Source organism: bacterium (assembly GCA_020444065.1).
Lineage (GTDB): Bacteria > Sumerlaeota > Sumerlaeia > SLMS01 > JAHLLQ01 > JAHLLQ01.
In genome coordinates this window covers 1-57,671 of sequence record JAHLLQ010000007.1, presented here as the reverse complement: position 1 = coordinate 57,671, position 57,671 = coordinate 1, and the positions used below count along the sequence as shown (strand labels likewise).

The 57,671-nt window shown below is 58.7% G+C and carries 44 protein-coding genes (1 of these 44 running past the window's edge); 31 read left to right on the top strand and 13 right to left on the bottom strand.

Going from position 1 to position 57,671, the window contains the following annotated elements:
- From KQI84_16045 to KQI84_16020, 6 genes are all read left to right on the top strand, one after another.
- Positions 1-193 carry the 3' portion of an ABC transporter ATP-binding protein gene (locus KQI84_16045; protein ID MCB2156386.1) on the top strand. It extends 755 nt beyond the left edge of the window, so the window shows 193 of its 948 coding nt (coding positions 756-948); its start codon lies beyond the left edge, outside the window; the stop codon is at positions 191-193.
- 10 nt (positions 194-203) lie between these two features.
- Positions 204-1,055, top strand: coding sequence for an ABC transporter permease (locus tag KQI84_16040; protein ID MCB2156385.1), 852 nt, complete (start codon positions 204-206; stop codon positions 1,053-1,055).
- 547 nt (positions 1,056-1,602) lie between these two features.
- On the top strand, positions 1,603-3,060 hold the full coding sequence (gene gatB / locus KQI84_16035; GenBank protein ID MCB2156384.1) for an Asp-tRNA(Asn)/Glu-tRNA(Gln) amidotransferase subunit GatB: 1,458 nt from the start codon (positions 1,603-1,605) through the stop codon (positions 3,058-3,060).
- Positions 3,061-3,537: 477 nt separating this feature from the next.
- Positions 3,538-6,390, top strand: coding sequence for a PKD domain-containing protein (locus KQI84_16030; GenBank protein MCB2156383.1), 2,853 nt, complete (start codon positions 3,538-3,540; stop codon positions 6,388-6,390).
- Between the two features lie 118 nt (positions 6,391-6,508).
- Positions 6,509-8,548 (top strand): amidohydrolase family protein, encoded by a 2,040-nt coding sequence (locus tag KQI84_16025; GenBank protein ID MCB2156382.1) that lies wholly within the window; start codon positions 6,509-6,511, stop codon positions 8,546-8,548.
- A 12-nt stretch (positions 8,549-8,560) separates the two neighbouring features.
- Positions 8,561-9,328, top strand: coding sequence for a type III pantothenate kinase (locus KQI84_16020; GenBank protein ID MCB2156381.1), 768 nt, complete (start codon positions 8,561-8,563; stop codon positions 9,326-9,328).
- 6 nt (positions 9,329-9,334) lie between these two features.
- Here KQI84_16020 and KQI84_16015 read toward each other — a convergent pair whose 3' ends face one another.
- From KQI84_16015 to KQI84_16000, 4 genes are all read right to left on the bottom strand, one after another.
- Positions 9,335-10,045: a response regulator transcription factor gene (locus tag KQI84_16015; GenBank protein ID MCB2156380.1), complete on the bottom strand. Its 711-nt coding sequence runs from the start codon at positions 10,043-10,045 to the stop codon at positions 9,335-9,337.
- Positions 10,042-11,589 (bottom strand): HAMP domain-containing histidine kinase, encoded by a 1,548-nt coding sequence (locus tag KQI84_16010; GenBank protein ID MCB2156379.1) that lies wholly within the window; start codon positions 11,587-11,589, stop codon positions 10,042-10,044. Before KQI84_16010 ends, KQI84_16015 begins: the two co-directional genes overlap by 4 nt.
- A gap of 21 nt (positions 11,590-11,610) precedes the next feature.
- On the bottom strand, positions 11,611-12,975 hold the full coding sequence (locus KQI84_16005) for a VWA domain-containing protein (protein MCB2156378.1): 1,365 nt from the start codon (positions 12,973-12,975) through the stop codon (positions 11,611-11,613).
- A 231-nt stretch (positions 12,976-13,206) separates the two neighbouring features.
- Positions 13,207-14,898 carry an ATP-binding protein gene (locus KQI84_16000; GenBank protein ID MCB2156377.1) on the bottom strand — a complete coding sequence of 564 codons (1,692 nt, stop codon included), beginning with the start codon at positions 14,896-14,898 and terminating at the stop codon, positions 13,207-13,209.
- A gap of 235 nt (positions 14,899-15,133) precedes the next feature.
- Between KQI84_16000 and KQI84_15995 the strand changes: the two genes are divergently transcribed.
- Together KQI84_15995 and KQI84_15990 are read left to right on the top strand one after the other, a co-directional pair.
- Positions 15,134-16,936: a protein kinase gene (locus KQI84_15995; GenBank protein MCB2156376.1), complete on the top strand. Its 1,803-nt coding sequence runs from the start codon at positions 15,134-15,136 to the stop codon at positions 16,934-16,936.
- 21 nt (positions 16,937-16,957) lie between these two features.
- Positions 16,958-17,332 carry a hypothetical protein gene (locus KQI84_15990; protein MCB2156375.1) on the top strand — a complete coding sequence of 125 codons (375 nt, stop codon included), beginning with the start codon at positions 16,958-16,960 and terminating at the stop codon, positions 17,330-17,332.
- 3 nt (positions 17,333-17,335) lie between these two features.
- Here the strand turns inward: KQI84_15990 and udk are convergent, their stop codons facing one another.
- The 6 genes from udk to KQI84_15960 form a co-directional block, all read right to left on the bottom strand.
- Positions 17,336-17,959, bottom strand: a complete 624-nt coding sequence (gene udk, locus KQI84_15985) for a uridine kinase (GenBank protein ID MCB2156374.1) — start codon at positions 17,957-17,959, stop codon at positions 17,336-17,338.
- 29 nt (positions 17,960-17,988) lie between these two features.
- Positions 17,989-21,003, bottom strand: a complete 3,015-nt coding sequence (locus KQI84_15980) for a hypothetical protein (protein ID MCB2156373.1) — start codon at positions 21,001-21,003, stop codon at positions 17,989-17,991.
- A gap of 70 nt (positions 21,004-21,073) precedes the next feature.
- Positions 21,074-21,448 (bottom strand): hypothetical protein, encoded by a 375-nt coding sequence (locus KQI84_15975; protein ID MCB2156372.1) that lies wholly within the window; start codon positions 21,446-21,448, stop codon positions 21,074-21,076.
- A gap of 29 nt (positions 21,449-21,477) precedes the next feature.
- Positions 21,478-22,047 carry an RNA polymerase sigma factor gene (locus KQI84_15970; protein ID MCB2156371.1) on the bottom strand — a complete coding sequence of 190 codons (570 nt, stop codon included), beginning with the start codon at positions 22,045-22,047 and terminating at the stop codon, positions 21,478-21,480.
- Positions 22,048-22,080: 33 nt separating this feature from the next.
- Positions 22,081-23,337 carry an aminoacetone oxidase family FAD-binding enzyme gene (locus KQI84_15965; GenBank protein ID MCB2156370.1) on the bottom strand — a complete coding sequence of 419 codons (1,257 nt, stop codon included), beginning with the start codon at positions 23,335-23,337 and terminating at the stop codon, positions 22,081-22,083.
- Between the two features lie 9 nt (positions 23,338-23,346).
- Positions 23,347-23,631, bottom strand: a complete 285-nt coding sequence (locus KQI84_15960) for a hypothetical protein (protein MCB2156369.1) — start codon at positions 23,629-23,631, stop codon at positions 23,347-23,349.
- A 311-nt stretch (positions 23,632-23,942) separates the two neighbouring features.
- On the opposite strand from KQI84_15960, the gene KQI84_15955 reads away from it, so the two are divergent.
- From KQI84_15955 to KQI84_15940, 4 genes are all read left to right on the top strand, one after another.
- Positions 23,943-24,869 carry a class I SAM-dependent methyltransferase gene (locus KQI84_15955; protein ID MCB2156368.1) on the top strand — a complete coding sequence of 309 codons (927 nt, stop codon included), beginning with the start codon at positions 23,943-23,945 and terminating at the stop codon, positions 24,867-24,869.
- Positions 24,866-25,876: a glycosyltransferase family 2 protein gene (locus KQI84_15950; GenBank protein ID MCB2156367.1), complete on the top strand. Its 1,011-nt coding sequence runs from the start codon at positions 24,866-24,868 to the stop codon at positions 25,874-25,876. Before KQI84_15955 ends, KQI84_15950 begins: the two co-directional genes overlap by 4 nt.
- Position 25,877: 1 nt before the next feature.
- The gene (locus KQI84_15945) at positions 25,878-26,471 is read left to right on the top strand and encodes a hypothetical protein (GenBank protein ID MCB2156366.1); all 594 of its coding nucleotides are present in this window, start codon (positions 25,878-25,880) and stop codon (positions 26,469-26,471) included.
- 252 nt (positions 26,472-26,723) lie between these two features.
- Positions 26,724-28,865, top strand: a complete 2,142-nt coding sequence (locus KQI84_15940; GenBank protein MCB2156365.1) for a Na+:solute symporter — start codon at positions 26,724-26,726, stop codon at positions 28,863-28,865.
- Between the two features lie 3 nt (positions 28,866-28,868).
- Here KQI84_15940 and KQI84_15935 read toward each other — a convergent pair whose 3' ends face one another.
- On the bottom strand, positions 28,869-29,729 hold the full coding sequence (locus KQI84_15935; protein ID MCB2156364.1) for a carboxypeptidase-like regulatory domain-containing protein: 861 nt from the start codon (positions 29,727-29,729) through the stop codon (positions 28,869-28,871).
- Between the two features lie 380 nt (positions 29,730-30,109).
- Positions 30,110-30,664 (bottom strand): chromate transporter, encoded by a 555-nt coding sequence (locus KQI84_15930; protein ID MCB2156363.1) that lies wholly within the window; start codon positions 30,662-30,664, stop codon positions 30,110-30,112.
- 183 nt (positions 30,665-30,847) lie between these two features.
- On the opposite strand from KQI84_15930, the gene KQI84_15925 reads away from it, so the two are divergent.
- From KQI84_15925 to KQI84_15905, 5 genes are read left to right on the top strand one after another with little or no spacing between them, the layout of a single operon-like run.
- Positions 30,848-31,702 (top strand): ParA family protein, encoded by an 855-nt coding sequence (locus KQI84_15925; protein MCB2156362.1) that lies wholly within the window; start codon positions 30,848-30,850, stop codon positions 31,700-31,702.
- A gap of 4 nt (positions 31,703-31,706) precedes the next feature.
- Positions 31,707-32,660, top strand: a complete 954-nt coding sequence (locus KQI84_15920; protein MCB2156361.1) for a ParB/RepB/Spo0J family partition protein — start codon at positions 31,707-31,709, stop codon at positions 32,658-32,660.
- Between the two features lie 54 nt (positions 32,661-32,714).
- Positions 32,715-33,449 carry a MotA/TolQ/ExbB proton channel family protein gene (locus tag KQI84_15915; GenBank protein ID MCB2156360.1) on the top strand — a complete coding sequence of 245 codons (735 nt, stop codon included), beginning with the start codon at positions 32,715-32,717 and terminating at the stop codon, positions 33,447-33,449.
- Positions 33,450-33,452: 3 nt separating this feature from the next.
- Positions 33,453-33,866, top strand: a complete 414-nt coding sequence (locus tag KQI84_15910) for a biopolymer transporter ExbD (protein MCB2156359.1) — start codon at positions 33,453-33,455, stop codon at positions 33,864-33,866.
- 6 nt (positions 33,867-33,872) lie between these two features.
- Positions 33,873-34,748: a TonB family protein gene (locus tag KQI84_15905; GenBank protein ID MCB2156358.1), complete on the top strand. Its 876-nt coding sequence runs from the start codon at positions 33,873-33,875 to the stop codon at positions 34,746-34,748.
- 17 nt (positions 34,749-34,765) lie between these two features.
- On the opposite strand, the gene KQI84_15900 is transcribed toward KQI84_15905, so the two are convergent.
- On the bottom strand, positions 34,766-36,022 hold the full coding sequence (locus KQI84_15900) for a protein kinase (GenBank protein MCB2156357.1): 1,257 nt from the start codon (positions 36,020-36,022) through the stop codon (positions 34,766-34,768).
- A gap of 320 nt (positions 36,023-36,342) precedes the next feature.
- On the opposite strand from KQI84_15900, the gene KQI84_15895 reads away from it, so the two are divergent.
- The 14 genes from KQI84_15895 to KQI84_15830 all read left to right on the top strand — a co-directional run bounded on the left by KQI84_15895 (position 36,343) and on the right by KQI84_15830 (position 57,610).
- Positions 36,343-37,386, top strand: a complete 1,044-nt coding sequence (locus KQI84_15895) for a ketose-bisphosphate aldolase (protein MCB2156356.1) — start codon at positions 36,343-36,345, stop codon at positions 37,384-37,386.
- Between the two features lie 248 nt (positions 37,387-37,634).
- Positions 37,635-38,927, top strand: a complete 1,293-nt coding sequence (gene eno, locus KQI84_15890) for a phosphopyruvate hydratase (GenBank protein ID MCB2156355.1) — start codon at positions 37,635-37,637, stop codon at positions 38,925-38,927.
- A 158-nt stretch (positions 38,928-39,085) separates the two neighbouring features.
- A complete protein-coding gene (locus tag KQI84_15885; protein ID MCB2156354.1) occupies positions 39,086-41,740 on the top strand; it encodes a GAF domain-containing protein in 2,655 nt (884 codons plus the stop codon).
- Between the two features lie 67 nt (positions 41,741-41,807).
- Positions 41,808-43,631 carry a chloride channel protein gene (locus KQI84_15880; GenBank protein ID MCB2156353.1) on the top strand — a complete coding sequence of 608 codons (1,824 nt, stop codon included), beginning with the start codon at positions 41,808-41,810 and terminating at the stop codon, positions 43,629-43,631.
- Positions 43,632-43,714: 83 nt separating this feature from the next.
- The gene (locus KQI84_15875; protein ID MCB2156352.1) at positions 43,715-44,836 is read left to right on the top strand and encodes a 6-phosphofructokinase; all 1,122 of its coding nucleotides are present in this window, start codon (positions 43,715-43,717) and stop codon (positions 44,834-44,836) included.
- 194 nt (positions 44,837-45,030) lie between these two features.
- Positions 45,031-48,987 (top strand): hypothetical protein, encoded by a 3,957-nt coding sequence (locus KQI84_15870; protein MCB2156351.1) that lies wholly within the window; start codon positions 45,031-45,033, stop codon positions 48,985-48,987.
- Positions 48,984-51,830 carry a glycosyltransferase family 39 protein gene (locus tag KQI84_15865; GenBank protein MCB2156350.1) on the top strand — a complete coding sequence of 949 codons (2,847 nt, stop codon included), beginning with the start codon at positions 48,984-48,986 and terminating at the stop codon, positions 51,828-51,830. Before KQI84_15870 ends, KQI84_15865 begins: the two co-directional genes overlap by 4 nt.
- A gap of 23 nt (positions 51,831-51,853) precedes the next feature.
- Positions 51,854-52,633, top strand: a complete 780-nt coding sequence (locus KQI84_15860; protein ID MCB2156349.1) for an SDR family oxidoreductase — start codon at positions 51,854-51,856, stop codon at positions 52,631-52,633.
- A 326-nt stretch (positions 52,634-52,959) separates the two neighbouring features.
- A complete protein-coding gene (locus tag KQI84_15855) occupies positions 52,960-53,373 on the top strand; it encodes a hypothetical protein (GenBank protein MCB2156348.1) in 414 nt (137 codons plus the stop codon).
- A gap of 235 nt (positions 53,374-53,608) precedes the next feature.
- Complete coding sequence (locus tag KQI84_15850) at positions 53,609-53,902, top strand: hypothetical protein (GenBank protein MCB2156347.1); 294 nt, start codon at positions 53,609-53,611, stop codon at positions 53,900-53,902.
- A gap of 87 nt (positions 53,903-53,989) precedes the next feature.
- Positions 53,990-54,736, top strand: coding sequence for a hypothetical protein (locus KQI84_15845; protein ID MCB2156346.1), 747 nt, complete (start codon positions 53,990-53,992; stop codon positions 54,734-54,736).
- Positions 54,737-55,277: 541 nt separating this feature from the next.
- The gene (locus KQI84_15840; protein ID MCB2156345.1) at positions 55,278-55,811 is read left to right on the top strand and encodes a hypothetical protein; all 534 of its coding nucleotides are present in this window, start codon (positions 55,278-55,280) and stop codon (positions 55,809-55,811) included.
- Positions 55,812-56,341: 530 nt separating this feature from the next.
- Positions 56,342-56,836, top strand: a complete 495-nt coding sequence (locus KQI84_15835) for a hypothetical protein (GenBank protein MCB2156344.1) — start codon at positions 56,342-56,344, stop codon at positions 56,834-56,836.
- 492 nt (positions 56,837-57,328) lie between these two features.
- Positions 57,329-57,610: a hypothetical protein gene (locus tag KQI84_15830; GenBank protein MCB2156343.1), complete on the top strand. Its 282-nt coding sequence runs from the start codon at positions 57,329-57,331 to the stop codon at positions 57,608-57,610.
- Positions 57,611-57,671: the final 61 nt, after the last annotated feature.

Genomic DNA, 57,671 nt, shown 5'->3' with positions numbered 1-57,671 from the left:
CACCTTGAGCGCCCGCGTAGAGGAGCTAGATCATGCCGTCATCGTCGAGACTCGCGACGTCGATCGATTCTACGATCAACTCAACACCCTTGTCCTCGACCGCGGACTGGGGATCAGCTACGTCTCCGTCGCCGACGAGAACATCTCCAGCATCTTCGGGTACCTCAGTGCAAGCGGTGGAAAATCAGAATAACATGGAGGGCGTGTCCCGCTCTCGCCAGCTCCTCGCCCTGCTGCGGCTGACAATCCGCCGCGGCATGCGCGGACGCTTCTTCTGGGGCACGCTCATCCTCGCTGGACTTCCCGTCATGATCATCCTGGCAAGAACGATCGTCCTGCTCGTTCTGTCGCGGCTCTCCTTTGCCGATCCGCTCCCACTGATTGGCGGCGAGAGCGCGCACTCCTCCGAAACAATCGACAGCATGCAGTACATGCTCGTCGTCGGCTACATGCACTTCTCCGTGATCTTTGCGGCCATCATGTTTGGCAAGTCCGCTCTACGCGAAGAATTCAACGAGCAAACGCTCCACTATCTGTTCCTGCAACCGATCCCGCGATGGTTGATTCTTGCCGGCAAATACCTTGGCTTCCTGATCATCGCGTGGCCGATCTTCATGCTCGCTCTCACCACCGCGCAAATCCTCGCCGTCCTCCCCTTCGGCCTCGATGGAATGTACTCGGTCCTGATCGAGCGCGGTCGACTCCTGGCACTCGTACGAGAGTTCTTTGTCATCGGCCTTTCCCTCGCCGTGTTCTCAGCGCTGTTCCTGGCACTCAGCACCGTGTTCAAGAACGTCTTCGACGCGCTGTTCATCTACGGATGGGAAACGGCGTCCAGCCTGCTACCGACCGTGCTGAAGAACTTCTCGCTCACGTTCTACTTCACTCACTTGCTGCCTCAGCAAGCCGCCCGCCGCACGGCCACCTTTGAGATCCTCGCCGAACCGCCCGGCGCCATCCAGACCACCATCGTCCTTGCCACTGTCCTCATCGCCTCCCTCGCCTTCAGCTTCTGGATGATGACAAGAAAACAGTGTATCTATAGCACGGACTAAGAACAGCCCTTCCATACTCGTACACGTACTCGTACTCGTACTCGATAGCCCAAAGACCGAGTGCGAGTACGAGTGCCGCTTCGCTGAGCACGAGTACGCCAGATCGCTGAGACCGCCAATCCCCGTGCTCGTGCGCGTCATCGTAATCGAAGACGTCCCAAAACCCATCCGACCGGCAAACGCCCCTGGGGCTTGAGCAGAGATGCTCAAGTCACCTCGATTCACGCTCCCTTCCCATTTCGTACTCGTACACGTACTCGAACTCGTACTCGACACCGATTACGAGAATCGCTCCGCTGAGCACGAGCACGCGCGCCAGACATCCCCCTCCCCCTCGCCCCCAGGGCGTTCTGGTTTCGTCAAGATAGAGGCGCGCAAGGCGGATGGAGAGGGAGCGTACTCCAGTACGTGACCGAACCGAACCAGCCGACCGCCGCGCAACGAAGAGATTGGCGCAACCAGGACGCCCTGGAGGCACTCTCCTTGACCTCCCCCCCACCAGCCCGGCATATCGACCCCGCTGCTAATCTGCAAGGGGCTCGTTGTCATGCCATTCGAACCGGTTATTGGATTTGAAGTTCACACGGAACTCAAGACCCACACGAAAGTCTGGTGCGGCTGCTCCACCGAATTCGGCCAACCGCCGAACACCCAGGTCTGTCCCGTGTGCCTCGGCATGCCCGGCTCGCTCCCCGTTCTGAATCGCGAAGCCTTCGAAATTTCCCTCCGCGTTGCTCTGGCGCTTGGCTGCGAGATCCCCGATCGCACGTATTTTGATCGGAAAAACTACTACTACCCCGATCTCCCGAAGAACTACCAGGTCAGCCAGCAGTACGCCCCGCTCGGCCGCGACGGCGTCATCGCCTTCGAAATGCCCGATGGCGAAATGAAAGAAGTCGGCATCGACAACATTCACCTCGAAGAAGACGCCGGCAAGAACATCCACCCCGAAGGCCGCGCGCACGTCGACTACTCACTCGTCGACCTGAACCGCGCCGGCACGCCACTGCTCGAGATCGTCACGAAGCCCGACCTGCGTTCGAAAGAAGAAGCCGACGCCTTCATGCGCTCCATGAAGACGCTGCTCGAGTATCTCGACGCGTCCGACTGCAAGATGCAGGAAGGCCGCCTGCGTTTTGAACTCAACATTTCGATGCGCGAGAAGGGCAGCGATGTCCTTGGCCAAAAAGTTGAAATTAAAAACCTCAACTCGATCAGTGTCGTCCTGAAATGCATCGACGCCGAAATCGAACGCCAGACCGAGCTCCTCGAAGAAGGCGGCCGCGTCATTCCCGAAACGCGCCTGTGGGACGAGGTCGCGATGGAAACGCGCGCGATGCGCAGCAAAGAGACCGCCCACGACTATCGCTACTTCCCCGAGCCCGATCTCGTCGACATCGACATCGACGACAAATGGCGCGACGAAGTTCGCGAGAAAATCCCTGAACTTCCGCACGCACGAAAGGCACGCTTCGTCCAGCAGTACGAACTCCCCGACTACGACGCCGGCGTCCTGACCGCCGACCGCAGCCTCGCCGAATACTACGAAGAAGCCGTCGGCGCGCACAACAATCCGAAAGCCATTTCCAACTGGGTCATGACCGAGGTCATTCGTCGTCTGAACGAAATGGGCGAAGACGCACGCGCCACCGACTTTCCGATCAAAGCCGGTTCGCTCGCCGATCTGATCCGCATGATCGATGACAACACCATCACCGGCAAGATCGCCAAGCAAGTCTTCCCGCTGATGCTCGAAACCGGAAAGGCCCCCGCGGTCATCGTCGAAGAAAAAGGCCTCAAGCCCCTCGACGACACCAGCCTCGAACCGCTCGTTCGCCAAGTCATCGAAGAAAATACGAAAATGGCGGACGACGTGCGCGGCGGAAAACTGAAAGCCATCAAAGGCCTCATGGGCCAGGTCATGCGCGCCTCCCGCGGCAAAGCCGACCCCCAGAAGGTCCAGGAACTCCTCCACAAAGAACTCGGCGTCGAACCCGAAGACTGATCGCGGGAAAAGGAATCGCACACCGTTTCCCCCTCGTGCTCGTGGGCGTTATCGATCTCGTACTCGAAGACTAAGAGACCGATTACGAGTACGAGCTCCGCTGAGCACGAGCACGGCACATCGCGGGGACCACCGGCTTCCAACCGGCAATCCAGAAGGGGCAACGCCCCGCCCCATATCAGCCCAGGGCGCAAGCCCTGGGGTTCATCGCCCCCTCACAAAGCGCTGAAGGCGCGACCCAAACCCCTCCCCCGCCCCCCCAGGGCGTTCTGGTTTCGTCAAGATCGAGGCGCGCAAGGCGGATGGAGAGGGAGCGTACTTCAGTACGTGACCGAACCAGCCGACCGCCGCGCAACGAAGAGATTGGCGTAACCAGGACGCCCTGGCTGGGTCGCCTTCATATTGACCTACGCCCCCTCCTGTGCGATATGTTCTCCAAATACATTTCACGAATCCTCCGAAAGGAGGGCTTCTACCATGGGTATATGGCACTACACCCCGTGGACAGTACGTGTTGGGCTGCTCGCAGTACTTCTCATGCTGCTCGGAGCAACCGCATGGAGCGCCGAGTGGAACGCCGGGCCGGAACGCGTCGAAGGCGACGGCAAATGGATGCGCCCCAGCGACGCCACCTATCTCGAATGGTGTTTCACCAATCTCGAGCGAGAGGCCTTCGATGCCGGCGTCAAGGTCACTCTTGAGCTCGATGTCACCAACCAGCGCGGCGGTGGCTCCGGCTACAGCACGGCCGTCCGGGTGTACGTCATCAATCCGGATGGCGGCGACGAGGAGTTCAACCCCGTCTGGCTGCAGAACACGCTTCCCGGTGTGACGACAGTCAGCATGGCTCCTCCCCCGGCGATCATTGCAAACACCACCCCCGCCAACACCTACGGCTACGGCTATCGCACATCGGCCGAAATCACGACTTCCGGAAACCTCGTCAGCCAGGACGGGGAGTTGAAAGTCCGTGTCGAACGCGACGAAGGGTTCGATGTCGATGACGGGAATGGACTATGGCAGCCGCATGTCGGATACTACTTCGACCACGAGGCCGTTCACGTCGAACCAGCCGATGGACCGTTGCAGTATCGTCCCCCGATCGCCAACGCCGGCGCGGACATCGTCATCGAAGTCCCCACCGCGGGTAGCACAACGAACGTCACGCTCGACGGTTCCGAATCCGAAGATCCCGATGGAGGCACCCTGACCTACTCGTGGTACATCCCGGGAGAAGGCACGCTCACCGGCGTCAGCCCCACATTCACGAACCTCAGCGTGGGAACCTATCAGGCGGAACTCACAGTCACCGACGATGAATTCGAAAACGACGACGACACGGTTCGCATTGAAGTTCTCCTGCATGCGCCGACGGCAACCATCGACAACATCCTCTTCGGCCTGAATCCGATCACCAAGATCCACCAAAGTTGCGACGATGAGATCGATCTCCGCGGCACGGGAGCCGATACCACGTACACGATTTCCTCCTACCAATGGCGCTCCAGCCGAGATGGAATCCTGGGCACAACGGAAGATGTCGATATCGATCCCCGAACGCTCAGAACCGGCAAACACAAAATCTACTTCAAGGTCGTCAACGACCAGGGCGTCGAATCCGCCGAAGCAATGACGGAGCTCTACGTGGCTGAAGATCCCGACTTCCGGAGTCTCTTTTCAACGAACGAACTGGTCGGAACCTTCAAGGGCCGCACGCAACTCAACTTCCGCGTCAAGGCCGACGCTCTCGATCTCGACAACGTTCGCGTCAGCATGTACGTGAATCCCGCCCAAAGCATCCCCGCCCCCACGAACGTCTCGCTGGGCGACATTCACAACAAGATGATGAAGGAACACCTCTTCAAATACTCCTTCTTCAAAGAGTGGGACGTGACCATGTGCACGACGCCCAGACCAAAGCCCGGTCCCAGTTCCTACCCCGAATTCCGGAATGGTGCCGAATTGCACGAAGTCCGGTTCGAGGTCACCGGCACGGATGAAGCCGGTTGGGATTTTGCCTATATGGTACCGGGCGATTACCCGGCGGGAGAATCCTACGAGTTGTGGCTGGAAATCCCCGGCCCGCGCAAGACGCCGTCTTACATGGTGGCCTACAGCCACTGGCTTGCCTACATAACGACACCACCAATCGCTGAATTGGCCGCATCGCGTGCTCATCTCCAAAGCTCCTGGATTAGCCACGCTATTATCGCCCACGATCCATTCTGGGAGGACAATGATTTCCAGACAGCCGTTTCCGTCGCATGGCCCGATGAGCCGCCTCAGATCGCCGGCCCGAGCGCCGCACCCGAAACGGCTGCCCTCTATGAACTCAACGCGCACAGCGATCTCGCCGTGCTCGCCGGAAACGCCTACTACGAAGCCGGCTCGAAAATGATGGGCGCCATCGAAGGTATGGACCCCATCGCCACGCATTCGCAGGGAACCGAAGCACTCCGCTTCTCCGCCTGGTATCGCGACGAGTTGCTCGTCATCGGCGATGCCTTTGAAGCCGCCCACCCGCTGTTTGCCTCGACGCCCGAAGCCGAAGTCCAATCGCACATCGACGACCTGCTGCTGAACGGATTTCCGACAGAGATCAACCAGGCGATGCTCGATCACGGCATGACACAAACCGAGATCGATGACATCGCGACAAGCCAGGTCGCATCCGACATTGTGACCTCCGCCAGTCTCGACCTCGCCGCCTATCCTCGCGAGACAGCGGAAGACTTCCCGGAAGAGATCCACGGCGCGCTTCCCGACGGCTACATGTACATCGCGCTGACCAACCCGCGCAAAGACGGATGGGCCCGCGGAACCATCGACATCGACGCGGAAATCTGGGACAAGGAACCTGACAAAGAATGGAGTATGGTTCCCACGATTCTCGCCATCACCATCGATGGCAACCCGGTCGGAGCCGACTTCCCGGTTCCGTGGGATACGACCCTCGAAACTGAAGGCTCGCACACTGTGGCGGTCGGTATCCAATATGCCGATACGGCGCTTGGGCTCGTCTCCGATTCGATCGACGTAATGGTCGACAATACATCGCCGACCCTGACCATCGTCTCACCCACAGCCACGGACTATGACGCGGGGATCGATATTCCCGTAACGGCAACTGTCGCCGATAATCTGGACACGAACGCGGCCGTCGTTTGCATCCTGCTCGACGGCCAACGCACCGAGCCTCCCCTCGCTCCCCCCCCCGGCGCACACACCGTCGAGGTCATCGCCGCCGATCGGGCCGGGAACATGACGACCGAGTCCGTTTCTTTCAACGTCCTTGCCACCGGAGTCACAGAGTGGAGGCAGTTCCGCTGACTCAGGCCGCCTCAAATCAACTCTCCCTTGCCCCACTTCTCCCCCCCTGCTACGCCCAAGATGGCGCTGGTCCCGGGGGGGAACAGTGCGTCGCCCAGACCACGTAAAGCGAAACAATATGCCTGATACCGCTTCCGTATTCTCTCCAGACGCCCTCTGGGAGAGCCTCGATCTCGCCGCCGCATGGTCCGGCGACTGGTTCCGATTCCGCCACGAGGAGCAGGAGAAATTCCTGCATCGACTCGTCAAGGAGTCGCCGTTCGACCTGAACCTCAAACAGGCCGGCACATCCATCGAAGGCCGCCAACTCGTCTCGATGCGTTTTGGTCGCGGGGAACGCCGGGTCATGATCTGGGCGCGCCAGCACGGCGACGAGCCGGACTGCACCGCCGCTCTCTGCCTCTTCCTCTACAACCTGATCACGCGCCACGAAGAGCCGCTCTTCAAGCTGCTGCTCGACAAGATCTCTTTCTGTATCTTCCCGATGGTGAACCCCGACGGGGTCTACCGCTTCACGCGCCAAAACGCACAGGGCATCGATTTGAATCGCGACGCCGTTGCGCAAACCACCCCCGAATCCAAGGCCCTCATCGCGTTGAAGGACGACTTCCAGCCGGAGTACGCCTTTAACCTGCACGACATGAGCGCCCGCAAGTCGACGGGCAATAAGGACCTCGTCGCGTTGGCCTTCCAGGCCGGCCCATTCGAACCCGGCGACACCGACAACGAAGTGCGCCTGAAGGGCAAACACATCATTGGCCTGATGGCGGAAGCCGCACGCACGCGCGCTCCGAGAAACCTGGCGCGCTACACCGCCGACTACATGCACACCGCGTTCGGCGATTCGATGATGCGCTGGGGAGTGTCGACGATCCTGGTCGAGTCCGGCGGCTGGTTCCCCGAAAAGGGCGGCGATGAGTTTGTCATTCGCCTCTTCGCGATGTCGCTGATCCGCGGACTGCACGCGATCGCAAACGGCGAAGACGCAAAACCAAGCGGCAAGGAATACGACCGCCTTCCGTTCGACAGTGGCAAAGCCTTCGCCGATGAAATCTACGAAGGCGCCCGCGTGTTCGAAGGCGGCGCGCTCAACATGTTCGACGGCGACATCGCCGTGAATCTGGAGCGCCGCACGCGCCGCGTTGAAGATTCGAAACTCAGCATCGGGGCCTTCGAAGGCGTCGGCGATCTCCAGGATCGTCTCGCGAAGTCACGTCGCCAGATCAATGGCAAGGTTGTTCTGCCGGGCATCGTTGGACTCGCGCCGGCGTTGAACTTCGGCACCGAAATTCCCAAGCCCGAAGCCGTCATGCCGTACCTGCGCGCCGGCGTCACGACGCTGGCCGCCGCATTCGGCCCATTCGCGGACGATCGCGATTGCGATGCCTTCGCTGCAACATTGGCAAACACGCCGCCGCCCATTCACATGCTTCCGCTGGAGCGCGTCCAGAGCCTCGAAGAGATCATCCGCCGCCATGGCATGACCGATCTCTCCGGCATGGTTGTTTCCGGCCTCACGATCACGCCCCAACAACTCATCGACTTCACGCACGTCTACCACCCCGCGCATCACTCCGCCGTGCCCGAGGACGAAGCCGATCGCCTCATTGGTCTGAACATCATCTTCCAGGGCGCCGCGTCGAATCGCCAGACGCGATTCCATCTGAATTTCCACTCGCTAAACGAAGAAGAAGCGAAAAAAACGCGCCCCGTGGATCCTTTGATGCTGAAACGCATCGCCGACGAGTTCCTTCGCCACCCGAACCAGCTCTTCTTCAGCACCGACATCCTCGAACCCGACTGGCACGGCCAGCCGCTTGTTCTCAGCCGCGCAGGCAGCCGACGTGACTACGCGCCGCCACCGAATTTCCTGGCGCACGCCATCGATCGCGCCCACGCGGAAGATGAAGGCGCCATCAGCACGCTCATCAGTCTGCTGACCTATCAGAGCGCAAAGTCCTGGCGCATGAAGAGCGTCGGCCTGATCCGGGTTGGCTACCGCGCGGACTTCGTTGTCTTGCCCGAATCGATTCTCGATCCAACAACGATCGAGGGCATACAACCCGAGATCGTCGTTCTCAATGGCCAGGTCGTCATCGATCGCGAACGCAACCTCGAACGCCCTGGCGTCGGTTTGTGGAACCTGGCCTCCGACTAGAAAGTACCGACTATGTTTCTCGCCATCGACGTTGGGAATACGCACACAACACTCGGCCTGATGGACGACACGAAAGTCCTGCGCGAATGGCGCATCACAACTTCGCGACATCAGACCGCGGATGAACTGCAGATCACGCTGCGCTTCCTCGGCGGAATCGACCAGGTTCCCGCCGAAGAATGGCGCGGCGCCGCACTTTGCTCCGTCGTGCCGTCCATCAACACGATCTTCGCGCGTAGCGTCAAAGAAGTCATCGGCATCGATTGCGTGGTTCTCAGCAACAAGATGGACCTCGGCTTGAAGAACGAATACGAACATCCCGAAGAAGTCGGCATGGATCGACTCGCCAACGCCGTCGCAGGCATCGACCTGCATGGTCCAGGCCTCGCCATCGTTGATTTCGGAACCGCCACAACGATCGACGTCATCTCGCGCGAAGGCAATTACCTCGGCGGCGTCATTATGCCGGGACTCGAAGCGACCGCCGATGCGCTGCACATTCGCACATCGAAACTTCCGCGCGTTCGCATCGAACGTCCACGCGGAGCCGTCGGCCGCACCACCGTGCAGTCGATGCTGGCCGGATTGTTCTTTGGATCCATCGATGGCGTGGAAGGCTGCGTGCGTCGAATCGAAAGCGAACTGGGCTACGAACTGAAACTGATCGCGACGGGCGGACTGGCAAACGTGCTCGGCCCGGACATGACACGCCTCGCCGCCGTCGAGCCGAATCTCACGCTCCTCGGCATCGAGAAACTCTGGCGTCGAAACTGGAAGTAGCTGCCCCTACTCGCCTTCCCACCGATAGCCAACGCCGTGAACCGTACGAATGATCTGCGGATTCTTCGCATCCTTCTCGATGCGTTTGCGCAGTTGCGAAATCGTCTGATCCAGCGTGCGACTGTTTGGAATTGTATCAACGCCCCACACGTCACTGAAAATCGTCCAGCGATCCAACGCCTTTCCTGCATTGCGGTGGAACAGCGCCAACAACCGCACTTCCCTCAACGACAAGTCGATCGCCGCCTCTCCTTCCCGCACAGCTCGTAGTTCCGCCGGGTGGACTTCCAAGTCGCCCATGCGGAACGGCGCCAGTTCAAGGTGATTCGTCGACTCCGCATTTCGCGATTGATTCGCGAGAGCCCTCCGCGTCACCGCACGAATTCGCGCAACAACCTCGCGCACGCCGAAGGGCTTCGTAATGTAATCGTCGCAACCGCGATCGAAACCAACAACCTTATCGATCTCTTCCGTCTTCGCACTGATGAAGATGATGGGTACATCCGGATCATCTCCGCGAATCGCTTCACAAACGGAGTAGCCGCTCTTGTGCGGCATCATCACATCGAGACAAACGAAGTCTGGCCGTTCCTTCGTCCACACCTCGATGGCCTCCTGCCCATCCCGCGCATGCAACGGAGTGAACCCCTCGCGCGTCAGAATCTCCGCCAGCCCTTCGCGAATGTACGTGTCGTCTTCGGCAATCAGAACTTTCATCGCTCCGCGTTTCCTCCTTGTTCGCTGATCGGAAGACGGAGAATGAAGCAAGCGCCCGCCTCGCTTCGTGGTTCCAGTTGCAACTCGCCTCCCATTTCGCGCGCTAACGTTCTTGCCAGCGACAACCCCAACCCCGCGCCCGAAGCGCGCGCCGTCAGTCGATTGTCCAATCGATGAAATGGAGCGAAAACACGCTCGCGTTCACTCCCCGGAATGCCCGGCCCGGAATCGCATACGCGACAAACGGCAAACGCATTCTCTCTGTCAACATGCACAAGGACGCGCCCGCCTTCCGATGCATACTTTTCCACATTGCTCAGAAGGTTGCCGACAATCTGCTCCAGCCCATCCGGGTCGAACAACGTCTCGACATCCGCTGCGAGTTCGCATTCAAACGTCGCCTCTACACCAGCCGCTTCAAGTGCAGGACGGAACTGCTCGACGACTTCGTGCACCTTTGCGGCCACGTCTCCCCCACGAACATGCAACTTCAAACGCCCCTGGCGTTCGCGGCTGAACGTCAGCACATTGTCGATCAAACGACTCAAACGCCGACTCTCCGAAACGATCACGCCCAGTCGCTTCCGATCATCCTCGGCATCTTCGTCCAGCGATTCATCCAGCAACTCCGCGTACAATCGAATGTTGGTCAGCGGGGTTTTCAGTTCATGCGAGACCTGGCTCACGAATCGAACGCGTTGCGACGCCTCGCGCAAGTCGCGACGCACCTCCGTTGCTAACCAGACACCAATCCCACCCAGAAAGATCGCCAGCACGATCAAAACGCCAAACACAATCATCGGAGTACTTCCAGCGAGTGGCCCCGATGCCGCCGCCGGCACAAACAGCTCGAGCCGCCACCCATTCAACGGCGCCCCAAGAGTCACGCCCGCGTCAGGCAACGTACCGTCGCCAGGCAAGAACTGCCCCCACTGGTAGATCAAGGCCCCATCGTCATCGACAAGCCGAAAGCAATCCTCCGCCGCTCGTTCCGGTGCACCCGTCGTTGGCAGATCCGCCAGCAACCGCGCCAGCCATGCCGTGCGGTTCACCTCCGCACCAACCAAAGAACCCTCTTCCGTTCGCCTCCAACGCACCAGCTTCTTGCCCGTCCGCGTCTGCAATGTCGTCCACTGCGACGCACCACCTGCATCGTCGGACTCGTTTGCCATCATCGCGGCCGGCATGGTCTCCCACGCCCAATCGAGATAGTCCCGCGCTGCGTCGTCCATTTCGAAAAACACATTCGGGAATACCATTCGGCCGTTCGTCGCATACTCGAATCGCTGCAACAGCAGCGGATGCCCCAATTCCGTCCCTGCTTTCTTCGAACTCCACAGCGCATCATCAACAGTGCCCGTTTCCCGCTCGACCGCATCACGAATGCGCGACGCCGCATCGATTACACGCGAGCTCAGCAACTCCTGGAAGCGCGCCTGGACGGCCATTCGTTCGGCCTGCACCAGGCGCACTCCCAGAAGTCCGAGCACGATCAACGGCCCGACGATCACAACAACAAGCAGTATGGCTAAGCGCGCTCTCATGAATGATCGTCCAAGGTCTCCTTACTGCTTAACGCGCCAGATATCGCCTTGCGAGCGAGTCTTCATTTCCTTGCGGGATGCGCCCCATTCTTCGTCCTGATCGATTTGCTGCATGTCTTGCTGATTGTAGTTCAACAACTCCTCCGTCAACCCCTGCTGGCTCGGCATCTGCGCGGCATTCTGCTGAATAAAGTCGATGTTCTGCTGAATCGCCGCGCGCGCTTCCGCAATCAATCCCTGGTCGCGCAGTCGAACGGCTTCCAGACTTCTCTCAGAGGCAAGCAACTCAACGACCGCGCCCATTGCGTCTTCGTCGAGCGCCTTCGCAACATCCTCTTCGGTCGCCGCGAACTTGATCGAGGCCTTTGCGCTCGCGTTCTGCCGCGTCACCGTCGCCATATCGCGCCAGTTGGCACTGCCCGCCGCAACCGGCAACACCGCGCCAACCGCGGTATCGGGGAGTTCCACCTCAACGACGAATGAATCTTCCCAATTCTGATAAAGCGCCGCGACGCCGAAATGCACCTCGCCATCAACGACACTGCCGCGGTCGCCCAGCACACGGATCGGCCGCACACCGTCCGGGAACGAAACTGTGACATCCACATCTTGCGCGATCACATTGGTGATCGTGCGCAACTCGCGATCGAAGAACTTCGCCAGGTCTTGCGGCTCCTGCGCAAACGCTGGCGAACCGTCGCCCTTTGCGGCGAGCAAATTCATTAGGTCCTCGTTGTAATCCAGACCCAACCCAATTGTCGAAACCGTGATGCCTTCCATCGCCAGGCTTTCACCCAATTGCCCCAGCTCCTGCGGCGTCGACGGACCTTGATTTGCCAAACCGTCGGACAACAACAACACACGATTCACGCGGTCGTCCGACAAGTGACTGCGCACCATCGCTGCGCCATGACTGACTCCGGCAAACAGCGCCGTATTGCCTCCGCTTCGAATTCCATTGATGGCTGCTTTCGCCGCACCGGGATTTCTCAGCGGCTGCGCCGGTACAACAACTTCCACCGTGTCCGAATACGACACGATCGCAACGATATCCTCTGGCCCGAGCCGATCGACGAACATCTTCGCCGCCTGGCGCGCCTGCTGAATCTTCTCGCCCGACATCGAACCAGACCGATCCAGCACAATCGCCACATTCACCGGCGCGCGTTCGACCTCCAGCGCCTTCGATTCGCCGCGCAGTCCAACCTTCAAGTACGCGATCTGCGGACTCTGGCAGGATCGCAAGACAGGGTTCGCCGGGCTGATCGTAAACTCGATCTTCGCCGGCTCGTTTGCAGGAGCTCTGTCAGCCGCCGTCGCCAGCGAGCACAACAGCAGCGCCATGATGCACAACATCGGATTCAGGAAACTGCGCCTTGGAGTCATCTTTCGGGTCCTCCGTCTGAGAATGAAGCGCGGCGCCGCGGAATCAAGCAAGACCGATCCGCCACCGCGCACACTCATTCGACAACACCCCGCCGACAATGTGGTCAGCCGAACGTAGAAAGATTGTAAAAAGATTGTCAAATCGCCGAGCCGAGGCCCGCAGCGGATTCGCATTGAGTCATCGGTACAACTGATCCAAATTCCCGAAAGAAGAGGGGAATGCCGGAAACGCTAGATAACAGCGTCGGCCGTCCTTGGTTTGAATTCGAGACCAAGTCTTTCCTTCAAGTACTGTCTCAGGCAGATGACTTCGATCTTGTGGGCTTTTGTCGGATTGTCCAGGAAGAACTTGGTATAGTCTGTCTCTTTTGAGGGTGATGCTATTTGCATTTTGCGCTCTTCGCCATTGATGTCACTCACTATTTCATCATGCTTGATTCCTGTCTCCCAACAGACAATTGTGTGGATATTGGCGAATGAATGATTCAAGCCCTTGGATAGCGTCCTTTTGAATTCAACATAGAAGAGCTTCGCGCTGGCAATGGGCGTGTTGTTGTCCCCCTTCGCTATGACATCGATCCCCTCATGTGTATCGTAGTCAACCACGCAGAACGGGAAGAGGTCTGGTTCTGCCTGTGAGAGCAGTAGGAATATGGAGAAGACGCCGCTTTCTCGTTCAGGTTCAATCAGATGGATACCACCATGCATAGCAACATTGGCGCGGTTTATCTTCTTGATCCTCCATTCGAAATTCTTGGCTTCTTTTTCCGTGGTCTGGTAAGCTGCCGCTTCATCTTCCAGCCACTCCATTGAAAGCCACTCATCGCTCTTGATGATGTTCTCGTAGATCTTCCGCACTTCTTCTCTCAGATCATTCAAGACTTCCGATGGGGTATTGTCTACGGAGCCCCTGTTGGCGGTTAGTCGCAGTGCTTGGCAGTTGACGAAGGCGTGGAGCTTTGTATACTCGGAGCCCTTGGAGATAATCCACTCATTCTTTTGTTGAATCGGCATGAAGTCCTTGCATATCCAGACCCCATATCTGTCTTGAATGGTGTAGGCTCCTTCTGGAGCGGCATACCCCTGTCGCCTGACCATGGGATTATAGGCGTACTTGACATTACGCCCTTCGATACAGAAGACAGCCTGGAAGGGTATTTCGGGGTGATTCCGAAGGAATCCTGTCTTGACAATCTTCTTCGCATAAAAATTCGGAGCTCTTGTCAGGTGCTCCTCGAAGAGTTTGTTTATGTTCTTGCTGTCCGGGGGAAAGGGGTGTCCCTGCAAGATTTCCTCGTAACTCTCTTGATCCAATCCTTTGAGCTCAAGCTTAACTGGAGCCCGATTCTCCGCAAATTGGTCTTCGACAGAACCGTGCTTGGAAAACCAGAGTATGTGGTCTTTTAGGATGGGCTGTATAAACCTGTCTCGGCGATTGTTGTTGTAGCCGTAGATTGTAATCTTGGTTCCCTTTTGGATTCCCTTTTCGGGTGTTACACTGACCTGTGGAATCTTTCTATCAAAGAGTTTCCTGAACGGCTCCTCCATTCTTGCATGAAGACCCTCCTCACCATTCATGGATGTTTCAACTTCTATTCTCCTGCTGTTGAAGTACACCTTGGTCCCATGCCCCTTCTCACCGATGCTAGCATTATCGCTTCTTCTGCTGGAGTTGCCCAGGTCAAAGAAACTCTTCAGAGTATCTTTGTTCATCCCGGAGCCGTCATCGAGCAGAGCTATTCTGAGAATAGACTCTCCATACTCGTTTACCACATCGAACGCGATCTTGATGCAGGAAGCGCCCGCATCATACGAATTGCTTATGGCCTCTCTGACCAAGTCCAGAGGGTTGGAGAAATCATTGGCGATTTCTATGAACTCTTGAGTTTCATCAACCTGGGGGGTGATCGTAAATGGCGTCATCATTGTGGATTCTCCGTTTTGAGACCGCGATGGATACTAACAAACCACAGTGGAATCAACCAAATCCCGAGTGTTTGGTGTTATTTGCAACAAGCTGGTGTTCGTCGCAATGGATTTCTCAAGTGTTCTCAAAAACCACTGGCCCGCAGTGTGATCTCGGAACGGGGCTTGCTTCGCCAGGGAAACAGGGGGCAGGATTTGCGGTGCATCTATTTCACTTGGGCCGCTATGAACCATGTCCGAATCCCGCGACGACACCCGGCTGATGGACAGCGGCGATGACGATTCCCAGCGCGTCTCCGGCGGTGCCCGCGTGGTCCTCGAGAATCTCGTCGGCCGCACGCTGGACGAGCGCTACATCGTCGATGAACTTATTGGCCAGGGCGCGATGGGCGCCGTCTTTCGCGCGCGCCAGACACGTCTCCGCCGCACCGTCGCCCTCAAGGTCCCCAAGCCCGAGCTCTGCACCATGCCGGAGTTCGTCGGCCGCTTCGAGCGCGAAGCCCTCTCCATGGCGCGCCTCGTCCACCAAAACATCGTCCAGGTCTTTGACGTCTGCGTTTCCGACGATCCCGACGAGCCCACCTTCATCGTCATGGAATACGTCGAGGGTGTGGAGCTTGAGAAGTTCATCCGCTCGCAGGAACGCGATCTGACCGTGGCCGCGCTGCTCGAAATCTTCCGCCAGATTGCCCAGGGCCTCGACGTCGCCCACGAACGTGGCATCGTCCATCGCGACATCAAGCCCAGCAACATCGTCATCACCATGCCGCAGCGCGTGCCGAAGATCATGGATTTCGGCGTCGCCAAGCTCGCCCTCGAGGACGCCTTTGAAACCACCGAGAGCAAGGCCATCGGCACGCCCGCCTACATGGCGCCGGAGCAGGTTCAAGGCAAAGACGTCACCCCCGCGGCGGACCTATATGCTTTCGCCGTCATGATCTACCGGCTCCTGACGCGTGCGCTCCCCTACGACGCCACGACGTCATCTGCGCTGCTCTTCGCTCACGTTTCAGAAAAGGCGATCGATCCCTCCGCTCGGAACCCCGGCCTGCCGCGCGCCTTCGACACGGTAATGCAGAAAGCCCTAGCCAAGGACCCGGCCGATCGTCACGAGGATGCCCTCGCTCTCATCCAGGCCGTCGAGCGCGCCCTCGAACCAACCCAGGGCCGCCAGCTCGCCGACCTCCTGGCGCATGCTTCCATCTGCGCCGATCTCGAAGTCACTCAGACCGACGAAACCGCCATTCCCAGCCCCGCCGAGCTCCCTCCGCCCTGGTTCCGTCGCCCCCTGGCCCTGATTGCCGGCGGTGCAGCGGGCCTTCTCATCCTCGCTCTCGGACTCGCCCGGCTCTCAGGCGACGAAAAGCCTGCCCCCCAGTCAACGGATGGACCCGCAGTCGTTGCCTCTGCAGAACCAACCCCAGTTCCCGAGCCCACGGCAATCCCGCCAAAGCCTGCCCCAGAGGCCACACCAACCTCGCGGCCAGAGCCCACCCCGGCCGCCACGCCCCGGCCCACAGCGACACCTCGGCCAGCCAGGAAGACACCCGCGCCCACGCCAGCCCTAACCATGGCCCCAACGGCCGACGAGCCCGACATCTGGGATCCAGAGCTCTTCCCGCCGGACATCGACTACTTCGCCCATCGCAAGAACCAGGAAGCAATCGACGCTATGTTCGCCGCACAGATCGGGGATCCCATGTCCGAGGGCCACTTCGACGCCGCCGACAACGCCCTGGCCCGCCTGGATGGCGAAACTGCCGCGCAGATCCTCCGCGAAGTCAAATCCGTCTATCCCGACTACGCCGAACTCTTCGCGAAATTCCGCGCCGCGCCGGATTCCGTCTATTGGGAGGAACGCGCCGCCATTCGTCTCGACGTCAACATCTACGGCCGTCCCAAGACCATTCGCGATCGCTCTTACCGGCGCTCAATCCTCAAGACCGAGGAACCCCTTGCCGCCCGCGTGGTTCTCACCGAAGATGGTTGGAAGCTCACCAGCCTGACTGGTGAAGTCCCAAAAGCCAATCGATAACCACCTGGAGGAATCTCCCCGATGGCTTCTCGTTTCACACCGTTTGCTCGCCGCACGATTCAATTGATTGCAGCCGCGGTTCTCGCGATTTCGCTCACCGGCTGCATTGGGATTTACGATAACTCCGAACTCTTCCGCCCCGCGCCGCACCAGGGCATGGACGAATTGGCGATGCTCCAATCCTACGGCACGCCGACTTTCACAACATTCGTCGAAGACCAGAAGATTTACACCTACAAGGTCCGGGAGAATATGTACATCATTCTCCTCGGCATCTACGATGGTTACGACCTTGTGGTCGTCTGTGAGGATGGGCGCGTTCGTGAGATTACAAAAGTCGATCCGCCAAAACGCTTCTCTCTGATTTCTCCCGTGCCGTGGTCGGACACGGAGTAACCACTAGCTACTGAGAATTGAAGTGATCTTCGCGCCGATCATGTCGATCGCGATCTCGTTGTGGCCGCCCTCCGGGATGATCACATCCGCGTAGCGCTTGCTTGGCTCCACAAACTCCAGGTGCATCGGCCGAACCGTCGCAAGGTACTGTTCAATGACGGATTCCAGCGTACGGCCGCGCTCCTGGACGTCACGTTTCATACGGCGGATAAACCGCACGTCCGCATCGCAATCGACGAACAACTTAATATCCATTCGATCGCGCAGACGTTCATCCACCAGTACGAGAATACCTTCCACAACAATAATGCGCGCCGGCTCGACACTCGTCGTCTCTTCCTTTGGCCGGTGCATTCTGTAATCATAAATCGGCTGCGCAACCGGACGCCATTCGCGCAGATCGTCCACATGTTTCGCCAACAACTCATTATCGAGCGAATCCGGATGGTCGAAGTTAATCTTCTCGCGTTCAGCCAGAGGCAAGTTGGCATAGTCTCTGTAGTAATTGTCCTGACTCAGAATGGCCACATTCGGCGCCGGTGTCCGTTCCAGAATTCGCCGCGCCACGGTCGTTTTTCCCGACCCCGAACCTCCGGCAATTCCAATCACAACAGTAGGCTTCGTCATGACGCGTCCTTTCCTTCCAAGGGCTTCAGCTATTCGCCATCAACGTCGAAGAACAATGAGTCTTCCAAGTTCGGAATGCGCTCGACCGCCGGTCCGTCCTGCAGCGAGCAGATCGCATCAAAATACACTTTGCCGACCAACTCCGCCTTCTTCGGGTCGGGCGGGAAAACCATTACGGCCGGCGCTGCCAATGCCGCATTCTGCGGCACCGGGACCACTTCTACAAAACGGCGCCAACCCAGGCTTAGTTTTCCGGTCATCTTCTGTTGCGAACCGAGCTGCCGACTGATCATCTGTCCGTTTGAATCGAAGAAGAGCGTCGCCAGCATCGCATCGTGTGTTGTCGTTCCATCCACCCAGAGCCATGTCGAGAACGCCAGTAGTTGCCCCGGCTGAACCGGCATCGGCTGCGTGAAAATCGTGTGGTATGCTTCCTTCTGTGTTGCCTTCTCTTCCAGATCGACAACCAGCGCCGGCCTGCCGGATGGGCCAACCACGCTATCGCTCACCTTGCGGAAATAGCCTGCGCCAGCCTCACCGTAATTCGCCGGTAACTGCTCCGCGCCTGCTGGACCCCAATCATAAACGGCGCGCGGAAATACGACAAATGGAGCTCCGGCCTCTTCCAGCGAAGGCACGGCCGGCTGTCCGTTTTCATTCCACTCAAGCCCCGCCCAATTCCAATAATTGTACGGCGAGTATCCCAGCCGCGGCGTGAAACCATACACATTGATCAAGTGATTCCCCGGTGGCAGAGTGATTCCCGTCGGCACAGAAATGACGGATTCCTCCTCCGCAACCGGCACGCGCCACATTCCCATGTGCTTTCCATCGCACGCGACCTCGAGCCAAAGCTCGCCGCTCGAGCATTGCGACGAGTTCTTCCTCGCGGACTCTTCATACTTCTTCGAACGCTGCACCGGGCGCAGCACCAACTGCCGCTCTTCGTCCGGATCGACCCACAGCACATAGCTGTACTGCCCATCGAAGGGCCGACGCACCGTAGGGATGCCACCCTTCGCCTTCCTCTCGCTGATGCGCTCGTCTTCCACATAGATGACCGAATCGGTCGCCGGAATCTCAACATCTTCATCATAAACCGGCGCCGCGATCAGTCTCGCTTTGCCCGAAGCCGCAATGGTGGTTTGGAGCACGCCTCTGCTCGTCAGAATCAAGTTGCCGGCATCGTCGAATTCTGTTTCCGCTCCCTCAACTCGGACCGACAAGTCTTCTGGAGTCTCTCCGCCTTGCGCATTTGTGATCCTCCAGGTGCCCGCCTCAGCCACTAGCAGCGGCGCATCCTTGTCCCCAACCTCAAACTCCGCCGCGGTATGTGGCAACAACGCCCGGTCGCCATAAGTCCATTTGTAAAGGCGCGCATCGCCAAACTTGTAGGTCGCTGAATGCCCGCGATAAGGGGTCGGCACCGCCTTCTCCATGAAATTCCAAAGCGCCGGCGTCGGCACCTCACGCCATGCCGAAATCACCCAGGCCGTCTTCTCCCCATACAACTGATAGAGCAAGTAGCTCTTTGCCAGTCTCGATGCCTGGGAAAGCGCGTGCGTTTCGCGAATCGCACCCAGATCGATTGGCGGATCCATCAGCGGGAAGTAGTACTCCGCCTGCGCAACGTCGTGATAGAGTGGAATATAGATATTGTCCGACGGCGAACGCTGCTCCGCTAGTTGTTCGCTCAGTGAACGGAAATTTGATCGGTCCGTGAAATACCATTTCCCCAGATACGGCAGCCAGATCAGACACACCACCGCCAAGGCAGCATAAGAAACAGCGACGGTTCGTTTCTGTTCTTTCCCCCCGAGCACCTCCCCCACCGCAAAACAGAAGAAGCCCACTGCTCCAAGGAACAAAGGTGAATGGAATGTAAAATACCGAAGTCGGAAGAGAATCGGAGCGTCGATATTCAAAACAACGAGATAAGAAATCACCGGCGTCAGAAGCATCAGCCCGGCAACCGGCAGATAGGGAATCGTCTTCCGACAACGAACGATCATCCAGACCATTCCGCCGACCGCCATTGCAAAGACAACATACGCAAGGAAATGCGCCATATTTCCGGGATGAAAATGCGTCACGCCGAAGGATGTATAGGCGTCGCGGAAGAAGCGGAAACTGAACTCTACCTGGCGAAGACCAGACCCGAGGTCGATAATCGATGTCAGCTTCGCATACGAGGCAACAAACGCTTTGGCCAACTTCGGACCCAAAACGAATGGAATCAGAAATAACACAATCAAGCCGGGTCGCTGTAGCCAATCCTTAGGGTTGATCGAATACATCTCCCGGCGAATCTTACCGTAGATCAGGCTCCCAAGCAAACAACCACCCAACGCAACAACGGTCATCAAGGCCCCAAAGGGGTGATTGAAGAATGAGATGCCGCCGACGATCACAATTCCGAGAAGCGACCCCAACGGCGCCCCGCGGAAGAACGCAATATACAACATCAACTGCGTCGCCGCGAAGAACGACATCGGCCCGTAGTAATTTCCATCCTGGCTGTAGAAAATCAAATAAGGATTCAGCGCGGCCAGAACTCCCCAGATCAAACCATTGCGTCGGCCGGCAAACCACGTCCCGGCGATCCCCATCGCGCCGGCCGCAAATCCTCCCAACAGCGCGCCCCACAATCGCAACCCAAACGGAGAGTCCGAAAGGTGATTGAGAATCCAACCCACCGCGCCCAAGTGAACCCGATGCGCGCGACTGACGGATTCGAACGTTCCGTGCAGCGCATCGTAGTACACCATGATCTCGTCGATCCAGAGATCCGAATTCCCCAGCTTGATCAGCCGCAGCAGCAGCGCGATCGCCAGCGGCACAACGATGATGACCCAGTTCTGCCGAAGCTCGCTAGCCAGCGTCTTCCACATGCGCCATTCCGCAACCAGCCCCACCGGCTCGCCACGGCCGCTGCGCCGACTTCTGCGCGACCGCTTTTCACTATCGGTCGTTTGTGTGGGAGAAGGAGGAGGCGATGCGGCCTGCTCCGGCGTGGTCGAGCGCTGCTTCCTCTTGCGGGCCATGAGGCGGGAACTCCGGGCAATGAATTGCCGAATCCTGGAGCCCGCCCCCGACCCACCGCAAGGACCTTTGCTACTTGGATTTCGCCTGTAACTGCGCGACCTGCAGCTCCACCCGCTTGATCTCGCGCAACATCGCGTTCCTGTTCAGTTCCATCCAGTACCAGATCTTCATGCCCAGAATCATCATCAGCGCAAAGAAGATCCCCACCGTCCATCGCACCGTCGCGACTGCATCGTCGGCCTTCAGGAACTGCAAGAGGCAGTAAATCCCAAAGATCATGACGACGATTCCCCACACCGTGCCCAAGTACACCAGAAAGCGATTCCTGCCGCGATACGTGTCTGCCATCAGCTCGAAGATCGACGGCTCATCCTTCAGGAGATCCCTGATCTGTGCGTCTTCGGCCTTCAGTGCCTTCGCGATCTTCTCATCGAGGTTTTCCATGATCCGTCTCCTTTTCGTGGCCTCTGCAATTAGGTCGTCCCGCGCCCCAATCGGTTCACCGCCTTTCGCAACTCTTCCCGCGCATGAAACAGGCGCGACTTCACCGTCCCCGCCGGAATTCCCAGCACTTCGCCGATCTGCGCCATGCTGAGCCCATCCACATAATGCAGCCGCAGAATCGCCCGCCGCTCCGCTGGCAACGCCGCCAACCCCTCGGCCAACAGGGCATCCTCGTCCGGCGCATCAAACGGCTCGGGAGCCTTCTCAACCGCGGGCCCCTCCTCCTCGAGGCGCTCCTGCGCCCGGCGGTTTCGCTGTCGGCGTCGAATCTCATCGGCGCACTTGTTCGAGACGATTCGGAAGATCCAGGAAGGGAATCTCGCCGGATCGTCCAGACGCCGCAGCCCTCGCACCGCCGCCACCCACGCCTCCTGAACAGCATCCTGGGCGGCGTCCTGCTCGCCCTTCAGCAGCGTCACGGCGTGGCCCAACAGCCGCCCCTGCCACAGCTCCACCAGCTCGCGAAAGGCGTCTCGCGACCCGCCCTGCGCCCGCAGGACCAGCAGTTCGCTGTAGATGTGTTCTCTTTTTCGGGCCATTTCACTATTCCGTCGTTCCAACCGCCCGCCGGTTCACAAGAAAGCCCGCACAGCCCCCGACCCCGCCAGGTACCCCGTCGCCCAGGCCCACTGGAAATTGAATCCACCCAGCCGCCCATCCACGTCCAGCATCTCGCCGCACAAATGAAGCCCTGGCACGACCCGCGATTCCATCGTCCGCATGTCCACCTCCCGCAGGTCCACTCCCCCGGCCGTCGTCTCCGCGAACGCCCAACCTCGCTGCCCGCGGACATCTAACTCCAGCCGTGTCAGTCTTTTGGCAAGCGTCTTCCGCCTTTCCCGAGTCAACTCGCCGAGCGTCCCATCCACGCCATCCGCAAGCGCCCGGGCCATTCGCTCCGGTACCAGTTCGCCCAGCACGGCCGCCGGTGATCGCTTCGGATGCGCCGCCGCCTGGTCGACCAGCCATGCATCCGCCTTCTCCGGCCCTTCGAACGCCGACAGCCCCATCGTCACACGCAGCCCCTCCGCGCCCTCGGCCCGGGCGCGCTCCCAGTGGCGCGACAAGTCCAACGCAGCCGGTCCGCTGATCCCGAAATGAGTGAACAGCATCGCGCCCGCGCACTCCTCCAGACCTCGGCCGTTGCTACTCTCCAGCCTTAGCCGAACATCTGTGGCCAGGCCGCTCAGATCCGCGAACCACCGGCCTAACTCTCCCCCGCCGCCAAGCACCAGCGGCACCAGCGCCGGCACCGGCTCCACAATCGTATGCCCGAGCCGCCGCGCCGCCCCCAGCCCCCAGCCGTCGCTCCCCGACTTCGGCAGCGAAAGCCCGCCCGTTGCCAGAATCACTCGCCGCGCCCGAATTGGATCGCCTCCACGACATTCGATTCGAAACCCCTCGTCATCCCGCCGCAGCTTCGTAACTCGCACGCCGGGCATCAGCTTCGTGCCCCCGCGCGTGGCCCCCCGCATCAGCGCATCCAGAACCGTCCGCGCCTGGTCCGTCGCCGGGAAGTACTTCCCCGTCGGCTCCAGCTTCAAGTCCACGCCCAGTTCGCGCATCCACTCGATCGTCCGGTCCTGGTCGAATGCCCGCAAAGCCTTTCGAATCAATGGTCGAGGCCCACCCCAGTAGTCGTCCGGGGTGACGCGCTCGTTCGTCACATTGCAACGGCCACCGCCGCTGACCAAGATCTTCGCCCCCGGCCGCCTGGCCCCGTCCAGCACCGCCAGCGACAGCCCGGCCTCGCGGGCCGGCGGCCCACCAAACACCGCCGCCGCCAGCCCCGCTGCGCCGGCTCCGATGATCGCAATGTCGACGTTCATCGCCTCGCCTTAGCGCGAAATGTCCGCGAAGTAGCTGTTAGAGTCGATCGACTCGTACTTGTCGCCGACATACCGCCCCAGCTTCCAGACGGTCAGCCGATCGCCGTGCTCGTTCGTCGTGATCAGGATCTGTCCCTCGAGCTTAAGCACCTCGCCGGCGCGCGCCTCGGGCAACACCCGGTACGGCGGCATCGGCGGCTGCTCCTCGCGAAACAGCGCCACCGCCAGGTTCGCCGCCAGCAGAACCGCCACCAGCAGCAACAAGTTGCGTGTATTCAACAGTCTTTCAGACATATCCAGCCTCCTGGGTCGGATTGCTTCTCTTCGAGACAGTTTCGTGCCATCCATCCAAGGCAACTGCGTCACAGGTGCAGGATGTACTCGAAGTGGAAGGGCGTTCTGCTTGTTCCAAGATCGAGGCGCGCAATGAGGCGGCCGACGGGAGCGTACTGAAGTACGTGACCGAGGCAGCCGACCGCAGCGCAACGAAGAGCCTGGGACAATGAGATCGTCCTTCCCGGGCTTGAGGCTTGACCTTCTGCCCGTTGCGAAAAACCCTCAAGCCAATCCTTGCCCGGACGCGCGTCGCCCGGTCGGAAATGACTATGCCTCCAGCTCGCCCCACTGCCTGCCCTTCCTGTGCCTCCGAGAAGTGGCGCCCCGCATTCCGCCTTCGCGGCCTCCAGATCTGGCGCTGCGGCAAATGCCGCCTGCTCGCCTATAACCCGGAAGGCCACAAGGCTGCCTCGCCGGACGAATTCGCCGGCCTCGATCTGGATACTTACTTCGAGGCCATGGCCCCAATCCGCCGCGAATCGTCCCGCCGCCTGCTGGAGCAGATCGAACAGCACATCGCACCCGGCAAGATTCTCGATATTGGCTGCTCCTTCGGCTGGTTCCTGGACGAGGCCCGTCGGCGCGGCTGGGAGACCTTCGGCATCGAGCCCAGCGACATCGCCGTGCGCCAAGCCATCGAGGCCGGCCACGACGTTCTCCACGGAACGTTCCCGGAACAACAGCACGCTGACCAGAAATTCGACGCCGTCATCATGATGGATGTCCTCGAACATCTGCCCCACGGCGTCGAGGTCCTCGCGCAGATCCGCCGGATTCTTCGCCCGGGCGGCTTGCTGATTCTCAAAGTCCCCAATCGCGAAGGAATCATCTATCGCACGGCCCGCGTCGCGCACGTGCTCAGCGCCGGCATGCTCGACCTTCCGAGTTGGCGACTGTGGCAGATGGACTTCCCATACCCACATACATGGTACTTCGATCCGCGCACCTTGCGGCGCACTGTCCGTCGTGCAGGGTTCCAGCCCATCCTCAGCGACGTCGAACCGATCGTGACGCTTGGCTCCATCAAGTCGAGGATGGACTACATCGCAGCAACCGGCAGCGCCCTTTCGCGCGGACTTGTGCCACTCTACCGCGCAGGACTGACAGCCTGCGTGATGGCTGCGAACTTGACAGGCGCCCATGATATTGCCGTCTTGATTTCTCGCCGACCGGAGAAGCGGAGGAAACCATCGTGACGCGAAAGAATGGTAAGTCGTCCCCCTCCCCCACCGATCATAAGATCGCCGTCGTGATCCCCGCCTATCGCGTCGAAAACCACATTTGCGATGTGATCAAGGGCCTGCCGGATTATGTTTCGTATATTGTAGTCGTCGACGATGCGAGCCCGGACGAAACGGCAAAACGCGTTGCAGAATTGAAAGATCCGCGTGTAACCCTCCTGCGCCACCCAAAGAACCGCGGAGTCGGAGGCGCCATGACCACCGGTTATCGAGCCGCGCTGAAGCTTGACGTCGACATCGTTGTCAAGATGGATGGGGACGACCAGATGGACCAGTCCTATCTTCCTCGTCTCATTGAGCCGCTCATTTCAGGTATCGCAGATTATGCCAAGGGCAATCGCTTCCTTGACCTGATGATGCTGCGCCAGATGCCACTCCTCCGCCGTATAGGAAATACCGGACTGACCTTCTTGACAAAAGCCGCTTCCGGCTATTGGGGCGTCTGCGATCCCAATAATGGATATACTGCTATCCGCGCAGAAGCGCTCAGGCTCATTGATTTCTCCCGCATTCATCGACGCTACTTCTTCGAAAGCAGCATGTTGATCCATTTAAATATTCTCCGCGCAGTCGTCTCGGATGTTCCTATTCCCGCCCGGTATGGGGATGAAGCCAGTTCCCTGAGAATACGCCGTGTCCTTTGGGAATTTCCCATTAACCTGTTTCGTGGTTTAATTAATCGCATTTACTGGCGATACTTTATGCTGGAGTTCGCCCCCCAGGGCCTCTTCTTTCTCGCCGGCCTTTTAACATTTCTCTTTGGTGCGATCTTCGGTGCCTGGCGTTGGTACCTCTCGTGGCAGACGGGAATTGTGCAATCTACTGGAACCGTGATGATTTCCGTTCTTCCATTGCTGATGGGATTCGAACTTCTCCTGCAAGCCATTGTCATGGATATGAACGCCGTTCCCCGAGATCCTATTTCTAATAGAAAGTCGCCCGACAAGCAAGCAGAGCACTGAAATGCAACTTCCCGATATCGACCAATTCGGATTCTACGTTCCTTTCGCGATCGGAACGATCTGTCTTCTATTCGGATGGTTGTTGTACAGAGTCATCCTCGTCCTGGCCGGAGGAATCCTGGGCGGAGCAATCGGCGTCGGTGTCGGCCAGTTATTCGCCGAGCTCTTCGATGCCCAGGGAACTTCCGAAATCGTTCTCGTCGCCGGACTCGCCGTGCTCGGCATCATCGTTGGAGTTTTGCTCTTCCAATTCCTGCACGCGCTGGCGTTCTTTCTATCCGGCGCCGCGATCGGCTCGTGGGGGACCATCGAGATCTTCCGCCTTCTTCGCGAGCACCAGGTTGCCTTTGCACAGAACGACCTGATCTTTGCATTCAGCATTCCCGTCGTCGCGCTGGTCCTCGGCCTGCTCGCCGTTCCGCTCAGCAAATACGTCATCGCCTTCGCCTCCGCTGCTGCTGGCACCTTCCTCATCATGGGCGCCCTCGGCTGGCCCTACGGAGGCTGGCTGGCAATTCCCGTCTTCCTCTTCGGCTTGGTCATCCAACTCGCCTTCGGCCGCCCCTGGGAACGCCGCGACGAAGACGAGGATTGAACAAATACCCTGAGACCGCCGGCTTCCAGCCAGCCTCCCCGTCGCCGGGCGCTGTGCTTGTTTCAAGATCGAGGCGCGCAAGGCGGCAGGCGAGGGAGCGTACTCCGGTACGTGACCGAGGCTCTCGATCGCCGCGCAACGAAGAGATTGGGACAATGAGAGCGCCCGGCGAGCGTCCGGCCAACTTCCGCTTGATGCTCTTCTCCCCCCCTCCGCACACCCTGGAACAGACCCTCCTCCAGAAAGCTCCCCATGTCCCTGCCCGCCCCTGCCCTCACACTTGCCGCGATCGGCGAATTGCACAGCATCGATCTCGCCGTCATCGCCGCGATCCTGCTCATCACGCTCGGCATCGGCGTCTTCTATAGCCGCCGCGCCCGGCAATCCACCGAGTCCTACTTCAAGACCGGCAGCGGGCTCCCCTGGTGGTTGCTCGGCACCTCGATCGTCGCGACCACGTTTGCCGCCGATACGCCGCTCGCGATCAGCGGCTTCGTCGCCACCGACGGCAACAGCGCCAACTGGTTCTGGTGGTGCCAGGTCCCCATGGTCATGGCCGGCGTGTTCTTCTTCGCCCACCTGTGGCGCCGCGCGAACCCCATGACAGACATGGAACTGATCGACCAGCGCTACTCCGGACGCGAGGCCGGCTTCCTGCGCGGGTTCAAGGCCCTCTACCTCGCCCTCCCCTACGGGTGCCTCGTCATGGGTTGGGTCAACAAAGCCATGGCCAAAGTCCTCGGCCTCGTCTTTCCCGACATTCCGCACATCCCGATTGTCGACTCCCTGATTCTCGCGCTGTTTCTCGGCACACCGCTCTCCAGCGGCATCTCGCCCGAGACCCGCGCTCTCATCGATACTGGCCAGGTCGATCCGCTCGTTGTCGTCGAAACACCGACAAGTGGACTAACCTTACAGAATGGCGCCATCTCATCCGAGACCTCGGAGGAACTCACAACCATTCGCCACTCCGTCAACGAGTACAAGATCCTCTTCGCCCTGTTCTTGCTCTGCCTGCTATATACAGTAATATCAGGCCTTTGGGGCGTCGTGGTGACAGATTTCTTCCAGTTCTGGATCGCCATGGGTGGCTGCGTGTTTCTGGCGGTGAAGGCGATCATGGCTTGCGGAGGGATGGAGTCCATGATGACCCGGCTGGCCGAGATCTATGGGCCCGACAAGGCTCTTTCCATGACAGCCATTCTCCCTCCGTTGAGCGGAGACGATTGGTTCTACGCCCTTGCGCGCTTCCTTCTCTATACAATGGTTGGTTGGTGGGCTGTTGGATTCACGGATGGCGGATCGTATCATGCGCAACGACTTCTCGCGGCCAAGAATGGGCGCCACGCAGCCCTCGGATACTTCTGGTTCGGGATTGCCAACTACGCCCTGCGCATGTGGCCGTGGATTCTGGTCGGAATCGCGGCCGCGGTCCTCTTCCCCTACATCCCCGGCGAGACCGACGCAGAGGCCGGATTCGTGAAGGTCATGCTCCAGGTCCTCGGCCCCGGTTGGCTCGGCCTCCTGGTCGCCACGTTCTTCAGCGCCTACATGTCCACCATCTCCACCCAACTGAATCTCGGCGCCAGCTACCTGGTGAACGATTTCTACAAGCCCTTCGTCGCTCGCGGCCGCAGTGACCGCCACTATCTTCGCGTCGGTATGGCGATGACAGCCGTGATGGCCCTGGCGGGGATCTTCGTCAGCCTCTTCCTCAGCTCCATCGCCGATGCCTGGCTGTTGCTCGGGGCGATGAACGCCGGCATCGGCGTGATTTACATCCTCCGGTGGTACTGGTGGCGGATCAGCGCCTGGAGCGAAATCGCCTGCTTGGGGGCCCTGATCGCCCTCTCTCCACTCACAGTCTTCTCCTCACGCTTTGTCCCATTCGTTCGCGGGATACTGGATGATCCGAATGCCCTGGCTGGGATCGAGCGCTACATGGTCTTCCCCTTCACTTTGCTCTATTCGCTGCCCATCTGCATCTCGGTGGCGCTACTTGTGACCATCCTGACGCGGCCGGTTGCGCGCGAGAAGCTCCGTGACTTCTACCTCCGAGTCCAACCTGGCGGTCCCGGGTGGCGGGCAATCGAGAGGGAAATCATGGTCGGGCGACCGAGCTTCGTCGCCGCCAGTCCCTTGACCAGGCGCAATTTCCTGAACTGGGGAATGTCCGTTGTTGCGATTTATAGTTTCCTCGTCGGCATCGGGAAACTCGTCATCGGCAATATCCCCGGCCAGGATTACGAGATACCGCAACGAGCAATTGGCCTGCTCCTTCTGCTCCTGGGAGGCGTTCTGACCTTCTGGCTGGTCCGATCCCTTAACAAACGAGACGACCTCGTCGAGGTCGTCTCGGATGAAGCTCTGGCCGATCAGGAGAACATCGCCTGATTTCTATTTTGCGTCTTCGGAAAGCAGACCCAAAGGAACAAAGAGTTCTCCGCCGCGATCGGTGAGCAACATCGTGCCTCGAAGCGGAAGGGGGATTGCGCTGCGTTCGAATACAAGTTCCACATCGCCATCCGGCAGCGGCGCCAGAGAGAAATAACCCATCTTGTCCGTTGTTGTTTTCAGCGTGGGTCCACCATGAATCGGAATGGCAGAAACCATTGTTCCAATCGCGGGATCCTCGTCGAGAAATACAAAACCGGAGACCGACTCGCCGCTCTTTCTTAATACCATTGGCGGCAGAACGGTCGCCGAGTTCTTATCTGCCAAACGAATTGTAGAACGCGCAACTTGATCCGAGGAGCTGATTGTCTCGGCCCGGTAGAAACGATTCGGTTCAAGACTATCAAAAACAACAACGCCGCCACTGTCGGTCCGTTCGTACCCGACGAGTTTTATCTTTCCTGATTCCTCGTCGTATTCATAAAGATAAACAAGAAGATCTCTTTGTGGCTGACCGAATTCGTCAACAACACGAGCACTGACAACCGCATCGCCTTCGCTGGGAAAAATGCCCTTTTCCAATTCGCCGCGAATCTCTCGGCGATAGTCATTCATAAATGCAAGAAACCGCAAAGGAGTCGGAGCGGGATTGCCATTCGCCTCATAGGCGGCGGTGTCTGAATTATAATTTCGCTCGGCCTGACTTGTCATTTGGCTGGGAAGGAAACGCGCATACTCCTGCCTCTCCCCCGCCGACATTTGCGACTCGTCGGAATGGAACAATCGAAAGAACAGCGCCCGCTCCTCCACCGTCGAAACCTGCTCCGAATCGACGGCCTGAAAATCCGGGTCTTCCATCATCACAACAACGATCTCGTCCGGATCGTTTAGCGCAACAAATGCTTGCCCGAGGTCGTTCGAGCGAACACTCTCCGTCCCTCCTTTTTCAAGCGTGACGGAGAACCGTACGCCCTCGAGCGGAGCGCCATCGAAGTTGTTTGCGGAGATCGCCAGTGTGGGGCTGGTTGGCGCCTCTGGCGCCTGGCCAAGTGCCACCGCCCCCAGCAGCAGCCAGAGCATCAGGAGCGGGGTATTGTGTCGGCCCCGAGTCATCATGAAAGAAGTGAAGGGCGATTCGAGCGAGGGGTCAACGTCATCCTCCAGAATGGGTGAGATTTCGCGCTCAGGCCAGTCAAGCAACCCTGCTTGACCGCAGCCAAGCCAAGCATTTTCAGTGGTCTGTGTCAGAATAGAATCAATGCCCCGATGATTCCGCAGCAGAGAATGACGGGGATCGGATTGACGTTGAAGTAGAGAAGCACCGCTGCCACCAGGGCGACCGAGATTCCGATGCTCATATGGGCAGAGCTTAGATCTGTCGGAACTACTCGTATCAGTGAATAGAGAATGAACCCGGCGGCGCCAAACCTGAGGCCGTTGATAAGGCCAATGAAAGACCGTCGCAGAACAGGCGAGATTTCCTCGTTGTTTTGGATATTGATGATCGCGCTGTAGAAGCCCATCAGGAGACCGATTCCAGGAAGGGAAATCCCTGCCGCGGCCAGCAGCGCCCCGAGCAGGCCGGCCTCCTGCCAGCCGATGTAGACGGCCATCTTGACTGCTGTGACGCCCGGCACAGCGTTCGTAACTGCAAATAATTCAGCGATCTTCTGCTGGTCGCCGCCGAGCCAGCCGTTGTTCATGCATTGATCTTCGATCAAAGGGTAAAGGGCAGACCCACCTCCCCACCCGAAGATTCCGACCTTTAGAAATGCCCAGAAGAGTTGGAAGTAGATCATAGCAGCTTCCTTGCGTGAACTGGCGACGGGGCGCCGTGCGAAGCAATAGAGGGTGCTTTAATCGCCCGGGAACGGCAAGAGAAAGTCGCTTTGAGGGTCGGCGCAACGGCTTTGCGCTTGACGTTCCAACACGTTCCGCAAGTGGATGAGACGGAAGTGAACGAAACTCGCGGGATAGACGCTATGGAACCAGAGAATGTTTCACGTGAAACATTGCCCACCCCGACGGCAGGTGTTTCACGTGAAACACACCGAATCGCCGTCATTAACCAAAAGGGGGGTGTCGGCAAGACAACAACGGCCGTCAGCCTGGCCTCCGATCTGATCGGCCGGGGCTACAAAGTCCTTCTGATCGACCTGGACCCTCAGGGCAATGCAACCACCGCCCTTGGAGTCGATCGATACCAGGAAGACTTGACGACCTCCTACGAGCTCCTCTTCGAGCCCGGCAACAGTCACAGGCCCATGCCCCTCGCCCCCCCTCTCCCCCACCTGTTTCCGGGCAATATCGCCCTGATTCGGGCTGACTTAGATCTTCTGAACCACGGAGAAGACCGTGAATCGATGCTGAAACGGGCCCTGGAGCCCGTTTCCAAGCAATATGACGTCGTGATCTTCGATTCGCCACCATCCCTTGGCCTGGTGACGCTGAACATTCTCCTGGCCAGTGACTCCGTCCTGATTCCGATCCAGTCCGAGTATCTAGCCCTCGAGGGTCTTTCGATGCTTCTGGATACTCTCTCGGAAATCCGCGAGGCGCACCATCCCGCCCTCAAGATTCTTGGTTGTCTGATCACCATGACGGATCTGCGGACGAATCTCTCGCAGCAAGTTGTCGCGGATGTCCGCCAGCACCTGGGCGACCTGGTGTTTGATACCATGATTCCACGAACGGTCCGCCTGAGCGAATGCCCCTCCCACGGGCAGACGATCTTCCAGTACGAACGGTGGGGGATTGGCTCCAGGGCCTACGAAAACCTCACAAACGAGGTCTTGAAGCGCCTCGGAATGCCGTTGAGACAAGAAGAGGAGGCCTGATCCCATGTCCAGTCGCCGAAAACAAGCCCTTGGAAAGGGCCTTGGAGCCCTGCTCGGCTCAGCCCGCCATACGGAGGCGCCGGAGTTGATGGAATCCCTGGCCTCCGCCGAAGACACCGAACCGACGGAGAAAGCCGGAGGAGAATCCCTCCTGATGCTCAACCCGTCGGATATCGTCCCCAACCCTCGCCAGCCCAGAAAGAACTTCGACCAAGAGAAACTTCAGGAGCTGGCTGATTCGATTCACCATCATGGCATTCTCCAGCCCGTCCTGGTGATCCTGGGTGATGAAGATTCGAAGTACACCCTCCTGGCGGGGGAGAGACGGCTGCGGGCGGCGGAGCTCGCAGGCCTCGAACAAGTTCCGGCCCGCCTCGTTCAGGCTGACGAATCGAAGAAGCTGGAATTGGCCATCATTGAGAATGTCCATCGCGACGATCTGAATCCGGTTGAAGAGGCGCTCGCCTACCAATCCCTGGCAAACTCCTTTGGTTACACGCAGGAAGAGACGTCCAAGAGAGTCGGCAAGTCGCGCGTAGCAATCGCCAACTCATTGAGATTGCTGAAGTTACCGGAGCCCTGCCTTCAAGATCTCCACACGGGGGCCATCACGGCGGGGCATGCTCGGGCGATCCTGATGCTTGCCCATCCAACCCAGCAGGAGCAGTTGAGGAAGGACATCAATGCCAAAGGGCTGTCCGTTCGTGAGGCCGAGAGCCGTGCTAAACGCCTGTTGAAAGGCGTGGCAACTGGGGGCGGACAAGGGAAGAAATCTTCCGACGGCGAACAGCAAAGTCTTGACGTTCTTCAGCTTCAGGAGAAATTACTCGTGCGATTGGGGTGCAAAGTCCACCTCCGTCAGACGTCTGCCAAGAGCGGGTCGATCACGATCCGCTATGAGAACCTCGACGACCTGGATCGCATCCTGGACATTCTAGAAGTTCGCATAGACGACTGATCTCTCAGGACTTGGGCGCCCCGCGACTTATCGCTCAACGCGAGGGCAACCGCTGTGTCCGTAATCGTCCCGTCCCTGCTCCTCGCCCGTTTCGAAATCGGCGTCAATCTCGGCGAAGCCATCGCAGAGAGCGACCTGATCGGAATGGGCTGCCTGCTGATCCTCTTCATTCTGTCCCTGTGGAGCGGCTACTACATCTTCTCCAAGTTCCGGCAGATCCGAATCGCCAAGCTGGAATCGGAGGAATTCATCTCCGAATGTATGGAGGGCCACAAGTCTCTCCAGGAGATTTACCGCCTTGCCCAGGAGTACAAACACAGCCCGCTGGCGGCTCTCTTGCGCGAATCCTACTATGAGTATGAGGTCGAGACCAAGAACACGATCTCGGCCGGCTTGTCTCTCGAGCACCGAATCCAACTGGGGAAGACCAGCGTGGAGAGCGCGCTGGAGCGGACGATTGCAGCGGAGATGCGCCGGCTCGAGGACCGTCTGGTCACTCTGGCGACGGCATCATCACTGGCTCCTTTCATTGGGTTGTTCGGAACTGTGTGGGGCGTCCTGGGGTCCTTCCAGGCTCTAGGCCGCGAGGGAAACGCAGCACTGGCGACTCTGGCTCCGGGAATTTCGACGGCGCTGATCACGACGGTATTCGGCCTGGTGGTCGCGATTCCGTCTGCTGCCATGTACAATTACTTGTCATCGAGCATCGCTCACTTGGCCAGCCAAATGGACTCTTTTGCCCACGAGCTGACCAACGTCTTCCAGAAACACTTCCTTCAGAGGGAGTAACCAATGAGACGTCATCGCGTGGTCTCGAAGCCACAGGCAAACATCAATATTACGTCCCTGCTGGATATTGTGTTCGTGCTGCTGATCGCGTTCATGATCGTGGCTCCCGCGCTGAAGTACGGTGTGGAGTTGGAACTACCTAAGGTAGAAAAAGCTCCCCAACTCAAACAAAACCAGCCGATTACGCTTTCGATAACCCAGGGAGCGCTGGGGCCGGACATCCGGGTGAACGGACAAGTTTCATCGCTTGACGACCTCGTAGGCGACATTGAGCGGCTCCGTACCGATGATCCAGACCGCCCGGTTGCGATCGAGGCTGATCGCGGCGTCGATTGGGAGCAGATGACCCGCGTTGTAGCGGCACTCCAGAACGGTTCTGTGGGAAACATCGGAATCGTCACAGATCCTTTGGACTGACGAATCATGGGCTTTGGCGACAAGTTGTTTGGCTTGGCGGGAACGCTGCTTCTCCACACAATCATCATTGTGGCGATTGCCTTCTTTGCGATCCACAACAAGCCGAAGTCTCTCCTTGGAAGCCCCGACTCGAAGCCCGTGGAGGTCGCGCTCCTGAAGGATCCCCCCGCTCCCAAACCTGAACCAAAGCGGGCCGACCCTCCGAAGCCAAAGCCGACTCCGAGAGCCACGCCAAAGCCGGAGCCACCCAAGCCTCAACCGGAGAAGAAGATCGAAGTGCCTAAGGAGACCCCCAAGGCAACTCCCCAGCCCACACCGCGCCCGACTCCGAAGAAAACGCCGAAGCCGACGCCGAAGAGGACTCCGAGGCCTGAGCCGACCCCACGAAAGACTCCGAGGCCGACTCCCGCGAAGACGCCGGAGCCCAAGAGGGAAGAGGAACTCTCGCGCGAGGATTTCCAGAAGTTGTACGACAAGTGGAACATCGAGAAGGGCACGAAGAGCACGACCCAGCAGAAGTCTGAGCCGAAGCCAACAGCCAAACCAACCAAGGACGCGGACCCCGATGAAACGACAGTCGGGCAAGCGACGTTGCGAGGCGCGGGGCTTCCGGACAGCTACGCGAAGGGCGCGTTGGCGCATGTCGGGCGGTATTTCGTTGTCCCGCCGGAGCAGCGCCGGGATGCCACAGCGATCGTTCAGTTTACAATCCTGCGATCCGGCGAGTTGACGAACATCAAGGTGCGGAAGAGTTCCGGGAATGCGAACTTGGACGCCCTTGCGCTGAAGGCCTTGAAGTCGGCCAAGCGGTTCTCGCCCCTGCCGGATAGTATCCGCAAAGACCGCGTCGACACGGAAATTGTCTTTTCATTTACGCGCTAGCGCGCTTCCCGAAACAATCAGATCGTCTCGAAGTCTGCCCCTGCCATTGAATCGAGGAGATCGACCCATTCGGCGGCGGTCTGAATGCGCGATTCAGGATTAGGATCGAGCGCCGAGTGCAGGGCATCGCAGAAGGATTTCTCTATATCAAAACGGTAGTATGTGAGCGGTGTGATTTTGCCCTCGCGCATGTTTTGATAGAGTTCTGTAATCTTTGATCCGGAGTATGGAAAGTGTCCTCTCGATAACAAGACATACGCCGTGACGGCAAATGCCCACAGGTCAACCGCACCGGAAGTAGAACTGGAGAACAGGGCTTCCGGCGGAAGAAAACGAATACTCCCCAATGCCGTATTAGTCGCCGTCAGTCGTTCGCCGCCTTCTTCAATTGCGGCAATTCCGAAATCTACAATCCACGTTTCGTCTTTGTGTTCATCAATTAATATATTCGCCGGCTTGATGTCGCGATGTATAATTCCGTGGCGTTCTGTGCCGTCGTCGTCGGTCCATTTGAATTCGTGGGCGTATTGCAGCGTACGCGCGATTTGATATAAGTACTTCAGCGCGGGCTGAGGCTCAATCATCTGATTGCGAAATATAAAACGTTCGAGCGATCCGCCGTCAATATAGTCCATTACGAGAAAGAGATAATCGCGGTCGGGATCGTCGCCCCAATCGTAAACCTTCACAACGCCTGGAATATCCGCTTCGCTGAGAAGGTGCATCAACTTCGCCTCGCGGCGGAAGCGACGGATGAGCTTCAGGCGTTCTTCAATTTCCAGATTCCCGAGCGTGAGAAGATCGGGGTGTAGCAGTTTTACCGCTACGGCATCCTTCTCCTCGTCGATGGGGGAGGCGCGCCAGACTTCGCCGTACCCGCCCGCGCCGATCTTCTTGTATCGCCTGTAGGTTCCGAGGAAGGGCTCGGAGAAGGCGAGCGGGAAGTGGGTGGATTCTTTCTTATGAAACTTCAGGTAGGTGGCTTCGCTGCCGGTGACACGCGGGGTCGGCCAGGTAATGACGACGCAGGAGTTGGGCGAGCCGAGGGAGATCTTATCCCCGCGGTCGAGTTGCGCCGGTTCGTGGACCAGGTTGCCGTTGATATAGGAGCCATGCTTGCTGCCGGCATCTTCGTACATCCAGCGGCCATCGTCCCCGCGGACGAGCTTGCCGTGGATGCGAGAAATGTGCGGGTGGTTGGCGGGGTCGAATGGAACGTCGCAAGACAGGGAGCGGCCGATGGTGACCTCATCCTGGTCGAGGACGAGCGACAAGGGTTCTCCAGACATCTGCAATATGGTTATACAGATGGGTGGTCTTGAATCGATCATCTTGGGAACTTGTTCCGGTGTGTCCATGGCTCCGAATCTTTGTCCGAAGCGATCTTGATGGCAAGCAGAAGAGAAAGCGGTTAAGCCGCCGTGTTTGCTGGATTCTGGAGCGGTCCAATCGCTCTAACTGGGTCATTCCGCGGGGTTTGCCTTGACCATGGGGGGGTGCAGATCAACCGTCTTGCCGCTCGGCAGGCGGGGGAGAGGCTTTCGACTGCCGCAAACTCAGTAAGCCGGATTCCCCGGCGAAAGGATGATGGGCCATGCCGATGGTACCGATGAAGCAGATTCTCGACGAGGCCGCCAAGGGAGGCTATGGCGTCGGGGCATTCAACGTGAACAACATGGAGCAGATCCAGGCGATCATGCGCGCGGCTGAAGAGCTGAACGCGCCGGTGATCCTTCAGGCCAGCCGCGGTGCTCTGAAGTACGCCGACATGATCTATCTGAAGAAGCTGATGGAAGGCGCCGTGATCCGGCACCCGGACGTCAAGGTTGCCCTTCACCTGGACCACGGCAACTCTCCCGAGACCTGCAAGCAGGCGATCGAACTGGGTTTCACGTCCGTGATGATGGACGGTTCGCTGATGCCAGACGGCAAGTCCGTGGCATCCTATGAATATAATGTCGAAACGACCGCGGAAGTGGTCGAGATGGCTCACAAGCACGGCGTGACGGTCGAGGGCGAGCTTGGTTGCCTGGGCGGCATCGAAGACGGCCACGGCGCAGGCATCGATATCGAAGATGAGTCTCACCTGACGGATCCGAACCAGGCCGTCGAATTTGTCCAGAAGACGGGCATCGACTGCCTCGCGGTCGCGATCGGCACGAGCCACGGCGCTTACAAGACGATGCGCTACGACAAGGACGGCAATGCTCTTCCCCCGCGCCTGGCGCTGGACCGCATCGAGCAGATCGAGAAGAACCTCGAGGCCGCCGGCTATCCGAGCTACCCGCTGGTCATGCACGGCAGTTCCTCGGTTCCGCAGGAACTGATCGCCGCGATCAACAAGTACGGTGGCAAGATGAAGGCCGCCATGGGCATCCCGATGACGGACATCCAGTTCGGCATCAAGCGCGGCGTGCGCAAGATCAACGTGGACACGGACGGCCGCCTGGCGATGACCGCCGCGGTCCGCAAGGTGTTCATGGAGACGCCGGACAAGTTCGACCCGCGCGATTGGCTGAAGCCCGCCCGCGAGTCCCTTTACGAGCTCATCAAGGGCAAGATCAACGACTTCGGCCAGGCCGGTCACGGCGGCGACTACGCGCCCATGACCATCGAGGACATGGCTGCGAAGTACTGAGAAAGTGGCAAGTGGCCAGTGACTGATGGCTGATAGACTACTCGGGCTGGTTGGATCCGTGAATCGGGTCCGACCGGCCCGTTTTTTCTGGGGCGGAGCTCTGAGGAGTTCCGATTGACCCGGCCGGGGCAGGGTGCTGGAAGTGTCACGGGTTTTGCAGAAGGCCTGGGCTAAGTGGCGCGAGATGCGCCAGAATTTCGCAAACTTTTCACAATTTAATAAGGTTTCATCACGAGAGGAGTACTCCGATGACAATGATTGAGTCCGTTCTGGCTCGGGAGGTTCTGGATTCCCGCGGCAACCCGACGGTGGAGGTTGAGGTCCTGCTGGAGAGTGGCGCTTTGGGCCGCGCAATGGTGCCGAGCGGCGCTTCGACGGGGGAGAATGAAGCCCTCGAGTTGCGCGACGGCGACAAGGGCCGTTACCTGGGCAAGGGCGTCCTGAAGGCTGTCAACAATGTGAACGAGCGGATTGCGCCGGAAGTCCTTGGACTCGACGCGACCGAGCAGGTCGAGGTGGACCAGACGATGCTGGCCCTCGACGGCACAGAGACGAAGAGCGAGCTGGGCGCGAACGCCATCCTCGGCGTTTCGATGGCCGTGGCACGCGCAGCGGCGGAGGCTGTCGGCCTTCCGCTGTACCAGTACATCGGCGGCGTGAATGCGAAGACGTTGCCGGTTCCGATGATGAACATCCTGAATGGTGGTGCCCACGCGGACAACACGGTGGACTTCCAGGAATTCATGATTATGCCGGTCGGCGCCCCGACGTTCCGCGAGGCGCTGCGCATGGGCGCTGAGACGTTCCACGCGCTGAAGTCGGTGCTGAAGGCCAAGGGCCTGAACACGAGCGTCGGCGACGAGGGCGGCTTCGCCCCGAACCTGTCGACGGTCGAGGAGACGCTGGACACGATCGTGTCGGCGATCGAGAAGGCGGGCTACAAGCCCGGCGCCGATATCCGCATCGCGCTCGATGTCGCTTCTTCCGAATTCTACGACAAGTCGAAGAAGAAGTACGTCTTCAAGAAGTCGACGAAGGAAGAGAAGACGAGCGAGGAGATGGTGGACCTGTACGAGAAGCTGATCAGCGCGTATCCGATCGTCTCGATCGAAGACGGCTGCGACGAAGGCGACTGGGATGGCTGGAAGCTGATGACCGATCGCCTTGGCAAGAAGGTCCAGTTGGTGGGCGACGATGTGTTCGTGACGAACACGAAGTTCCTGGCCAAGGGCATCGACACGGGCTGTGCGAACTCGATCCTGGTGAAGGTGAACCAGATCGGTACGATCACGGAGACGCTGGACGCCATCGAGATGGCGAAGCTGGCGGGCTACACGGCAGTGATCTCGCACCGTAGCGGCGAGACGGAAGACTCGACGATCGCGGACATCGCGGTGGCCACGAACGCCGGCCAGATCAAGACCGGTTCGGCCAGCCGCAGCGACCGTATTGCCAAGTACAACCAGTTGCTTCGCATCGAAGACGAGTTGATGGAGTCCGCGAAGTATCCTGGCATGAAGGCCTTCTACAATATGCGGTAAGCAGGCTGAGTGGGGAGACGGAGTGAAGGACCGCTCGCATCGGAAACGGTGCGGGCGGTTTTCTTTTTTGGGGGAGCGCCGAGGGGGGCGTCCTGTGACCTTGACGTTTCTTGGGATTTGGGGAGGATGGGGGGTGCGCACTCTCGTGGGACAAGAGCATGGCTTCTGAAAACGAATATCCGCCTTTCGATCCGTCTGCGGTCGAGGCAACGCCTGCCGAGCGCAAGTCGCCGGCACGGGGAAGCATGCGCCGTCGGATGATGGCGATCGTTCTGGCGCTGACGACGATTCCGATGCTGCTGGCGCTGACTTTGTCGTGGTTCGCGGCATCCGGGGCGGTGCGTTACACGGTTCGCAATCAATCGACGGCGATGGCAGAACGGATGGCCGGTGCGCTGGATCGTGAGGTGAATGCGCGTGTGGATGCGCTGCGCGTTGCGGCGAGCGATCCAGAGTTGGCGGAGAATCTGGTCGATTTTGCGGAGGGGGAAGGCCAGGAGGCGCTGCCGGGGACGGTCTATGAATTGGGCCGCGGGCTGTCCGCCGAGGAGTCTCCGCTGGATACGGCGCGGTTTTTCCTGTTGGCCAGCGGCGGGCGAATTATCGGCGAACTTGCGGGCAATCGCATCATTTCTGCGACAGAGATTCCGCCGGGTCTGGCGGGTGCGCCACTGCTGTCGGCGATGGCCTCGACGTCGCCGGATTCGTTGTTTGCCGGCGAGGTGCTGGGGTCGACACAGGGCGATGTGCGGCTGCTGGTGGGGCAGGAGCTGACTCCGCCGCGGGAGACGCTGGTGGAGGAGAATGGGGAAGAGGGAGAGCCGGCGACACACTTCTACCTGGTCGCGTCGTTCCCATTGGCGCCGGTTCTGGAAGAAATAGAGGACGTGAACCCGAGTCTCGGCCAGCGGCTGATCGTGCTGTCGGAAACGCGTGGCGTCGTGTATTCGCCGGTCCGGGAGGAGGAGCTGGAGGAGTCGATCGGCGAGATGCGGGACACGTTTTTCGGCGGGATGATGGACGGTTTCGAGACACCTGCGGTCGGGACTCGGCGCCTGGGCGTGGCGTTCAGCCAGTTACGATCATTCCAGAAGCTAGCGCCGGATCCGTTGCCGCAGGTGAAGTGGGCCGTTTTGCAGATTGTTGATTTGGATGAAGTTGCGTCGCCGGTCAACCAGGCGCTGTGGATGATGGTTCTGATGGCGCTGGTGATGACGGTGCTGGCGATCGTATTGGCGTACTGGCTGTCGGATAGGTTGGTGAGACCGCTGATGCGGGTCACGCAGGGGGTTCAGCGGTTCGCGATGGGCGAGCTCGACTATCGCCTGGACGTGCGTTCGGGGGACGAGATCGAGGTGCTGGCGGATGCGGCTAACGACATGGCGGCGTCGCTGCTGCGGTCGTACCAGGATCTGGGCCGGCGGCTGTTGGAGTTGGACGAGAAGGCTCGCCAATTGGAGCTGATTCACTCGATCAGCCAGTCGGTGAACCAGGCGTTGGAGCTGGACGAGTTGTTCCTGCGCGTGACGAAGGAAATCCTGGAGCAGATCCCGTGCGATCGGCTGTCGCTGAGCCTGATTCAGGAAGATACCGGGGCGCTGGCACTGGCATATGTTTATCCGGAGATGCGCGAGGATTTGCCGCTGGGAACGGAAGTCCCGTGGGAGCGCAGCGTGATCGCGAAGGCCATCACGGACCGGCTGGTGACGGTGCGGCGCCTGCGAATGGAGAAGCCGTACTTCGAGGATAACACGCTGATTCCATTGGGGATGAAGTCGCTTTGCGTTGTGCCGTTGATGGGCGGGGCGGGGCCGATCGGGTCGCTGAACCTGGCCAGCTCGGACGAGGGGCGTTTCACGAAGGGCGAGGTGCGAATGCTGGAACGCATCGGCGAGAACCTGGCGATCGCGATCGAGCATTCACGGCTCTACACGCGGGTCAGCCGGTTTGCGACGGAGTTGGAGGAGACGGTCGAAGAGCGGACCCAGGAGCTGAAGAAGGCCCAGGCGAAGTTGCTGCAGACGGAGAAGTTTGCGGCGGCGGGCTCGATGGCAGCGAACATCGCGCACGAGGTGAATAACCCGCTCTCGATCATCAAGAATTATATCAAGATCCTGCGGGGACAGATTGCGCGCGTGTCGAGCGAATTGGACGAAGGCCCCGGGGTGCAGTCGACTCTGGATGTGATCACGGAGGAGATCGATCGGATCGCGCGAATTGTCTCGCAACTGCGACAAGTCAGCACACCCAGCCGGCCGCGGTATGCCACGGTGGACATCCGCCAGGAGATTCGGACGTTGATCGAGCTGTTCTACGGGACGCTGAAGAAGCACTCGGTTTCGATCGATTTTGAGGAAGACCCGGCGCTGGTGGAGGTGCGGTTGTGCAGCGACTACTTCCGCCAGATCATGATCAACCTGATACGCAACTCGATCGATGCGCTGGACAGCGGCGGGAAGATCGTTATTCGGACAAGGGCTGGGTTGGAACACGAGCAGTTGTTCTGCGTGGAAGTGATCGATAGCGGGATGGGCATTCCGGAGGAGAATCTGGGCATGATCTTCGATCCGTTCTTTACGACAAAGACCGAGGGGAAGGGGACGGGTCTGGGCTTGTCTGTGTCCTTCGGCCTGGCGCAAACCATGGGAGGTACGCTGGAGGCGGAGAGCAAAGTCGGCGTTGGAACGACGATGAGACTGATGCTTCCCTTGACCCCGGCGGACGAGCAGGAGGAATCGGAGAGCCCGCAGGCGGGAGCCGGTTCGCCCGAGCAAGCCATCCGGAGGCGTGGGAAGAAGATCATTATCGGATGATAGGTGCCTGTTCCAGAATTTCCCCGATATCCCGATCCGCCTCACCGAGAACTGAATGCCCGTAATCATGACCAAGCGTTTTCCTATTCTTGCCATCAGATCGTGGTCCGATCTGAAGGTTTTCCTTCGTCATTGGACCCAGACGTCGGAGGGCGGCTATCTGCTGATGCTGTCGGTGGTGGTCGGTCTTCTGATGGGTGTGGTATCGACGATTTTCCGTTGGGTGCTGCTGCAAAGCCACGAGTTCTTCTTCGGGGACGATGCCTCGCTGTTCCGTTTCAAGGATTTCGGGGCGCATCGCGGGGAGGTACTGCTCCAGGCGGCACTGCCGGCAATTGGCGGCCTGGTTGTGGGGCTGCTGATTTACAAGCTCCTGCATCTACGCGGCGGGCACGGCGTGCCGAGCGTGATGAAGGCGGTGGCGACGGGTCAGATCAACCTGCAGCCATCGATGGCGATCAAGTCGGCAACGTCGCCGCTGACGATCGCTTCAGGGGGTTCGGCCGGGCCTGAGGGTCCGATCATCGAGATCGGATCGGTGGTGGGGTCGCTGGTCGGAACACGGGGCCATGTGCGCAAAGAGCAGGTTGGGACGTTGATCGGATGCGGGTCGGCGGCGGGGCTGGCGGCCGTGTTCAATGCGCCGATCGGGGGGGTGATCTTCTCCCTCGAGCTGATCATGCGGGACTTCAACGTGCGGAAGTTCGCCCCGGTGGTCGTGGCGGCTGTTGTGGCGTCGGTCGTTTCGAGCGCGCTGATGCCGAATGATCCGGCGTTCGAGCAACTGAGCCGGAACAGCCTGGAGACGATTCAGCCAAGCCTGCTGCTGGTGCTGCAGTTCGCCGTTCTGGGCGTGATCTGTGGAATCGTGGGGGCGCTGCTGACGACGGCGCTGTATTGGATGCACGACGTGTTCTCGGCGATTAAGGTCCCACTGTGGGCGAAGCCGGCCATCGGTGGATTGCTGGTCGGCATCATCGGCCTGCAGGCGCCGGGAGTGTTGGGTGAGGGCTACGAAACGGTAAACAAGCTGGTGCTGGCGTCGAGTTCGCGCCCGGAGATCGTCCGGACAGTGGTCCTGTCGCTGATTCTGATCTGTGGGCTGAAGATCGTGGCGACGAGCCTGACGCTGGGTAGCGGCGGTACGGGCGGTTCGTTTGCTCCGGCGATGATCGCGGGCGCGTTCCTGGGCGGGGCGTTCGGTCTTGTGGTGGACAAGATGATGCCGACGTGGTCGCCGGACTTCCGCGTGTTCGCGATGGTGGGCATGGCGGGAGTTGTGAGCAGCGCGATCGGGACACCCCTGGCAGCGATGCTGATTCTGTACGAGGTGGCCGGCGCGCACTATCAACTGGTGCTGCCGCTGATGATCACGGTGGCGATCAGCTCGCTGGTGACGTCGAGCCTGCGAAAGGGCTCGGTGTACACGCTGTCATTGCTGCGCGATGGGTTCGACGTGGAGGAAACGAGCGTCCGACGCGATCCGTTGCTGCGAATTCCCATCGGCGATATCATGAAGAAGGAGTTCGTGAATCTGCGCCAGGAGAATACGCTGGATCACATCCTGGATCTGCTGGGGTCGACGGATGACGATGCGTTCGTGGTGACGAACTCGAAGGGCGTTCTGCAAGGCATCGTCTCGACCACGGACCTCCGTACAGTGCTGAATCTCGGCGAGTTAGGCGAAGCGGTGCTGATCGCTCAGGATGTGGCAGATCCGAATCCGCCGTACCTGCTGCCGGATTCACCGGCGAGCCAGGCGATTGAGATTTTCGGTTCGAGCGACAGCGAAGGCATCGCGATCGTGAACAACCTGGAGGAACGCCGGGTGGTGGGCGTGGTCTATCGCGGCCAGGTGTTGAAGGCTTATCGGAAGGTCATACGGGAATAAGGCGTCTGGCACTCCATCCTTGCCTTCTCCCATGGGTGCGGAGATGCTCCGCTTGAGTCGCAATCCCCCATGCGGAGAACACCATGACGAAACACGTTGGAATCCTGACCAGTGGGGGCGATTGTCCCGGGCTGAACGCTGCCATTCGAGGCATCGGCAAGGCCGGCCACGAGAAGTTCGGCATGCAGTTCACAGGATTCCGAGAGGGGTTTCGGGGGCTGGTTCATGACCGGACGATGGCGTTGGATATTCGTTTGCTGTCGGGAATTCTGACGGATGGCGGAACGATTCTGGGGACTTCGCGAGACAAGCCTCATCGAATGAATGTCGGCGGCCGGGTACAAGATATGACCGGCGCGATCATCGATACCTACAATAAGCACCACCTGGATTGCCTGGTATGTCTTGGCGGGGGAGGGACGCAAAAGAACGCGTTCCGCCTGCACAAGGCGGGTCTGAACGTGGTGACATTGCCCAAGACGATCGATAATGACGTGGGCGGAACGGACATTACGTTCGGGTTCGACACGGCGCTGGGGATCGCGACGGAGGCGATCGATCGGCTGCATTCCACGGCAACGAGCCACCACCGCATCATCGTGGTGGAGATCATGGGGCACCGCGCGGGGTGGTTGGCGCTGGGCGCCGGGATCGCCGGGGGAGCGGACGTGATCCTGATTCCGGAAATCCCGTACGACGTGAAGAAGGTGGCGGCGGCAATCCGCGGACGTACCCGCAGGGGCAAGCGATTCAGCATCGTGGCCGTGGCGGAGGGCGCTGTTTCAGTGAAGGACTCGCAGAAGATCGCGAAACTCGTCCGTGAGCGCGATGAGGCCGGGGACAAGGAGGCGCAGAAGGCTGCCTCGGAGAAGCTACAGAAGTTTCACGAACAGCACGTTCATCACACGATGAAGCTGACGAAGAAGCTGGAGGAGCTGACGGGGCAGGAGTCGCGGCTGACGATTCTGGGACATCTGCAGCGTGGGGGAACACCTTCGGCGGCGGACCGGATCCTGGCGACGCAGCTGGGTACGGCATGCGCCGAAGCGATCCACCGCGGGGAGTATGGAAACATGGTGGCGCTGCGGAACAACGAGACGGCGCTGATTCCTCTCGAAGAGGTGGCGGGGAACAAGAAACTGGTCCCTCCGGACCATCGCTGGGTGCAGTCGGCAAAGCTGGTGGGAACGACGTTCGGCGACTGAGTTTCGATGGTCGCGGGTTTCGATCGGCTGCGGGCGGCTCTGGGGTTCTCGACCTTTGACACTACTGCGCTTGACGTCGTGGGCGCGATCCGGTCCTCTGGCGCTTTGTGGCAGGATACGGTCCGCGCCCGGCGGTGAGTTGTGGCCGGCCGGGTCCTGAATCCCCCGGAAGGGGTCGGATTTCGATGTACTTCATGACGAATATTTCCTGGTGGCGGGATGGTCTCATGACCGGGTTCGGCTGGTGGCTGACGTGCGTTGTCATCTCGCTGGCTGCGTTGCCGCTTGTGATGCGTTTCTTCCGCGGACTTGCCGACCGCGGCGCCGGGATTGCGATGGGCGCGGGGATCGCGCTGACGGTGTTTGTCACATGGGCGCTCTCGATGCGGTGGTTCCTGAGCGACCCGCAGGCGTTCGTGTTCCGCGCGGCGATGCTGATGGCAGGGGTTGTGTTTGTGGGCATCGGCGGCTGGCGCGTGATGGTGGAGAAGCGGGCGCGCAAAGAGCGCGATCTGCTGGGGCTTGTTCGGCTGTACTGGCCTGCGGGATTGTTTGTATTTCTGGGACTGGTTCATCTGCCTCACTGGGGCGTGACGGCGTGGTTTGCCGTTTTGTTGATTGCGGTGTCGTCGGCGCTGGCCTGGGCAGGGGAGTACGGCCAGTTGAAGCGCCGCCTGCGGAACATTGCGATTCCGTTTCTAGCGGCGCAGTTGTGCTTTCTGTTCGCGTTTGTTTTCTTTCTGAATGTTCGGTCTTATATTCCTTATGCTACGTACGACACGGGAATGTCGGCGGCGGAGAAGTTCGGGAATTTTAATCATCTGAATTCGATCATGCAGTCATCGTCGATGCCGCCTTCGGACGCATGGTTCCTGGGCGAGCCGACGAATTACTATTATGGTGGGCACCTGACGGTTGCGACGCTGGCGAAGATGATCGGCATGCAGGGGCGGTACGCGTTCAACTTCGGATTGGCAACGGTGTTTGGGTTGAGCTTCGCGATGGGATTCGCGTTTGTGTTCAACCTGGTGCAGTTGTTTCCGAGGCGCAGCCGCGTGGGTCCGGTGTCATTGCCGCGCGGGATCGTGTGGGGATTGCTGGGCGCGTTTGCGATTGCATTCTTCGGCAATCTGGATGCGTGGCAACAATTGGCAACGCGCGATCCGCAGGCTGTCGCCGGAGCGGTGAGGGAGCGGCTGGAGGTCCCGCTGAAGATCGCCGTGTTGGAGGATAACGATCTCTGGACCGAAGAGAACATCTCCAAGGCGCAGGCAGCGGAAGAGAAAGCCAAAGCGGCCCTCGAGAAAGCGAAACAAGAGAAAGAAGAAGAAGGCCAAGAATCCGAGGACAAGACAGAGGAAGAAAAACCAAAGCCTGTCGTCGATGTGCGCGGCGAGGAGTTGGCTGTGATGGGCGGGATCGCGGATGCGATCTTCGCTGATCTCTCGCAACCGGAAAGAGATAAGCTTCGTGGGGAACGGGATCGCAGGTTGAAGGACATCTTGGCGTCTCCGGGATACCTGCGTTTCAGTCCGGAGAATCTTGCGAAGGTCGATTTCTGGCGATCGAGTCGTGCGATTAAGAGTTCGCCGCCAGGGCAGAAGAGTTCGGGGACGATTACGGAGTTTCCGTACTTCACTGCGATCCTGGGCGATTTGCATCCGCACCATATGGCAATTCCGTACAGTTTGCTGATTTTATGTTCGGTGCTTTCGTTGCTGCGCCGTTCGATGCGAATGGTTCGCACGGATCGGCGCTGGTTCGAGCGCGTCTGGCCAGACCTGATCGCGATGGGCGTGACAATCGGCATGGTGTTCCCGGTGAATATCTGGGACGCGGTGGTGATGTCGCCGTTGTTGCTGATCGCGCTGATTATCGCTTTGCGAAAAGTCAAATGCGGGATGGGTTGGCGATGGATCGGCTTCGCGGGAATGCTTGTCGTTCTGACGTTGGTCGCCGCGTTTGTCTATAATATGCAACACGGCGTTGTCGTGATGTTTGGCAAGCCGGAGTTCTGGCTGGGCGGAATTGTCGTGCTCTGGGTGGGAAGCTGGCTGAGCGCGGTTCTTGTGCAACGGTGGGAATTGCGAGCAGCGTGTGCTGCCGTTGCGGTGGTGTTATCGCTTGGATTTAACTTTGCGGGCGGTTACTTCGCGTCAGGACAGGATCTTGTCGTCACAACAACAGATTCGGCTGTGGCAAGCAAGAGCGTGGTCGAGGACCTCGAGTTGCCATCGGCGGGACTGGTGGCTCTTCGAGACTCGATTGCGTTCCTGATTCTGGCGGCGATTGCGGCGTGGTGGGCGTTGTATCGGCCGAGCCCGTTGAAGCGTTGGTGGATTACGGTCGGTTCGGCGTATGCCGTTTGTGGGTTTGTGGCGTTGTTTACGATTCTGCCGTTCAAATTGTATTTCCATTCGCCGCTGGTGCAGGAAAAGCAACTTCTCGTCAGCAAGCTGCCTCCGCGTTTGAGCCCGACATTGCTGCAGACGTCGGGCGATTTCTGGAAGGAGTTCTGGAGTCGTTCCCCCGTTAATCCGTTCCCACCGGAGTTGCGGACGGACTTGCGCGATTTCTTTGTCCACTGGGGTCTGTTCCTGATTCCGATTCTGGTCATGTGGCTGGCGTTTGGAATCAAGCAAACGCGGCGATGGACCCAGGGGCGCGGGTTTGCGTACTGGATGGTTTTTGTCGGACTGTTTGCATTTACGATTAACTACATGACGAAGTGGGCGGGGCCGCTGTCGATTTCATTGATGGCGACATCGATCATTCTGGCGGCGGCTCGGCATCGCAAAGCGGACGGCGCGGTGTGGGTGTTCCTGTCGATCGCGTTCTTCTATCAATGGTTTGTCGAGGTCTTGCACTTCGACGATACGTACTCGGGTTACCTGGAAAGATACAATACGCCATTTAAGATTTACTATCCGCTGTGGGCCATCATGGCGGGTGGGATGGTATTTGCCGTCAGTCGATTTGCGGAGATGTTCCGCCCGAGCGAACAGGAACAGCCGCGCGGATTGGTGCAGTCGCTGACGGACCCGGTGGTTTATGCTTACCTGGTTGGCGTCTTTATTGTCGTTCCATGGATGCTGAAGTTGGCGGGACTGCGGGGGCTGCTGGATCCGTGGTTCGCATTGGTCCTGGCGATTCTGTTGATTCTTCTGGTCGTCACGCTGGTTATTCCGTTCGCAGTTGGGCTGCCGATTCTCGGAAACGTCCCGAAAACGATGAATACGATCCGCACGTGGGCGCTGATGTCGCCGGCGGCGGTGCTGGCGGTCGCGCTGTTCCTGGTCGGCATGTTGTATCCGTACTCGTCGACGGCGTTGAGGACGCGGAGTCTGTTTATTGAACCGCTACCGAGCTACTATGAAAAGAAGCCAAACACTTACAAAGTTCGCACGCTGGATGCGATCGCGTACATGGATGAAATGCCCGGCATGAAGGGCGACGCCGAGGCAATTGATTGGATACTGGAAAATATGGAGCCGCAGGCCCGCATTCTGGAGGCGCCGGGCTCGGAAGCCTATCGCGCGAATGGCCGATTCGCATCGAACACCGGCCGGCCGACGATGGTTGGTTGGACGCATCATGAGATGCAGTGGCGCGGATGGGGCAAGCCGGTTGAGAGCAAGTTGGCTTGGCGTTTTGCCCAGCGGTTCACGCTTGCCCAATTGAAGATTCACGAGATTGGAACGCAGCTGTTCTCGGCCAACGAGAAGGATCAGATTGCGAAACTGAAGTTGCTGGCGACGGCGCCGAAAAAGAATCTGGCAGCGCGAATTGACGAGACGTTCCCGGACATGTCCAAGGATCGGAAGGAGCGACTGGCGGAGGCTCTGCGGGATCCGAAGGCGGGGGCGATTTCTTCGATGGATCTGATCGAGAAGGTGAAGGCCGACGCGGAGGAAATGTACAACGCGGCGACGCTCGATCAAGTCCGCGAGTTGTTCGAGTTTTACAACATCGACTATGTGATTGTCGGGAGCATTGAGAAACAGCGCTACGCCGGTCCGGGACTCGAGAAGTTCAAGGACTGGGAGAAGGTGTTCTCGAGCGTTGAAGGAGAGGATGTCCCGGAGGATCAAGGGACAGTGATCTACCGCGTGCCGGATTCCTTCAAGGGCGGAGAGGAGGTTGAGCGATGAGCCGGAAGAAGAATAAGAACCAGCATCCTCAGGACTCCGAACCGGAGAAGATGGAGCAGCAGGAAGTTATGGACGAGCTGCGAGAAGAACCGGAAGCGCCGGAAGAGACGAGCGAGCCGCTTGCCGAAGTGGACGCGGATGCGCCCGAGGAGGCGGAGGTGGAATCCGAGCTGCCGGCGCAGGAAGAACCTCCTGTGCAGGAGCCTCCAGCGGACGAGCCTGTCGTGGCGGCGTGTCCGGTGGAACCGCGAGGCTGGTGGACGCCGTGGCGGGTGGCGCTGTTTGCGACGTTGGTCGTGATGTGTTTCTTCACGCGATTCTATGATCTGGGCGACAAGCCCATCATGCACGACGAATCGCTGTTTGTGTATTATACGGAGTATCAGCTTCACCGCGAGTTCAACTACACGTACCTGCCAATCCTGCACGGGCCGGCGATGTTGCACTTGCAGAATCTGGTCTTTCATATTTTCGGCGTCAGCGACTACACGATGCGAATCGGCGTCGGCGCATTGGGATTCTTTGGCTTCTTCTTTATCTGGGGGATGAGGCGTTGGCTCGGTGAAATCGGAACGTGGGTGGCGCTGGCGTTCTATACGATTTCGCCAATGATGATGTTCTATCAACGGTTCTATCGAAACGATGCGCTATTCCTCTTCAGTACGTTGTGGATTGTGTGTTCGGCGCTTTGGTGGTGGCGAACGCGGAGGCCGGGTTGGGCGGCGAGCCTGATCCTGGCGGTTGTGGTGTTGTTCTGTAACAAGGAAAGCAGCGTCTTTGTGTATTTCACGGGCGTGACATTCTTTGCGATGCTGGTGGTGCACGACCTTGCTGCGCGCCTTCTTAATGGCAAGGATCCTTCGCCGAATGAGGCGGACACGCCACCGGCGGAGACTCCTCGTTTCCCACCGGTTGCTGTGGCAGGGTTGGTGCTGATCGCATTTGTGATACTGACGCTGACGCAGGTCCTAGAGGGAATGCACTTCGATGCCGATGTGATTCAGGCAATCGGACATGACTTCCCACTAAACAAGATTCGTTCGATCCCGATGGCGCTGAGTTGGATGGGGCAAATCGAGGACAAGGATGGGCTTCTTGCGAGACCCATATTCTGGCGCTTCTTCTACATCGCCCTGATCGTCGGTTCATTTGTCGGAATGTGGGTTGTGAAACAGATCGTCGAGCGGCGGATTGGGCATCGGCAGTTCCTGACGACGTTCTGGTCGAACATCAACAAGAGCCAGTTCTTCATCTACGGTGCGTTGTTGGCCGGGCTGGCGTTCTACCTGGCGATGTTCACGACGTTCTTCAAGCACCCCGATGGGCCGTTCAACATCTATCATCGGACGCTGGGGTACTGGGTGGGGCAGAATGAATGGCATCGCATCCGTGGGCCGTTCCACATGCATGGTGTGAATTTGTTGGTGTACGAATTGCCGGCGGTGCTGACGCTATTTGCCGGCTGGATGATTGCGGTGAAGCGGATTCACTGGTCGCGTGTGACGCCGGTGGGAATCCTGCTGGCGGCGATTGCGATGGCGGGGTTCCACGCTCTTGTGTTCCACAGCTCAGGGGCGTCGTGGAACGAGGGGGGAATCGAACAATTCGTTCTTGTTCCGTATTTCAAGAATCTTGCGATGTGGGGCGGAATTCTGGCGATTGGGCTGATCGCGAAGCCGGATCTTGGGAAGTACCTGTATCCGCTGGCGATCATCGTGTTTGTTCTGTATTCCGCCGTGTACTTCAATTCTGCGGAGTGGTCCGGGTACCTCACTCATAACCTGAATAAGATCGAGAAGGTCGAAGTCGATGGGCGGGCCGGTTTGCAGAAGATCGCGGGCGAGCCTGTGAAAGACGCGAAGGATTCGCTCGTTTCGGGTCAGAAGCATCTGGACGATCTGCTGAGTCTGACGAGTGGCATGCACTTGTTCATCATCGCGTTCCTGGTGATCGTGGGGACGGTGTTGACGTGGCATGCGATTGATAAGGGCGAGAAGTTCCATGGCTTCCTGATCTGGTGGGCCATTACGGCGTTCGGTGCGGCGAGTTACGCGCGCGAGAAGGTGCCGTGGGTTGGGATTCACGCGGCGATTCCGCTGATCATCCTGATGGGCAGTTACGCGCAGAAGATCTGGGCGGACAAGAAGTGGCGGCGGTTCGCTCCGGCGTTGCTGGCATTGGTGGCAATCGCGTTTGCGTGGAATGCGAAGGCGGCGATTAATCTGAGCTTCCGGAATAACTGGGACGTGCGCGAGAAGATGGTCTATGGTCACACGACGGACGATCTGAAGCATCACTGCGAACTTGTGACGCGTTACCAGGAGGTTGCGAGCGTCCGAACGACGCGGATCGGAAACGGTCCGGAGTGGATTTCGAGTTACAACGAGAAGATCAAAGAGAAGGACGTCAAGGTTCTGGTTAAGGGCGCGACGATCTGGCCGGTTCGGTGGTATCTGCGGGATGTGGATTGGACCGAATGGGTGGATGTGAATAAAGCGATCGAAGAGAAGTGGCCGTTCATCATTCTTGACGTCGACATGCAATCGAAGTATCCCAAGCTTGAGCAGGAATACGACATTTATCGTGGCCGCTCGCGGATGTTCTGGACGCCGAAAACGCTGGATTGGGATCGTTTAGACGACATCTGGAAGTTGTGGATTCCTGGGCACTACCTGGATCAATCTCCCCAGGCCGGACCGGCGTACGATGCAAAACAGGAATGGAAAAAGCTATTCGGTTACTTGCTGCACCGGCGCACGTTCGAGCGTGCCAATTCGCCGTGGCCCGATATCTCGTCGGTCGATTATGTCTTCTGCGTTCGTAAGGATATCGGAGCCTTCTGACCCATCGAAAGGGGTGTCTGATCATGTCGGATCAAACCGGTAAGTTCTTGGAGAATCGCACCGTACTGGTGACGGGCGGCGGAACGGGGATCGGACGGGCTATTGCCATTGCGATGGCGGCGAAGGGCGGCCGCGTCCTGGTGACAGGGCGGCGGGCGGAGTATCTGGAGGAAACGGTCCGGATGATCCGCGAGGATGGCGGCGAGGCGAAGTCTTGCGTGGCGGACGTGTCGATTGAATCGGATGCGCAACGCGTGATGCAGTTCATCGGCACGTCGTGGAGCGGCGGGCTGGATGTGCTGGTGAACAACGCGGGCATCTTCCGTCGCGGCCGTATCGTCGATACGTCGAACGAAGATTTTGACATTATGTTCGGTGTGAACGTTCGCGGGATTTTCATCGTGACGAAAGCAGCGATCGAGTTTCTGAAGAAGAGCGAACGCGGCACGATCATCAACATTTCGTCCGTTGCCGGTTCGCGTGCCGACATGGATATGGGTATCTATGAAGCGACGAAGGCCGCGGTGAATACAATGACGCGGGTGCTGGCGAAGGAGCTGGCGGATATCGGCGTTCGTGTGAACGCGATCGCGCCGGGTCCGACGGACACGCCGTCGCTCTATCACGGCACCAAGGATCCGGAAGAGCGCGAGCAGACGCGGAACGCGATGTCGTCGATGGTTCCTTTCGGTCGCCTTGCTTCGCCGGAGGAAGTGGCGCGACTGGCGGTGTTCCTGGCATCGCCGGAAGCGGATTTCATCAGCGGCTCGATCACAAACATCGATGGCGGGATGGGTTACTGAGCCACACCTTCGAGGTCGAGCACGAGACGACCGCTGTGAGATCTTGAGAGGCGCCGTGCCCCCCCCCCCACGAGCCCGGGTGGAAACCCAAAATGGTAGAGTCTCCCGGCCAGATGGAACTGACGTTCGGTGAATAGAGTTTCCTGTTCCCGAATTTCCCTATGAGCTTCACATAGAAGAAAGCGACTGTCCCCAGTTCCCATTGGAAAGAGCTCATGTACCGGAAGAGGCTAATGGATGAAAGGGGATTCACTTTGCCCAAAGATGGTGCGGTCTCGATTCCACCCCCGTGAGGCAGTGAAATGTCATGTGAATTGCTGAGCGAGATGTCGCCGGCCCTGGACGCTTTCGTAGACAAGCAACGAATGCGTATTACCTTTGCGCAGCGCTATGATTCCTTTGGGAACATAGTGGTCGTTGCGAGCGCTGTGGACTTCGATCTTCGAGTCTGCCGCGATCGAGGCTCTGTGGGTATTGATGTCAGTCCCTCTAATCAGAATGATTGGCATCTTCTCGATAGAGCCCTCGAGTTTCTAGGCATCGATGTGAAAGAGGAGGAAGATACAGATGAGCTTGTCAAGGCGCTGTCAGCGAATCTGGAGAAGATCATCGGACTCATGAAAAGCGACCTCAAGGAGATTGGCTTCATCGAGTTCGAGAGAGAGGCCGTGAAGCGGTGTTTTCCGGTACTCTTTGAGGCATTGGAATTGCGTGAGAAAATCACTGGCGAAGAGATCTGAGACGCATGATGGCCTACCAGGGAGCAGGTCACTCTCTTTTGCCGCGGACATCGGCCGCGATATCTTTCATCGGTGTGTACCTTTCGAGGACATCCCATCATGGCCTGACTTGCTCGGATCGTTTTGCCCGGCGTTCCGCATCACGTGGATGTCGGGGCACCCGCCTTCGCCCCCCACAAGCGCGGGCTGAAGCCGAGAGAGGAGGAGTCCCCCGGCCAGATTGAGATGACGTTCGATGAATAGAGTATTCTGTCCCCGAATTCCTTCGCCCACGTCGAATCAACGGCCGGCTTCGGAGTTGGATTTGCTGCTTTCGCCGACCAGCCCGTTCCCCGGCGAGACCGAAGACTGGGCTGGCTGGCTGGCGGGCATCCCGTCGGAGGACGCGGAGGAGCTTCGCCGCCACACACGCACGGGCCGTCCGCTGGGCGACGAGGGCTTCGTCCGGCGGCTGGAGCGCCTGCTGGGCCGATCGCTGGCCCCCAAGAAACCGGGCCGGCCAAGAAAGAAACCAGTCGAGAGGGAATAGAAACAACAGGTGGCTGTCCCCGGTTTTCCCCGGTTTTCCATACGGCGCGGAGCGCAACGTTGTAGTAAAGATCACGGAGTTTTGAGCATGACCTACTCGATTCATATCATAACAGATTTCATGGGTCTACAACTTCTGGAAGTCTGGAGCAGACTGCAGGACAATCTGTCGAATCGACTCGATGAACATGCCGTAGTCAGACTGGAAGGAAGAAAGGTGGCTTTGAATAGGGTCACATCGAGGCTGGAGAAGTGGAATAAATCACACTTCGATTTAAGTGTCGATGAGGGGGAGATTAGTTACAGCCATGTTTGGAATCGCGCACATTCCTTCATTGAGATGGAAGGACTTGTTGGCACACCAGCGGATGCGGAATCTTGGGTCAGTCCATTCTTTGATTCGCCCACATTTATGCAGTCATGGGTTTACGATTCTGTCTACAGTTACTGGCAGAACGCATTCGATCCACTTCAGTATACATCCGAGGGAAGGAATTTTGATGACCTTCCGATGAAGTCGAATGGCCTTCCCTTTCCTCTCGAACAGCGGATAATTGATACATCAAACAATCCTGGAAGACGGGTAATCAGGAACGGATATGTAGAGGCAGTCGGTGGGACTATGTGGATCGGTCCCATGTTCATGGAAAAAGTGGGACTCTCAATCGATGCTTTGCGGGAGGCATCTTGGCTGAATCTTGAGGAACTACCGAACGGTATCCTAAAGATCTCGACTCCCTACAGTGTATTCGATTCTGATGAAGGAGAACAAAGGAGAGTGCAGGAAGATCTGCGAGATATCCTCTACGGCAATGCTGCCAAGAATAATGCATGACCCTTGGTCCAGACCCGCAAAGGAAGATCTGATCTGAACATTCCCCAAGAACCGGCTACCCCTTGGCCGGGCGGCAAGAGCTCCCTTCAACGGGGCTTACCGCAGAACGAACTCGATATTCGAGAAGGCCTCGATGCCTCGATGCTACTCTCTTGATTCGGACATCGGCCGGGGCGTGTTCTTTCTGCACGTGGAGGTGATTTAGGGGCATCCTATCATAGCGCGGATTGCTAGCATTGTCTTGCCAGAAGTTAGCATCGCGTACCTTATCGCGGCAATCGCTGTCAGCCGATCTCCACAATGAGAATCGGCAGTACAGAATGATCTGGGGAGAGCGCGAAAGCAGAGCAAGACCGAATTCGGCGTCCTCTCCAGCAACAGACGTAGGAAGAGCGATCAACTCCGTGAAGGCATCGGGAATATGGGAAGGTATCTGGAGAAGCTGTTGGAAATAGCCTCAGAGCCAGTCTCTCCCTGCCAGCATTCCGCACTTGGCTCCCTGCCCGCACCCCTTCAAGAGCTTTATAAGAGGCGCAATGGCATGTTTGCTCTGGAGTCGGCTTTATTGATCCGGCCATACGGATCCAACTCCTCAGCAAGAGGCTTGGAGCAATGGAATGCTATGGATTCCTGGAAAAATGTGTATGGGGCTCCGATATCGGAAACCTGCTTTTTCGGCGAAGATATCATTGGCGGACAGTTTGGAGTCTGTGATGGCGTATTTCTGCGTTTAGACCCCGAAATTGGTGAGCATGAGCAGATGGGCAGTTCAATTGAGGAATGGGCCCGCGCAGTTCTGGATGATTTCTGCTATTGGACAAGCTATCCAACAGCTCGCGACTGGCAGCAGGCATTTGGGCCACTTCAGAGAGGAGTGCGATTGGTACCCAAACAACTGCTCTGCCTCGGTGGGAATTTGGAATTGGACAATCTCCAAGAGATGGATGAGCGTCGCATGATGGCAAGATACGGATTCTATGCAGCCCGTCTTCGAGGAACGGCGGAGGGAGCCGAGGTCTATTTTTCGGATGAAGATATCGAAGCTCTCCAAAGGCAGCTTGATCAGTTGGGCTGAGAGCGATGAGCAAAGATGCTACTTCTGCTCAGAATGCCATTTGCAGATGCTTGGCCCAATCGATTGCGGCATCCACTCTAGATTGAGGAGTAACGCATGGGAAGCCAAGCTACATTTGTCTGGTCAGAGAATGGCCTACGTTCATTTGAGCAGTATCTTCTCAAGTGGAATGATCTGATGATCTTGCCTTTCAGATTCCAGGCCGGTCAGATCGAGATGCTCCCGCATCTTGAAGAAGCCCACTACATCACTCGAAGTAGATTTAGCGATACTCTCAGCTTCAAATACTGCGAGCCTCAGAAGTGTTTCTTTCTGGAGTACGGGCCATTCTCACCTGCGGAGGTGATGGAGGTGAAAGGATGTTATCATACGCCTTCGCTGAAGAGGGCCTGTCCGGGTACGTCGCATTGCAGATCCGTCTGGATGTGCTCCTTTCGGCGCAGTCATAGCCCCCGCACCCACAGACATTATCGGTCGACACATCGGTATGAAGTCGGCATCCTGGTGGCGAGAGAAGCGGGGGAGTTGTCTTGAGCCAAGAACAGAACGACACGCCAAGCGAAACAGAAGGAGCGTTGCGGCCCTCGCGGCTGCCGCGGGTTGCTGTGATTGCGACGTGCATGCTCTTGGTCATCGCGGCGGGCGTAGTCTCGTACTGGTTCGTTCGTATGAACCACCCGCAGCCACATAGCTACATTCTGGAGAATTCTTCGCGAGAGAACCGCGAAGCATTGATCTCGGATCTGACCAAGCAGTTGGAGGCTATGAAGTCTGACCCGAATTGGGAAAAGAACTGGAGTGCGGCCAATGACGCCGATTCTCTGTGGCCGAGGGAGCGTGTGCTGACAGTTCTCGCGATTCAGGAGTTCGCCCTGGACCATGGTCGGCTGCCGGACTCGATTCGGGAACTGGAGGAATCGGGGAAACTGACGCCGGACGAAGTGAGCACGCTGCAGCTGCGAAGGACAGGGACGCATTGGCTTCTTGAAAGCACGGCAGGCCACATGGCGGCGGAGGGGAATTAGGAGAGCTTCGTCAGGCTGGCTTCCAGCACCAAGTGCCTGAGGTGTGGCGCAGAACAGATCCCATCGAGCAGCGATCCCTGGAGATCGGAGTTCGAACGATGAAAGACACACAACCGGGGAAGACATCCTCAAAGGCCTCGCTCGCCGAGTGCGCATTCTGTGGCTTCTACTTCTGCTCGGCCTTCTTGCCCCCCATAGAGCCGCCGGGAACGTATGATTGTGTAGTACTTTTAAGCGGAATTCTTATCACCGTGGCGGCTCTCATTCGATTCCATTGCTTGCGCAGGTACTGGTTTCTGATCCCCCTCAATCTCGTGTACCTAATCTGGCTCCTCGCGATGGTGCGGATTCCGGTGTTGAGCGACATCTATGGAGTTCGATCATTCTGAGGAAATCAAGTGACGGGAAATCAAGGGACAGCCACCTGTTTTTCTCCCCGCAATTCCCTTTCGCCTTGCTCCTCGCTACAATCGGGCGCTTCCTGAATTCACTATGGCTCGAATGGCACGCGCAATTGCCGTCGGATTTCCGTACCACCTGACGCATCGAGGCAACCGGCGCGATCCGGTGTTCTTTCGCCAGGCGGATCGAACCGAATACCTGCGCATTCTCGGCGAGCGCGCCGAGCGTGAAGGCCTCGACGTGTGGGCATCACGCACGGGCCGTCCGCTGGGCGACGGGGGCTTCGTCCGGTGGCTGGAGCGCCTGCTGGGCCGATCGCTGGCCCCCAAGAAACCGGGCCGGCCAAGAAAGAATCCAGTCGAGAGGGAATAGAAAAAACGTATCCGTCCTACGAACTGCATCTGGACGCGCGGTTGTTTTTGATGCATGCTCT

What these genes read in the sequence shown, in the direction of transcription:
- KQI84_15850 (MCB2156347.1), top strand. Translation starts at nt 53,609, where the DNA reads ATGAATAGAGTATTCTGTCCCCGAATTCCTTCGCCCACGTCGAATCAA.
- eno (MCB2156355.1), top strand. Translation starts at nt 37,635, where the DNA reads ATGACAATGATTGAGTCCGTTCTGGCTCGGGAGGTTCTGGATTCCCGC.
- KQI84_15905 (MCB2156358.1), top strand. Translation starts at nt 33,873, where the DNA reads ATGGGCTTTGGCGACAAGTTGTTTGGCTTGGCGGGAACGCTGCTTCTC.
- KQI84_15920 (MCB2156361.1), top strand. Translation starts at nt 31,707, where the DNA reads ATGTCCAGTCGCCGAAAACAAGCCCTTGGAAAGGGCCTTGGAGCCCTG.
- KQI84_16030 (MCB2156383.1), top strand. Translation starts at nt 3,538, where the DNA reads ATGGGTATATGGCACTACACCCCGTGGACAGTACGTGTTGGGCTGCTC.
- KQI84_15860 (MCB2156349.1), top strand. Translation starts at nt 51,854, where the DNA reads ATGTCGGATCAAACCGGTAAGTTCTTGGAGAATCGCACCGTACTGGTG.
- KQI84_15910 (MCB2156359.1), top strand. Translation starts at nt 33,453, where the DNA reads ATGAGACGTCATCGCGTGGTCTCGAAGCCACAGGCAAACATCAATATT.
- KQI84_16025 (MCB2156382.1), top strand. Translation starts at nt 6,509, where the DNA reads ATGCCTGATACCGCTTCCGTATTCTCTCCAGACGCCCTCTGGGAGAGC.
- KQI84_15960 (MCB2156369.1), bottom strand. Translation starts at nt 23,631, where the DNA reads ATGTCTGAAAGACTGTTGAATACACGCAACTTGTTGCTGCTGGTGGCG.
- gatB (MCB2156384.1), top strand. Translation starts at nt 1,603, where the DNA reads ATGCCATTCGAACCGGTTATTGGATTTGAAGTTCACACGGAACTCAAG.
- KQI84_16000 (MCB2156377.1), bottom strand. Translation starts at nt 14,898, where the DNA reads ATGACGCCATTTACGATCACCCCCCAGGTTGATGAAACTCAAGAGTTC.
- KQI84_16015 (MCB2156380.1), bottom strand. Translation starts at nt 10,045, where the DNA reads ATGAAAGTTCTGATTGCCGAAGACGACACGTACATTCGCGAAGGGCTG.
- KQI84_15855 (MCB2156348.1), top strand. Translation starts at nt 52,960, where the DNA reads ATGTCGCCGGCCCTGGACGCTTTCGTAGACAAGCAACGAATGCGTATT.
- KQI84_15895 (MCB2156356.1), top strand. Translation starts at nt 36,343, where the DNA reads ATGCCGATGGTACCGATGAAGCAGATTCTCGACGAGGCCGCCAAGGGA.
- KQI84_15955 (MCB2156368.1), top strand. Translation starts at nt 23,943, where the DNA reads ATGCCTCCAGCTCGCCCCACTGCCTGCCCTTCCTGTGCCTCCGAGAAG.
- KQI84_15970 (MCB2156371.1), bottom strand. Translation starts at nt 22,047, where the DNA reads ATGGCCCGAAAAAGAGAACACATCTACAGCGAACTGCTGGTCCTGCGG.
- KQI84_16005 (MCB2156378.1), bottom strand. Translation starts at nt 12,975, where the DNA reads ATGACTCCAAGGCGCAGTTTCCTGAATCCGATGTTGTGCATCATGGCG.
- KQI84_15990 (MCB2156375.1), top strand. Translation starts at nt 16,958, where the DNA reads ATGGCTTCTCGTTTCACACCGTTTGCTCGCCGCACGATTCAATTGATT.
- KQI84_16020 (MCB2156381.1), top strand. Translation starts at nt 8,561, where the DNA reads ATGTTTCTCGCCATCGACGTTGGGAATACGCACACAACACTCGGCCTG.
- KQI84_15930 (MCB2156363.1), bottom strand. Translation starts at nt 30,664, where the DNA reads ATGATCTACTTCCAACTCTTCTGGGCATTTCTAAAGGTCGGAATCTTC.
- KQI84_15940 (MCB2156365.1), top strand. Translation starts at nt 26,724, where the DNA reads ATGTCCCTGCCCGCCCCTGCCCTCACACTTGCCGCGATCGGCGAATTG.
- KQI84_15925 (MCB2156362.1), top strand. Translation starts at nt 30,848, where the DNA reads ATGGAACCAGAGAATGTTTCACGTGAAACATTGCCCACCCCGACGGCA.
- KQI84_15975 (MCB2156372.1), bottom strand. Translation starts at nt 21,448, where the DNA reads ATGGAAAACCTCGATGAGAAGATCGCGAAGGCACTGAAGGCCGAAGAC.
- KQI84_15885 (MCB2156354.1), top strand. Translation starts at nt 39,086, where the DNA reads ATGGCTTCTGAAAACGAATATCCGCCTTTCGATCCGTCTGCGGTCGAG.
- KQI84_16010 (MCB2156379.1), bottom strand. Translation starts at nt 11,589, where the DNA reads ATGAGAGCGCGCTTAGCCATACTGCTTGTTGTTGTGATCGTCGGGCCG.
- KQI84_15875 (MCB2156352.1), top strand. Translation starts at nt 43,715, where the DNA reads ATGACGAAACACGTTGGAATCCTGACCAGTGGGGGCGATTGTCCCGGG.
- udk (MCB2156374.1), bottom strand. Translation starts at nt 17,959, where the DNA reads ATGACGAAGCCTACTGTTGTGATTGGAATTGCCGGAGGTTCGGGGTCG.
- KQI84_15945 (MCB2156366.1), top strand. Translation starts at nt 25,878, where the DNA reads ATGCAACTTCCCGATATCGACCAATTCGGATTCTACGTTCCTTTCGCG.
- KQI84_15995 (MCB2156376.1), top strand. Translation starts at nt 15,134, where the DNA reads ATGTCCGAATCCCGCGACGACACCCGGCTGATGGACAGCGGCGATGAC.
- KQI84_15830 (MCB2156343.1), top strand. Translation starts at nt 57,329, where the DNA reads ATGGCTCGAATGGCACGCGCAATTGCCGTCGGATTTCCGTACCACCTG.
- KQI84_15965 (MCB2156370.1), bottom strand. Translation starts at nt 23,337, where the DNA reads ATGAACGTCGACATTGCGATCATCGGAGCCGGCGCAGCGGGGCTGGCG.
- KQI84_15865 (MCB2156350.1), top strand. Translation starts at nt 48,984, where the DNA reads ATGAGCCGGAAGAAGAATAAGAACCAGCATCCTCAGGACTCCGAACCG.
- KQI84_15880 (MCB2156353.1), top strand. Translation starts at nt 41,808, where the DNA reads ATGACCAAGCGTTTTCCTATTCTTGCCATCAGATCGTGGTCCGATCTG.
- KQI84_15840 (MCB2156345.1), top strand. Translation starts at nt 55,278, where the DNA reads ATGTTTGCTCTGGAGTCGGCTTTATTGATCCGGCCATACGGATCCAAC.
- KQI84_15870 (MCB2156351.1), top strand. Translation starts at nt 45,031, where the DNA reads ATGACGAATATTTCCTGGTGGCGGGATGGTCTCATGACCGGGTTCGGC.
- KQI84_15980 (MCB2156373.1), bottom strand. Translation starts at nt 21,003, where the DNA reads ATGGCCCGCAAGAGGAAGCAGCGCTCGACCACGCCGGAGCAGGCCGCA.
- KQI84_15845 (MCB2156346.1), top strand. Translation starts at nt 53,990, where the DNA reads ATGACCTACTCGATTCATATCATAACAGATTTCATGGGTCTACAACTT.